Below are 57,150 nucleotides of genomic sequence, written 5' to 3'. Positions count from 1 at the left end.
CTGGAAACCTACGAGGGTGGCGACATCCTGGTCGGCCAGGAACGCGTCGACCGCCACGCCAAGTCCATCCATGAAATCCGCACCCAGGTGGCGATGGTGTTCCAGCGCTTCAACCTGTTCCCCCATCGCACGGCGCTGCAGAACGTCATGGAAGGGCCGATCTACGTGAAGAAGGAACGCCCCGACGAGGCCCGCGAGCACGCCCGTGCGCTGCTGGAGAAAGTCGGCCTCGGCCATCGCATGGACGCCTACCCGGACGAACTCTCCGGCGGCCAGCAGCAGCGTGTGGCCATCGCCCGCGCCCTGGCCATGCGGCCCAAGGCGATCCTGTTCGACGAGCCGACCTCGGCGCTGGACCCGGAGCTGGTCGGCGAAGTGCTGGCGGTGATGCGCAAGCTCGCCGACGAAGGCATGACCATGGTGGTGGTGACCCATGAGATGGGCTTTGCCCGCGAAGTCGCCGACAAGGTGTGCTTCCTCTATGGCGGGCGCATCGTCGAGGAGGGCGCGGCCAAGGATGTGCTCGGCGCGCCGAGCCAGCCGCGCACCCAGGAATTCCTCCGCCGCCTGCTCAACACCGACGGAGGCCAGGCATGAACGCCCAGCCCCTGACACTGCCGCCCTCGCTGTGGGCGGCCACGGCGAACCCGGCGCCGGCGACACCGGCGCTGGCGGACGACAAACAGGTCGACGTCGCCATCGTAGGCGCTGGCTACACCGGGCTGGTTACCGCGCTGCACCTGGCGCGCAGCGGCGTGCGCGTCTGCGTACTGGATGGCGGCGAGCCGGGCTGGGGCGCCTCCGGGCGCAACGGCGGGCAGGTGATTCCGGGCCTCAAGCACGACCCCGACGACCTGCGCCGGATGTTCGGCGGCGACCAGGCCGAGCGCCTGATCGAGGTCGCCGGTGGCGCCGCCGATGAGGTTTTTGAGCTGATCCGCCGCTACGACATCGACTGCGAGGCCACCCGCCAGGGCTGGATTCAGCCGGCTGCCTCGCCGGCTGCCCTGCGCGCCATCGAGAAGCGCGCCGAGCAGTGGCGCCAGTGCGGCGTGCCGGTGGAGATGCTGGACAAGAGCAGCGTCGCCCGGCGCATCGGCAGCAACGACTACCTCGGCGCCTGGGTCGACCCGCGTGCCGGCAGCGTGCAACCGCTGAGCTATGCCCGGGGACTGGCTCGCGCCGCGTTGAGCGAGGGTGTCCAGATACACGGCCACAACCGCGTGACCGGCCTGCGCCGTCATGGCAGCGGCTGGCAGCTGACCACCGATACGCAGCGCACGCTCACCGCCGAGCGGGTGATCCTCGCCACCAACGGCTACAGCGACGACCTCTGGCCGAAACTGCGGCAGACGGTGATCGCCGCCAACAGCTTCATCGTCGCCACCAAGCCCCTGCCGGACAACCTGCGGCGCAGCGTGCTGCCCAATGGCGAAGTCTGCTCGGACGCCCGCCGGCTGTTGCTGTACTTCAAGCAGGATGCCCGTGGCCGGCTACTGCTGGGCGGCCGTGGCCCCTTCGCCGAGCCGCGTTCGCCGGGGGACTGGACGCACCTCAAGCGCTCGCTGCTGGGCCTGTTCCCGCAGTTGGCCGAGGTCGAGTTCGAGTACCAGTGGAGCGGCCGAGTATCGCTGACGCCGGACTTCATGCCGCGCCTGCACGAGCCGGCGCCGAACCTGAGCATCCTGCTGGGCTACAACGGTCGCGGCATCGCCATGGCCTCGACCCTCGGCCGGCACCTGGCGCAGCGTCTGCTGGACCGCGAGCAGGCGTTTCCCTTCCCGGTCACGCCGCTGCGGCCGATTCCCTTCCATGGCCTGCAGCGTCTCTACCTCGGTGTCGGCATCGCCTGGTACCGGCTGCTCGATGCCGTGCTCTGAGGGCGCGCCGCCCATCTCGCCAGGGATGGGCGGCAAGCTTGGGCTCAGTTGCCCGGCACGCTCCCGGCCAGGGTTGGCGCGAGGCGCGCGGGAGTGATGACGATCAGCAGGTTGTTCTCCCGGTAGACTGCCGCGCCCGGCGGAATCCAGCCCGGCACCTGCGCGCCGGTCTTGCCGGAAAGGCTCAGCACCATGCCGACCGGGCCTTGCGTCGCATGCTGTGCCAGCCACCGGCTGACCTCCGCGGAAGCAACCTTGCGCTCGCTGGCGTCGAGGTAGGAGAGGCCGTACTGCAGCTCGCCTTGCACATCCAGCAGGGTCACGTCGCGGCGATCCAGGCGCCAGGCCAGTGCCGAGGCCGCGCCCAGTTCGTTGCTGAGCAGGCTCTTGGCTGCCTGCAGCTCGCCCAGGTGGCGGGCGATGAACTGGTCCGGCATCTTGTTATCCACCACCGACAGCGGCATGGCCGGCGGCAGCAGGGCGATCAGCACCCAGAGCCCGATCGCCGGAGCGAACCAGTAGCGGGTCGGCCGCAGCCACTGCAGGAAGCCGCAGGCGGCCCAGGCCAGGCAGACCAGCAGGGCCAGGCACAGCGGCAGCGGCTGCTGGCTGTAGACCGGGTGCACCACCTGCAGCACCAGTACGCCGAGCAGCGCCGCACCGCCCAGTACGAAGTTGAGCAGGCCGTTGCCGCTGACGGCGAAGACATCGCGCTGACGCAGCTTGTCCACCAGCGTGTGGGCCATCAGCAAGGCCAGCGGCACGAAACACGGCAGGATGTAGGTCGGCAGCTTGCCCTTGCTCAGGCTGAAGAACAGGAAGGGCATGGCGAACCACAGGCCGAGGTAGGCCACGCGCGCATCCCTGCGCTCGCGCCAGGCGCGCCTGAGGCTGGGCACCAGCAGCAGGGCCCAGGGCAGGGCGCCGGCGAACAGCAGCGGGACGAAGAACCAGAATGGCGCGGCATGCTGGGCATTGCTGCCGGCGAAGCGGCGGATGTGTTCGTTCCAGAAGAAGAACTGCCAGAAGTCCGCCTCGCGCCGGTGCACCGCAATGGCCCACGGCAGGCTCGGCAGTACCGCCAGCAGGATCGCCAGCGGCCCGCCGCGCAGCAGTTCACGCCAGCGCTTGTGCAACACCGCATAGGGCGCCACCACGATCACCGGCAGCAGCCAGGCGAGAAAACCCTTGGTCATGAAACCCATGGCGCAGGCCACGCCCAGCAGCGCCCAACCCGCCCAGCGCTCACGCGGCTGCTCGCTCTCCAGGGCGAACCAGCAGGCGAACAGGCCCAGGGTCAGCCACAGCGTCAGTTGCGGATCGATATTGGCGTAACCCGCCTGCCCGGCGCTGAGGCCGAAACTCAGGTAGAGCAGGCTGGCGCTCCAGCTCTTCCAGGCGTCGTTCCACAGCCGGCGCCCCAGCAGCCAGACCAGCCCGGCGGTGGCCGCGGTGCACAGCGCCGAGGCGATGCGCGCGCCGAACAGGTTGTCGCCGAAGATCGCCTGGCCGAGCGCGATCAGCCAGTAGCCGCCAATGGGCTTCTCGAAATAGCGCAGCCCGAGGAAGTGCGGCGCCACCCAGTTGCCGCCGTGCAGCAGTTCCTGGGCCGCCTGGGCATAGCGGGTTTCGTCGGGTATCCATAGCCCGTGCAGGCCCAGCGGCGCCAGGAAGAACAACGCGAAAGCAATCAGCAGCGCCGGGTAGGCCATCGCCGGCAGGGCGCCCTGGACGGATGGATAGAGCGGTTTCGGCAGTCGCTGCGGGATGAGCGTGGCGTCCGTCATCGGGTCGGTTCCTCGAAGGTCTGGCATGCCCTGATAGGCGTGCTGGCCAGACTACGAGGGGAGACTTAGGTGGGGCTGAGGGCTTCGCCTGCCCGAGCGGAATTGCTGCAGGATTCCACTCGGTCGGGGGATGCAAAGAGGCGCCTGGCCCCGGCATCAGGCCGTGGTATTCACGCTGTTGCCACTGGTGCTGCTGCCCGATTCGGTGAGCGCTTCGGAGTAGGCGGCAGTGGCAGTCGCGACGGCGGCGGAAGCGGCCGACACGCGCGCCTGGGCCGCCTGCACGGCGATCATCCGCGCCTGCTGCTGTTCATCGCTCTCGCTGCCGCCGCTCTGGTTGGCCTTGGCCAGGTCCTGTTCGGCTTCCTGCAGTTCCTTCTGCGCCTGTTCTACCGCCTGCTTGAGTTTCTCCAGGGTGCTGTCGGAGCTGCTGCTGGAACTGTCGCTGGTGCCGCCCGCGCCACCGGCACCTGCTGCGCCCTGGGTAGCGGAACTTGCACCGGCCTGGGAGGTGCTGCTGGTGGCAGTGCTGTCCTGGGTGGATGAGGCGCTGCTGGTGGTCGAGCCGGTGGTGGAGGCGTAACGGATGCTGGTGTTGCCGACGGCGCTGATGCTGGTCATGAGAAGTCTCCCGTTGTGTTGGTTAGCCGGCGTTGCGGCCGGCGCGGGAGGAAATTGAGAGTGACTTGTTATCCACTTGGTATCGAACCGGATACCAGCCAGTGGCGCCGCCCGTAGGCGGCGCCTGCGGGTCACTGCCAGCCGTAGCGGCGGGTGAACCAGCCCTTCATGGCCTGCACGACGCCGGCATAGCCGATCAGGATCGCCAGCAGGAACGGGAAGTAGCTCCAGGGCAGCGCCTGCAGCTTGAAGTAGCCAGCCAGGGGCGACATCGGCAGCAGCAGGCCGATGGCGACTATCGCCAGGGTCATCGCCAGCAACGGCCAGGCGGCGCGGCTCTGGACGAAGGGCAGCCTGCGGGTGCGGATCAGGTGCACCACCAGGGTCTGCGAGAGCAGCCCCTCGACGAACCAGCCGGACTGGAACAGCGTCTGCTGGTCGGGCGTGTTGGCGGCGAAGACGTACCACATCAGCACGTAGGTGAGGATGTCGAAGATCGAGCTGAGCGGGCCGAAGAACAGCATGAAGCGCCCGATCTCATCGGCCTTCCAGCGCTGCGGCTTGCGCAGTTGCTCGGGGTCGACGTTGTCGAAGGGAATGGCGGTCTGCGATACGTCGTACAGCAGGTTCTGCACCAGCAGATGCAACGGCAGCATCGGCAGGAAGGGCAGGAAGGCGCTCGCCACCAGCACGCTGAACACGTTGCCGAAGTTGGAGCTGGCGGTCATCTTGATGTACTTGAGCATGTTGGCGAAGGTCTTGCGCCCCTCCAGCACGCCGGCCTCCAGCACCATCAGGCTCTTTTCCAGGAGGATGATGTCGGCCGCTTCCTTGGCGATGTCCACCGCCGAGTCCACCGAGATGCCGACGTCGGCAGCGCGCAGGGCCGGCGCGTCGTTGATGCCGTCGCCCATGAAGCCGACCACGTGGCCGCGCTGGCGCAGCAGACGGACGATGCGCTCCTTGTGCGCCGGGGTGAGGCGGGCGAACAGGTTGCACTGTGCGGCGCGCTCGCCCAGCTGGCGGTCGCCGAGGGCGTCGATGTCGCTGCCCAGCAGCATGCCGTCGATGGACAGGCCGACTTCGCGGCAGACACGCCGGGTGACCCGCTCGTTGTCGCCCGTCAGCACCTTCACCGCCACGCCCTGTGCGGCCAGCGCGCGCAGGGCGGCGGCGGTGGTTTCCTTGGGGGGATCGAGGAAGGCGATGTAGCCGATCAGCAGCAGATCGCTCTCGTCCGCCACCTGGTAGTGCTGCTGCCCGGACGGAAGCTGCTTCACCGCCACCGCGACCACCCGCAGCCCTTCGTCGTTGAGGCTGGCGGTGTGCGCGCGGATGCGCCGCAGCAGGCCGGCGTCCAGCGCCTGCTCCTGATCGCCGAGGCGTACCCGGCTGCATACCGCGAGGATTTCCTCCAGCGCGCCCTTGCAGATCAGCTGGTGCCCGTCACCCCGTTCGCCGACCACCACCGACATGCGCCGGCGCTGGAAGTCGAAGGGGATCTCGTCGACCTTGGCGAAAGCCGCTCCGAGGCGCTGCTCGCGCTCGGGGGCGGCGTGCTCCAGCACGGCGACGTCGAGCAGGTTCTTCAGGCCGGTCTGGTGGTGGCTGTTCAGCCAGGCCGCGTCGAGCACCGCCTCGCAGGGCTGGCCGAGTACGTCGGTGTGGCGCTCCAGCACGATGCGGTCCTGGGTCAGGGTGCCGGTCTTGTCGGTGCACAGGACGTCCATGGCGCCGAAGTTCTGGATCGCATCGAGGCGCTTGACGATCACCTTCTTGCGCGACAGCACCACCGCGCCCTTGGCCAGCGTCGAGGTGACGATCATCGGGAGCATTTCCGGGGTCAGGCCGACGGCGATGGACAGCGCGAACAGCGAGGCTTCCAGCCAGTCGCCCTTGGTGAAGCCGTTGAGCAGCAGCACCAGGGGCGCCATCACCAGCATGAAGCGGATCAGCAGCCAGCTGACCTTGTTCACGCCCTGCTGGAAGGCGGTGGGCTCGCGGTCGGTGCTGATCACGCGTTCGGCGAGGTTGCCGAAGTAGGTGCTCTGGCCGGTGCCCACCACCAGCGCGCGGGCGCTGCCGCTGACCACGCTGGTGCCCATGAAGCACAGGTTCTCGCGCTCCAGCGGGCTGCCGGCGGCGCCGCGATGGGGCTCGGCGTACTTCTCCACCGGCAGCGATTCGCCGGTGATGGCGGCCTGGCTGACGAACAGGTCCTTGGCCGCCAGCACGCGCAGGTCGGCCGGGATCATGTCGCCGGCCGACAGCAGCACCACGTCGCCGGGCACCAGGTCGCGGAACGGCACCTCGACGGCGCCGCGCCGGTCGGCTCCGGGCAGCCCCGGCCGCAGCACGCTGGCGGTGTTGCTCACCAGCGCCTTGAGGCGTTCGGCGGCGCGATTGGAACGCGACTCCTGGAAGAAGCGCAGCAGCGTGGAGATCAGCACCATGCTGCCGATCACCGTGGCCGCGACGGCGTCCTCGGTGAGCCAGGACACCAGTGCCAGCAGGCTGAGCAGCAGGTTGAACGGATTGCGGTAGCACCACCACAGGTGCAGCAGGGGCGAGACGGGTTTCTCCTGGTCCACCAGGTTGGCGCCGAAACGTTCGCGCTGGCGTTCGACGACCTCCGCGTCGAGGCCTTCGGGGTGGCTGTGGAATTGCCGGTAGAGCTGGTCCGCGTCCTGTTCGGCGGCGCTGGCCAGCTGACGGACGAAGTCGGGTGGCAGGCTGCCGCGGGCAGTACCGTTGCGCAGCAGTTCGAGCACCGCCTGGCGGCGGAAATGACGGCTCAGGCCGTGGTCGAACAAGGCCAGCAGGCGCCGGCCGAAGTGTTTGAACAGCATGATGCACTCCTGGGCGGCCGCCGTGCGGCGACCACCATGGGGGTTTGCGGAGCGCACTGCGTGCGCCGCCGCCGGTCAGGCCGGAGGGCGGCGCGAGGGGAGCTCGCTAGCCGCCGTCCGGCCCGGGTCTGGGTGATGCGGGACTGGGGTCGGGGTTCATGGCTGGGCTCCGGGATCTCCTGTTCGGGGTGGATGGGATGAGTCAGTCGGCGGCCAGGTCGAAGACCTGCCAGCGCACCGAGCTGACGCCTTTTTCCAGGCTGATGCGGCTCACCAGGCGCTCCAGCTGGGTGGTGGCGCCGTGGTCGCCGAGCAGCTCGGCGCGCACTTCCAGCTTGGCCGGGTTGGCCTGGTCCTCGCTGTGCAGCGACTGCAGGCGCAGGCTGGCGCCGTCGAGGCTGTGCAGCATCAGGCTGCGTACCTGGATCTCGTCCTCGGCGCGGCAGACGATCTCCACGCCGTAGCGCAGTTCGACTTCAGTGGCCGGCAGCACTTCCTGATGGTTCAGGCGCTGGGCGATATCGCGCAGCAGGATGTTGGCGCAGAGCACCACGAGGCTGCCCAGGGCGGCTTCCAGCAGCAGGCCCATGCTGCACAGCACGCCGATGGCGGCGGTGCACCAGAGGGTGGCGGCGGTGTTCAGGCCGCGCACGTTGAGGCCGTCGCGCATGATCACGCCGCCACCGAGGAAGCCGATGCCGGAAACCACGTAGGCGGCGATACGCGAAGCATCGCTGGCCAGGCCGGGGACGCTCTGGGTCATCAGCACGAACAGGCAGGCGCCGGTGCTGACCAGGGCGTTGGTGCGCAGGCCGGTGAGGCGCTGGCGCAGTTGGCGTTCGGCACCGATCAGGGCGCCGAGAACGAGTGCTGCGGCGGCGCGCAGCAGGAAGATTTTCCAATCCATGATCCACCTCGCTTGCGGGTAGATGCCGGCCGGCAGCCGGCGATCAAAAGCGCACAGGCACGGGCCTGCGCGGCATTGGCGGGTATGGATTGCGCAAGGTCGCAAGGCTTCGCCGGTGGCGCCGAGGGTGGGCGCCGCCCGGTGAGGCGGAAGGGGAGAATGGGGATGCGTCATCCCGGTCGGGATGCGGATCGCCACTGTCCGCTGTGATCAGCGAGACAGTGGCAGGGATGTGCTGCCGGACGTGCTCGCTGTTCAGACCTGTCGCAATCGACTGGGGCAACTGTCCAAGGCAGGACTCCTGTGTGGGGGAACGAAGCGCGGCGCAAGGTACGCTCGCCTGTCTGCCGCGTCAAGCAAGGCGCGGCAGCAGCAAGTATCGCCACACAGCCTTAGCAAAGCCTTAAGGCGCTCACTCGGGCTGCTCGCTTTCCTCGCGGGCGAGGCTCAGCCGACGGGTATGGAAGTCGTACTCGAACAGCTCGGCGTAGCGGCCCCATTCGATGGCGACCTTGAGCACCCGCTCGGCCACCTCGGCGTCCATGGATTCCTCCAGGCGGTCGAGGATCGCCTTCTCGGCGATGCTGCCGGTGGTCTCGGCCTGCAGGCTGTCGAGGATGTAGCCGAGCAGGGCGACGCGACCGCGGCACTGGCGGGCGAACAGGTCCTGGCGCCGGGCCTGGCGGGCGGTGACGTAATGCCGGCCCTGGCGGGTCAGGCGCAGGTCGCCGGCCACCAGCTGGGCCAGGCCGAGCAGGCCGAGGGCCTCGCAGACCGGCAGCAGCACCTCGTCGGGCAGCTCGGTCTCCTCGGCCAGGTGCGGCAGGTCGGCCTGGCCGTTGAAGCGCTCGCCGGCCAGCAGCTCCAGCACCCGCTCCATGCGCACCACGTCGGCATCGGGCAGGCGGTAGCCGGGCTCGACCGTTTGCGGCTGCTCGCCGCTGGCAGCGGCTTCGGGGCGCTGGGTCATCAGCGCGTAGACTTCGTCGACCAGTGCGCGGACTTCCTCGGAGTCGGCGTTGCGCGGGCGCGGCAGGTCGATACGCAGCTCGGTGCGCACGCGGCCGGGGTCGCTGGAGAGGATCAGGATGCGGTCGGCCATCATCACCGTCTCCTCGATGTTGTGCGAGACCACCAGGATGCAGCGGGTGGTGATGCGGTGTTCCTCCCAGAGTTCGAGCATGTCGTCGCGCAGGGTCTCGCCGGTGAGCACGTCGAGGGCCGAGAAGGCTTCGTCCATCAGCAGCACCTCGGGGTTCATCACCAGCGCCCGGGCGATGCCGACGCGCTGGCGCATGCCGCCGGAAAGCTCGCGCGGCAGGGCGCCGCCGAAGCCGGCGAGGCCGATCAGCTCCAGCGCGCCATTGGCCAGCCGCTCGCGTTCGGCGGGTCGCACGCCCTGGGCTTCCAGGCCCAGCTCGACGTTCTGCTGCACGGTCAGCCAGGGGAACAGGGCGAAGGACTGGAAGACCATGGCCACGCCGTCCACCGGCCCGTGGATCGGCTTGCCGCGATAGTTCACCTGGCCGCGGTCGGCGCCCACCAGCCCGGCGATGATCCGCAGCAGGGTCGACTTGCCGGAGCCGGAACGGCCGAGCAGGGCGACGATCTCGCGCTCGTGGAGGTGCAGGTCGACCTCTTCCAGCACGGTGCGCGGGGTGCCGTCGGAGGCCATGAAGGACTTGGCGACGGCCTTGAGTTCGATCAGCGGTGCGGCGTTCATCGCAGGTCCTCAGCGACGGTTTTCGGCGAGCCGGTACAGCCGGCGCCAGAAGAAGCGGTTGAGCAGCATCACGTAGATGCACATCACCCCGATGCCCAGGGCGATGCGGTGGAAGTCGCCGGCATCGGTCATCTGCTTGATGTAGCTGCCAAGGCCGGTGGCTGTCAGCGAGGTGTCGCCCCAGCTGACGTACTCGGCGACGATGCTGGCGTTCCACGAGCCGCCGCTGGCGGTGATGGCGCCGGTGACGAAGCTGGGGAACACCGCCGGCAGGTAGACGCGTTTCCATTTCAGCCAGCCGCGCAGGCCGAGATTGTCCGCCGCCAGGCGCAGTTCATACGGAATGCTGGCGGCGCCGGCGACGACGTTGAAGAGGATGTACCACTGGGTGCCGAAGACCATCAGCGGGCTGAGCCAGATGTTCGGGTTGAGCTGGAAGTGCACCAGCGCCACGACCACCAGCGGGAACAGCAGGTTGACCGGGAAGGCGGCGAGGAACTGCGCCAGCGCCTGGACCTTCTGCGACCAGCGCGGGCGCAGGCCGATCCAGATCGACAGCGGCACCCAGACCAGCGAGGCGAGGGCGATCAGCAGCATCACCCGCAGCAGGGTCAGCAGGCCCAGGCCGAGCACGTGGAAGGTCTCGGCCCAGCCCACATCCTGGTGCACGAACAGCCCGAGGCGGACGAAGGCGAAGGCGCAGGCCAGCATCAGCAGCGCGTCCCAGGCGCGCGGCCACCAGTCAGGCAGGCGCAGCCAGGTGTGGCTTGCAACGCTGCCGTCGTGGCGTTTGGGGAACCAGCCCATGGCGGCCTGGAAGCCATCGCCCATGCGGTTGGAGAGCGCGCTCATCCAGCGGCTGCGGCGCAGCCAGTCGAGCAGCCAGGAACGCTGCGCGGTGTCGCCCTGGGATTCTTCGAAACGGAAGCGGTCGGCCCAGGCCAGCAGCGGGCGGAAGAACAACTGGTCGTAAAGCAGGATGCCGGCGAGCATCGCGCCGATGGCCCAGGCGATGGCGCCAAGGTTGCGCTGGTCGATGGCCACGGCGATGTAGGAGCCGATGCCGGGCAGCTTGATGTCCTGCCCGGCCACCGAGATGGCCTCGGCGGCGACCAGGAAGAACCAGCCGCCGGACATCGACATCATCATGTTCCACAGCAGGCCGGGCATGGCGAAGGGCAGTTCCAGGCGCCAGAAACGCTGCCAGGCGGAGAGACGGAAGATCCGCGCGGCCTCGCTCAGCTCCGCCGGTACGCTGCGGAACGACTGGTACAGGCTCAGCGCCATGTTCCAGGCCTGGGAGGTGAAGATGGCGAAGATCGCCGCGCACTCCACGCCCAGCAGGTTGCCGGGGAACAGCGCGATGAAGGGGGCGATGGCGATCGCCTGGAAGCCCAGGATGGGCACCGACTGCAACACATCCAGCAGCGGGATCATGGCCTTCTCGGCGGCGCGGTACCTGGCGGCGATGGCGGCGAAGAGGAAGGCGAACAGCAGCGAGAAGCCCAGCGCGGTGAACATCCGCAGGATGGTGCGCAGCAGGTAGTAGGGCAGGTACAGCGGGTCGAGGGAGATCGGCAGCGCCTCGCCGACCACGAACGGCCGGTCCATCTGCATGGCGCCATAGGCAGCCAGCACCAGCAGCGCGAGCACCAGTGGCAGCAGGCACCAGTCCCAGCGATTGGGCGCGGCATCCCTGAGCGCGGGCGTGGGGGTGAACAGCAGGGCCATGGTCGGGTCTCGTTTGTCAGCACGCCGCATGCCTGGTTGAAGGCAGGCATCCGGCGGGCGGCTGACAGGCTGATGACGGTGCCGGCGCAGAAGTCCGGGCGCTGTGCATCAATTGCCAGAACAAGGTTAAGACCCGGTTAACCACCGGGCCTGTCGCGCGTTGTTCAGGGCGTGATGAAGCCGCGGATGGTGCGGGTGGTCTTCTCTGGCGCTTCTTCCATCAGCCAGTGTCCGGCACCGGCGACCACCACTTCGGTGACGTTGTCGGCGGCGTTGCGCATGACGATGGCTTCGTTGGCGCCGAAGGATTTTTCCCCGCCGATGGCCATCACCGGCATGCGCAGCCGGGTCTTCACGGCCACCTCGTTGTCCACGGCGTCCTGGCGGATCGCGCGGAACTGCGCGAAGGCGGCGTGCATGGCGCCAGGGCGCGCGTAGAGCTTGGCGTAGTGCTGGCGGGTCGCTTCGTCGACCTTGTGCGGGTCGCCGGCGAATTCGTTCCAGAAGCGGTCCAGGTAGATGCGCTCGCGCCCGGCCACCAGGCGCTCCATGTCCGGGCCGCCGAAGTCGAAGTGCCAGAGCATCGGCGAGCGGACGATCTCGTTCCACGGCGGGATGCCCGGAACCGGCGCGTCCATCACCACCAGGCGCTCGGTCTGCTGGGGGTAACGCGCGGCATAGGCGTAGGCGACCATGGTGCCGATGTCATGGCCGACTACCGCCGAGTGTTCGATGCCCAGCTTGGCCAGCACGGCGCGGATATCGCCGGCCTGGGTGTTCTTCTCGTAGCCCGCCGCGGGGATCGACGACAGGCCCATGCCGCGCAGGTCTGGGACGACCACGGTGTGGTCGCGCGCCAGGTCGTTGGCCAGCGGCGCCCACATGTCGCCGGTGTCGCCGAAGCCATGCAGCAGCACCACGGCCGGCCCCTTGCCGCCGACCCGGACGTGGAGGGTTGCACCATCTACCGCGATGTCCTGGGTGGTGAAAGCCGAAGAGAAGGGTTTGACCTCGGCCTGGGCGGCAAGGCTCAGGGACAGCAGGGAAGCGGTCAGCAGGGCGCGGATCATCGCGGTGACTCCCGTGGGGTGGATGGGAGGAGCGTAGACCGCTTTGCGCCAGGCGAGAGGGGCGCTGGCGGCCCTTGTCGTGGCCGTCAGCACCGTCGCCTTCAGTAGGTGGCGCGAACCGTCAGCATGAAGTTGCGGGGGTCGCCATAGACGTTGCCATAGGTCGAGGTGCCGACCGTCTGGTAGTACTTCCTGTCGAACAGGTTGTTGCCGTTGAGCGCGACGTTCCAGTGCTCGTCCACCTGGTAGTCGACCAGGGCATTCCACACCGCGTAACCGCTTTGCTGGTAGTCGAAGGGAACGTCGGCCTGGGTCACGTTGCCGTTGCTGTCGTAGACGTTGGCGGTGCCGCTGACCTTGGTCGCGCTCTGGATATCGACGCCGCCACCGACGCGGAACTTCGACCAGTCGCCCGGCAGGCGGTAGGTGCTGAACAGCTTGGCCATGTGCTTGGGCGTGATGGTGCTCAGCTCGCCGCCGACGGTGCGATTTTTGTTGAGGTTCAGGGTGTAGCTGGCCATGACCATCCAGTCCGGCAGCAGCTCGCCGGAGATTTCCAGGTCCACGCCCTTGCTGACGACTTCGCCGCCGTTGACGTAGCAGCAGTTGCCGCCGAACAGCACCGAGGTGGCGTCGTACTGCGGGTCGAGCACGGCCTGGTCTTCGCGCTTGGTGTAGTAGAGCGCCACGCTGGTGTTGACCTTGCCGTCGAACAACTCGCCTTTCAGGCCGGTCTCGTAGGTCTTGCCGGTCATCGGGTCGAGGGTGCTGCCGCTGCCCAGCGGGCCGGCCATGTAGTTCTGCTGCGGCTTGAAGATTTCCGCGTAGCTGGCGTAGGCGGCCCACTCATCGGTGAGGTCGTAGACGATGCCGCCGAACGGAGTGGTCCTGGTCGGTTCGCGCATGTCGACGCGCGACTGCACGCCCCACACGCCGTTGGCCAGGGTCTGGTAGGTCTGGTCGAACTTGTAGCGCTGCACCCGCGCACCGAGGATCAGGTGCAGCGGCTCGGCCAGCTGCAGGCGCAGGCTGGAGTAGAGGCCGTACTGGGTCTGGCTGTTGGGGCTGTAGTCGCGGGTGACGTCCGGGCGCGGGCCGGGGTCGGTCCAGGGCGTGGAGTTGGGGTCGAACACGTCCACCGCGCCACCGGCGCTGGCGAAGCGCGGGGTGCCCTGCCAGCGGCTGTCGATGTCCTGGTAGTCGCCGCCGACGGTGAGCTGGTGGTTCAGGCCGAACAGGCTGAAGTTGCCCGAGACGTTGGCGTCCCACAGGTCCTGCTCGCTGCGCTGGGTGATCCAGGTGCCGTAGCGGGTGACGCCGCTGCCGGTCACCGGGTTCACCGAGCCCAGGGTGGTGGCGTTGTTGGTCTCGATGGTGTCGTAGATGTTGGTGTAGCTGAGGTTGAGCTTCCAGTCGTCGTTCAGGCGCTGGTCGAGCTTGGCGAAGTATTCGCGGGAGAAACCATCGGCGTAGGCCCAGGTGGTGGACAGCCCGGTATGCCGCGGCAGGCCGAGGTCGACGCCGTTGCTGTAGCGCGGCACGGCGTTGGCGGTGCCGGTCTCATGGACCTGGTTGAAGCGCATCCCGGCGGTGAGCAGGGTGTTGTCGGTGACATCGGCTTCCAGCACGCCGTAGAAGATCGGCTTGTCGGTGGCGCGGTTGTCGGTGAAGTACTGGCGGTCCTGGTAGGCCACCACCGCGCGCCCGCGCAGCTTGCCGTCGAAGCCCAGCGGGCCGGTCACGTCGAGTTCGCTGCGATAGTTGTCCCAGGTGCCGGCGGAGGCGCTGAACTTCAGCTGGTAGGTATCCAGCGGGCGCTTGCGCACCAGGTTGATGATGCCGCCGGGATCGCCGGTGCCGCCGAACAGCGCCGAGCTGCCGCGCAGCACTTCGACGTGGTCGAACTCGGCCATGTCGTAGACGTTGGAGGAGTAGAACGAGCCGGCGGTGGTGCCCAGGGACATGGGCGCGGCGCCGTCGAGCTGGATGTTCTGGATGGCGAAGCCGCGCGAGTAGTAGTCCTGCAGGCGGAAGGTGCCGCTCTGCACGGTGATCCCCGGCGTGGCGCGCATGGCCTCGTTGATGTCGGTGATCTGGCGGTCGTCCATCAGCTGGCGGGTGATCACCGAGACCGACTGCGGGGTTTCCTTCAGCGAGGTCGGGGTCTTCGAACCGACGCTGGTCAGGCCCGGCGTGTAGCTGCCGCTGTTCTCGGTGGCCTGGCCCATGCCCTGGCCCATGATGGTGGTCTCGCTCATTTCCAGCGCGGCGTCTTCCTGCGGGATCAACACCAGCTGGTAGCGGTTGCCGTTACGCTGGGCTGCCAGGCCGCTGCCCATCAGCATCAGGTCCAGCGCTTCCTCGGCGCTGTAGCTGCCGCGTACGGCCTGGCTCTGGCGGTCGCGGGTCAGCCCGGCGTCGGCGGCCAGCAGCAGGCCGGTCTGCGCGGCCAGTTCGTTGAGCTGGCGGGCGAGGGGGCCGGCGGGGATGTCGAATGTCTGTCGCTGAGCCTGCTCAGCGTTTGCCGCAGGGGATACCGCGAGTGGGGCGACGGTGGCCAGGCTCAGGGCCATGGCGAGGATCAGGGGATGCTTCTTGCTCGGGAAGTGCTGGTCTTGGCGTGACATTCCGGTTCCTTGGCGTCCGGTTATTAGGGGTGTTTCCTAGTAATCCGAAGCAGAACGGAAAATCGGAACCATTCTCGAAAACTTTTTTCAGCGTGCCGCAAGAGCCGGATGGCCGTTGCGCGGTTCACGAGCAGGAACTGGGCATCCCCTTTGCTCCTCGGCGCGCGCTTTCTGTAGGAGCGAGCTTGCTCGCGAACCGACGTAGGGCGCATAACGCGCCAGCGTTATCCGCCGCGAACTTGGCGGCGGATAACCCGTTCCGGGTTATGCGCCCGACGAAAGCGCCTCAGCCGCGCGGAACCACCGTCACCCACCAGTCGAATCGCCGCTGCACCCGCACCGGCAGGGCTTCCTCCAGCTGCGCCAGGGCCTGGTCGGTGTCGCCCAGCGGGAAGCTGCCCATCACGCGCAGCCCGGCCACCGCCGGATCAACGCCCAGGTGCCCGCGGCGGTAGCCGCCCAACTCCTCGATGAACTGCGCCAGGGGCATGTCCTCGGCCAGCAGCAGGCCGCGGCTCCAGGCTTCGCGGCGGGCTTCGGCGCGGGTGATGGCGCCGGCCGCGCGGGCATCGAAGGTGACGCCCTGGCCGGCCTGCAGCGTGAGGCTGGCGCCGCTGTCCTGCAGGACGGTGCGTACCGCGCCCTGGTAGACGTTGAGCTGGGTGCGCGGGCCAAGTTCGCGCACGCTGAAACGGGTGCCCAGCGGTTGCAGCAGGCCGGCGCGGGTGCGCACCTGGAACGGCCGGCTGTCACCGTGGCCGGTCTCGATCAGCACTTCGCCGGCGTACAGCACCAGCTCGCGGCGGCTGTCGTCGAAGCGGATATCCAGCGCGCTGTCGCTGTTGAGCCAGACCTGCGTGCCGTCGCTGAATTGTTCGCGGCGGCGTTCGCCCACCGCCGTGCGGTACTGCGCGCGCCAGGCCTGCAGGCTGTCGATGGGCCTGGCGCGCCAGGCCAGCCAGCCGAACAGCCCGGCGCCGGCCAGCACGCTGAACTGGCTGAGCAGCCGGCGGCGCGTCTGCTTGTTGCCGCGCAGGGTGGCCAGGGTGCGGTGCGCGGCGGGGCCTTGCTGCTGGATGCCGGCAAAGCGCTGGCTGATCCGCTCGATGTAGCTCCAGGCCAGGCGCTGCGCCTCGCCCTGGTCCAGCCAGCGGCGCCACTGCGCGCGCAGTTCGGCGTCGTCGGGGGCTTCCTGCAGGCGCGCGAACCAGTCGGCGGCGCACTCCAGCGTGGCGTGATCGAGGCGGGCGCTCACTGCAGCACTCCGTCCAGTTCCGCTTCGAGCAGGGCGCACTGGAGCATGGCCTGGGCGATGTACTTGGTCACCGTGCGTACTGAAACGCCCAGCTCCTCGGCGATTTCCCGGTAGCCCAGGCCGTGCAGCTGCGACAGGCTGAAGGCCGCGGCGACCTTGGGCGGCAGGCGCTCCAGCAGGTCCTGCAGCTGGCCGAGGGTTTCCAGGATGATCGCCTGGTGCTCCTGGGACGGCCAATGGCTTTCCGGCACCAGCGCCAGCGCCTCCAGCCAGGCTTTCTCCAGCTGCTTGCGGCGCCAGAAGTCGACGCACAGGTGCAGCGAGATACGGCTCAGGTAGGCGCGCGCATGCACGTCGCTCTCGAACTCGCGCGGCTGCACCAGCAGGCGCACGAAGACGTCCTGCGCCAGCTCCGCAGCGTCGCTGGCGTTGCCCAGGCGGCGGGCGATCCACTGCTGGATCCAGCTGTGGTTCTCGACGTAGAGGTTTGCCACTTGGGCGCGGTAGGCGCAGGCGATGGGTCGGGTCATGGGCGGCCAGGGCAGAGAGGGTATTTCGCAAATGCGAATAATTATCAAAGTAACCGATAGCCCGTCGCGAGGGCAACAGGCAAGCGTGGGAGGGCGCCTTTCACGGGGCTTCGATAGCGGTTAAGGTGGCGCGCATTCGAGGGAGATAGCCGGTCGTTCGCCATGAAATTGCACCAACTGCGCGCCCTGCGCACCATCGCCGAGAGCGGCAGCATCCAGGAGGCGTCGCGGCTGCTGGAGATCACCCAGCCGTCGCTGTCCAAGGCGGTGAAGGAGCTCGAGGAAGAACTCGGCGTGCCGCTGCTGGTGCGCTCGAACCGTGGCGTGACGGTCACCGAGTACGGCGAGCGACTGGTCAGCATGGCCTGCATGGTCACCGAGGAAGTGCGCCGTGCGCGCGAGGAGATCGACACGCTCAAGGGCGAGATCGCCGGGCGGGTGGCCATCGGAGTGTCCCCGGTGACGCCCAACCGCGCGTTCTCCGATGGCCTGCGCCGCTATCGTCAGCGGTACCCGAACGTTCAGCTGCAAATCCACGAGTTGCGCTCGGTGCAGCTGTTCGAAGGCCTGCGCGAGGGCCGGCTGGACCTGGTGCTGACCACCCAGCCGCAGCCGGAGAACGCTTCCTGGCAGCTCTGGCGCGAGCTGGCGCCGCAGCCCTCGGTCCTGGCCGTGCGCAAGGGGCACCCGTTGAGCGGGGCGCGCTCGCTGCACGAACTGCTCGACCAGGAATGGCTGCTGTCCGACCCGCTGGAAGTGGCCCTGGCCGGGCACCTGTTCCGCGAGCAGCAGGTGGCGCCGCCGGCGCGCATCACCGAGTGTTCCTCGGCGCTGCTATATCTGGAGCTGGCCACCAGCACCGACGCGGTGAGCTTCTGGTCCGAGCGCATGCTCGCCCAACCCATGGTTGCTCAGGCCCTGGTGCCGGTGCGGATCGTCGAGCCGACACCGATTGCCAGCCTCTCGATGGTGTCGCGGCCGGCCGAGCTGATGACCCGCGAAGCGACATTGCTGGCCGAGGAGCTGCAGCGCGCCTTCAGCGATTAGCGCCGCGCTGCTGGCATAACCAGTCGCCATGCTCATGTGCAGAGAGCATTACTCCGCGTCGCCGTGCTGATGCATCCTGCGCGCCGTCGAACGCCGCTGACTGAACCGCGCCGGCCAGCGTTCGCCCATTCCTGAATTTTCCGTCCCCCGGCTGCCGGCCCAGGCCCGCTGCGTGGAGGCGCGCACCCGGAGTCTGCATGAGCGCATCCCGATACTTCTCCCAGAGCTACTCCCAGGCGCGCGGCAAGTTCCTCGATGCCTGCGCCGCCGCCGGGCTGACCGTGGAAACCCACGCCCATCCCCTGGCTGGCCGCGAAGGCGAGCCACTGGCGCTGGACGTGGCCCTCGACGGTGCCGCGGATGCCAGGCGGCTGCTGATCATCAGCAGCGCCTGCCATGGCGTCGAAGGCTTCTGCGGCTCAGCGGTACAGACTGCGCTGCTGGCGGACCCAGCCTGGCGCGACCACGCGCGCGCCAACCACTGCGCGGTGCTCTACCTGCATGCGGTGAACCCCTACGGCTTCTCCTGGCTGCGGCGCTGGACCGAGGACAACGTCGACCTCAACCGCAACTTCCGCGACTTCTCCGCCGCCGCGCCAGAGAACCCCGGCTACGCGCAGCTGGACGGCGTGCTGGCGCCGCGCCGCTGGCCCGACCTGCTGGGCGGCGCGCGCCTGCGCCTGTATGCGCTGCGCCATGGTCGCTGGGCGTTGCAGCAGGCCATCTCGTCCGGCCAGGCCAGCCATCCCGCCGGGCTGTTCTTCTCCGGCACGCAGCCGACGTGGAGCAACCGCACGGTGCGCGAAATTCTGCGCCGCCATGCCCGGCAATGCCGGGAGATCGCCTGGATCGACGTGCACACCGGCCTGGGGCCGCAGGGCTACGGCGAGTACATCTATTCCGGCGACCCGCGCCCAGAAGCTCTAGCGCGCGCACGCCAATGGTGGGGCGAGGAAGTGCGCTCCACCGAGGAGGGCAACAGCGTCTCGGTAAAGCTCAGCGGCAAGCTGGTCCACGCCGCCTTCGACGAATGCCCGCAGGCCCTGCTGGTTTCCATGAGCCTGGAATTCGGCACGCTGCCAGGGCTGCAGGTGCTCCAGGCGCTGCGCGCCGATCAGTGGCTGCACAACAATCCCGGTGCACCGGCGCAGAAGGCCCGGCGCATCCGCCAGCAATTGCGCGATGCCTTCTATGTCGACACGGACAAATGGAAAGAAGCGGTACTGGCGCGCTCGCGCGATGCGGCGTGGAAGGCGGTCGAGGGGTTGTGCAGCGAGATTCCCGCTGCACTGGCCCAGCCTTAACCTGACGCTCTACAGCCGGCCGAGACGCATGTTGATCGGCCAGCTCACCCGCCGGCGCTGCGTCGGCTCGCCCCAGAGCGCGGCGAAATCGGCGGCGAAGCGGTGCAGCAGGTCTTCGCGGCCGGCTTCGCGGGCCTTGCGCAGTGCCGACCAGGTGGAGACGTAGCCGAGGAATTCGTCGAGGTTCCACTCCAGCTCGATGGCGATGTCTGGGCCTTGCAGTTCGCTGAAGGGGAAGTCGAGGGTGGCGTAGCCGCTGTCCACCAGCTTGCGTTCGGCGGGCCAGTAGGGGCCGATCTCGTTCCAGTAGAACTGCTCGAAGCGCGTGCCGAGTTCACTGTCCAGGCGCAGCACGCCATAGCTGATCAGCGCGAGGATCGCTTGTGGCCGTGCCACCCGCCGCACCTCGGCGTAGAAGCGCGGCAGGTCGAACCAGTGGGCGGCCTGGGCGGCAGTGATCAGGCTGGCGCTGTGGTCGGCCAGCGGCAGCTCCTCCGCCGGTGCGCAGCGGTAGCTGACGTGCTGCTGCGGCACGCTGTGGGCGATCTGCTCGGCGCTGGGGTCCAGGCCCAGCACAGCGTCGAAGTGCTCGCCCAGTTGCCGGGTCAGTTGGCCGTTGCCGCAGCCGACGTCCACCGCCAGCAGCCGCTCGGGTGTCAGCGTGGCGAGAAAGGCGGCGAGTTGCGGCGGGTATTCGGGACGAAAGCGGGCGTAGGCCTGGCCGCCCTGGTCGAACCAGTTGCGCGGCGGTGTGGAGGAGGTGGTCATGCTAGTGATCTCCCGTGGCGAGGCGCTCTACCTTAACGCCAACCCTCTGCGCGGGCCATCGCCAGACGGGCTGGCTTGTCGAAGCAGAGGGGTAGAGCGCGCCTCGCCGGGAAAGGCGGCCCGCGTGGCGGGCCGCCCCGGGTGTCACTCGGTCTGCGGGTCGAACTGCTTGTCGCGGATCAGCAGGGCGGGGATCACGCCGCAGATGAAGTACGCCGCGCCCATCACCAGGAAGCCGACGCCGATGGACATCTGCGTGGCGAGGAAGCCGATCACCGCCGGGGCGATGGCGGCGCCGATGCGGCCGATGTTGTACGCGCCACCGACTGCGGTACCACGGAAGGCGGCGGCGAAGCTCTCGGTCATGTAGGTGGCGTTCACGCCATAGGGAATGCCGTAGAGGAAGCCGAACACCACCAGCATCCAGAGGATGTTCTCCGGGCTGTGGAACAGCACGATCACCGGCAGGAACACCGCGGTGCCCAGGGCGCCGAAGGAGAACACGGTGCGCCGGCCGAACCAGTCGGCGGCAACGCCAGCCAGCACCTTGCCGAGGATCATCGCGGCGTAGGTGCCCACCAGGTAGGCGGTCATGGCCTTGAAGTTCATGCCCATCTCGGTTTCCAGGTAAGACGGCATCCAGTTGTTCACGCCGTAGTAGCCGAACTGCAGGAAGCCGGCAGTCAGCGCCCAGAACAGGAACATGCGGCTGGCCTTCGGGTCGGCGAAGATCTGCTTGAAGGCATTCTGCCGCGGCGCAACCGGCTGGCTCGACGGCCCGGCGGACTTGCGCTGCTGGCGCTCGGCCTGGGCCTGGACCCAGGCGGCGGGCTCGGGGATCAGCTTGCGCATGGCGATGGCCAGCACCACCGGGATGATGGCGATGTAGAACAGGTAGCGCCAGCCGTGGTCCGGCAGGATCCAGCCAGCCAGCAGGGTGGCGACGATGTAGCCCACCGACCAGCCGGCCTGCAGGGTGCCGAGCACCGTGGTGCGGTACTTGGTCGGCACGTATTCGGCCATCAGCGTGTTGCAGGCCACGTACAGTGCGCCCAGGCCCAGCGAGGCAACGAAGCGCGCGGCCGCGAACTGCCAGTAGTTGTGGGTGAGGCCCAGCACCGCAGTGCCGACCGAGAACAGCACGATGGTCCAGACCACGGTCTTGACCCGACCGAAGCGGTCACAGGCCCAGCCGCCGTAGATGCCACCGAAGGCCATGCCGGCCAGGGTGACGCTGCCCAGGCTGCCGGCCTGCAGGTTGCTCAGGCCGAACTCGGCCTTGAGGCTGGTGAGGCTGTAGGAGAGCAGCATCAAATCCGCGCCATCGATCAGCAGGCCGATGAAGCAGAAGGCGAAGACCAGGACCCAGGTCTTGTCCTGGGTGGCGACGGTGGCCGCCGATGCGTTAGCAGTGTTTTCCATGAACGAATTACCTGTTGTAGTTGTTGGCGGATCGGTAGGCCGACCCTCGGTAAGCTCGCGTGCGAATCCTGCTGGCAGGCGCGTGATGCGTGGTCACGCGCCTGCCATACCCCTCGATGGGGATGAGGGTCAGGACTGGGCTTCGCGGATCATGTTGCGGGCGATGATCACCTGCTGGATCTGGGTGGTGCCCTCGTAGAGTCGGAACAGGCGCACGTCGCGGTAGAAGCGCTCGATGGCGTACTCGCTGACGTAGCCGGCGCCGCCGTGGATCTGCACGCAGCGATCGGCGACGCGGCCGCACATCTCGGTGGCGAACATCTTCGCGCAGGACGCTTCGGTGCTGACGTTGCGGCCTTCATCGCGCTTGCGCGCGGCGTCCAGCACCATGCAGCGGGCGGCGTAGATCTCGGCCTTGCTGTCGGCGAGCATCGCCTGGATCAGCTGGAACTCGGCGATCGGCTGGCCGAACTGCTTGCGCTCCAGGGCGTACTGGAGCGCATCGTCGAGCATGCGCTCGGCGGCGCCGACGCTCAGCGCGGCGATGTGCAGGCGGCCCTTGTCGAGCACCTTCATGGCGGTCTTGAAACCCACGCCCTCGACGCCGCCGATCAGCTGGCTGGCGGGGATGCGCACGTTGTCGAAGATCACGTCGCTGGTGTGCGCGCCTTTCTGGCCCATCTTGTGGTCCGGCTTGCCCAGGGAGATGCCCGGGGTGCCGCGCTCGACGATGAAGGCGCTGATGCCGCCGGAACCCTTGATCGTCGGGTTGGTGCGCGCCATCACGGTGTAGATGCCGGCATGCGGGGCGTTGGTGATGAAGCGCTTGGTGCCGTTGAGCACGTAGAAGTCGCCATCGCGCACCGCGGTGGTCTTCAGCGAGGCAGCGTCGGAGCCCGAGTCCGGCTCGGTCAGGCAGAAGGCGCTGAGCAGTTCGCCGCTGGCGAGTTTCGGCAGGTAGTGGGCTTTCTGTTCCGGCGTGCCGTCGATCAGGATGCCGATGGAGCCGATGCCGTTGTTGGTGCCGATGTAGGAGCGGAAGGCAGGGGAGGTGCGGCCGAGTTCGAAGGTGATGTTCACCTCTTCTTCCATGGTCACGCCCAGGCCGCCGAACTCTTCGGGGATGGTCAGGCCGAACAGGCCCATCTCGCGCATCTGCTCGACGATGTCCTGCGGGATCGCATCGGTCTCGGCGACCTCGTTTTCCCGCGGGATCAGCACTTCGCCGACGAACTGGTGGATGGAATCCAGAAGTATCTGCAGCGTTTCTGGGTCTCGGATCATGTGCACTCCTCAAGGGCCCGCGAGCGGGCCGATCTAGCGAGGCACCGGCACCCGAGATTCAGCGAGCGGCGGCACCTATGTTGTTGACCATGTTGATCAGGCGGGGCCCGATGTCGTCCTCGAGCTTCTCGCGGGTCAGCTGGAAGCTCGGGCCGCCGCAGTTGAAGGCCAGCAGGCCGTACTGCGGATGTACCAAGGGCACGGCGACGGAGTTGACGTCGCGGTGCCATTCGCCGATCGACAGGCAGTAGCCGTAATCGGTGAAGTCTCTGAAGGCACGGTCCAGACCCTTGCGGATGGCCGGCCAGTTCTCTGGTTCGCGTTCGCGAATGTGGTCAAGCAGGAATTCCCGCTCGTTCTCCGGCATCGCCGCGAGACACGCGCGGCCCACCGAGCTCGCCGCCAGCGGCAGGTAACTGCCGATCTGCCGGCGCATCGTCATGTTTCCCTGGCCCTGCACGACGTCCACGTAGACCATCTGCAGGCGGTCGCGAGCGGCCATGGCCACCGCCGCCTGGGCGTGGTTGGCCAGCTCCTCCATCAGCGGATGGGCCACTGCGCGGATCGACAGGTTCGACAGCATCGCGTAGCCGAAACCCAGCACACCAACGTCCAGCTGGTACTTGCCCGAGTGCACCTCGCGCTTGAGGCAACCCAGGCGCATCAGGGTGTTGGTCAGGCGTGTCACGGTCGGCTTGGGCAGGTCGGTCTTGCGCGCCAGGTCCTGGTTGCTCAGCACGTTTTCCCGTGGCGTGAAGCAACGCAGGATCTCCAGGCCGCGAGCCAGGGCCGTCACGAACTGGCCGCTGTTTTCCTCTTCGCTCAGCGCCGTGGCGGGGTCATACAGTCCCCGTTCCAGCAGGCCGATCTCACCTTCGTTTTTCGTCGGCGCAGCCGAGTCCATCTCCGTCTTGTTGCGGCGCATGGTAGAACCCCTATTCACGGAAAATCAATAAAATAAAATTCAGTTTCGTCAGACGAAATTGTAGTGAATCTGAACCGGTTAGTACAGGCGTGCCGGTAAAAATACTGGAAGCCGCGATTTCAATGGCTTCTGCAGGGTGAGTTGATCATCACCGTTTACAGGCTGGAGTGGGTGTCACTATGATGAAATCGAAATACGGAATGTAGTTTCGTCAGACGAAACAAGTATGAGGTCAGAAGCTCCCATGAATACCCGCGTGGTACATCTCGATATCCAGGCCGATGGCGTGGCGGTCGTCCGCATCGATCGTCCCGAAGCCAAGAATGCGCTGAACGCTGCCGTGCGCCAGCAACTGGCCGAGCACTTCCGTGCCCTGAGCGACAACCGCGAGGTGCGCGCAGTGGTGCTGACCGGGGGCGAGGAGTGCTTCGTCGCCGGGGCGGACATCCGCGAATTTGCCCAGGCCAGCCCCATCGAGATGTACCGCCGCCACACCGAGCTGCTGTGGGAAGCCATCTCGCGCTGCCCGAAGCCGGTGATCGCCGCCGTGAATGGCTTCGCCCTGGGCGGCGGCTGCGAGCTGGCGATGCACTGCGACATCATCGTCGCCGGCGAGTCGGCGCGCTTCGGCCAGCCGGAAGTGAAGCTCGGCCTGATGCCCGGCGCCGGCGGCACCCAGCGGCTGATCCGCGCCGTGGGCAAGTTCCAGGCGATGCGCATCGCCCTGACCGGCTGCCTGATCAAGGCGCCGGAAGCGCTGGCTATCGGCATGCTCAGTGAAGTGGTGGAAGACGCCCGCACGCTGCCTCGCGCGCTGGAGCTGGCTGCCGAGATCGCCGCGCTGCCGCCGCTGGCCGTGGCGCAGATCAAGGAAGTGATGCTGGCCGGCGCCGACCTGCCGCTGGAAAGCGCCCTGGCCCTGGAGCGCAAGGCCTTCCAGCTGCTGTTCGATTCGCAGGACCAGAAGGAGGGCGCCGCCGCCTTCCTGGAAAAACGCCAAGCCAGTTTCCTGGGGGAATGAATATGACCCTTTCTTTCGGTATCGAGAGCATTGAACGCATGGCCATCGTCGGCACCGGCGTCATGGGCAGCGGCATCGCCCAGATCGCCGCCCAGGCCGGCATCCAGGTGAAACTCTTCGACGCCCGCGATGGCGCCGCGCAAGCTGCCCGCGACAACCTCGGGCGGACCCTCGCCAAACTGGCGGAGAAGGGCAAGATCAGCGCCGCCGACGCGGACGCCACCCTGGCGCGCCTGCTGGTTGCCGGCTCCCTGGGCGAACTGGCGGATTCCGACCTGGTGGTCGAGGCGATCATCGAGCGGCTCGACGCCAAGCAGGCGCTGCTGGCCGAGCTGGAAGCGGTGGTCAGCGCCGAGTGCATCCTCGCCACCAACACCTCGTCGCTGTCGGTCACCAGCATCGCCCGTGGCTGCCAGCATCCCGAGCGGGTGGCGGGCTTCCACTTCTTCAACCCGGTGCCGCTGATGAAGGTGGTCGAAGTGATCGATGGCCTGGCCAGCGACCCGCAGGTCGGCGACCGCCTGGTGGCGCTGGCCGCGCGCATGGGCCATCGCGGCATCCGCGCCAAGGACACCCCCGGCTTCATCATCAACCACGCCGGCCGCGCCTACAGCACCGAAGCCCTGCAGATGCTCAAGGAAGCCATCGCCGAGCCGGCCGACATCGACCGCATCCTGCGCGAAGGCCTGGGTTTCCGCATGGGCCCGCTGGAGCTGTTCGATCTGACCGCGCTGGACGTTTCCCACCCGGTGATCGAGTCCATCTACAACCAGTTCTACCAGGAGCCGCGCTACCGCCCGGCAGCGCTGACCCGGCAGATGCTCGAAGCCGGTTTCGTCGGCCGCAAGGTCGGTCGCGGCTTCTATCGCTACGCCGACGGCAAGATGATCGACCCGCCCGCGCCGCAGCCGGTGCCGAGCGTGGCTGCATTGCCACCGGTGTGGATCGGCGCGGAGAACGAGCAGGACCGCGAATCGCTCGGTGAACTGCTGAAGAAACTGGGCGCAAAGCTGGAGCAGGGCGCCCAACCGAGCAGCGAAGCGCTGTGCCTGCTGGCTCCCTATGGCGTCGACGCCACCACGGCCTGCCAGAACTTCGGCACCGAGCCGGCGCGCACGGTCTGCATCGACCTGTTGCTGGACCTGCAACGCCACCGCTGCCTGATGCAGAACCCAGCGACCGCCCCGGCCATGCGCGATGCCGCCCATGCGCTGCTGGCCGCCGATGGCGTGGGCGTCACCGTCATCAACGACAGCGTCGGCTTCGTCGCCCAGCGCGTGCTGGCGCTGATCGTCAACCTGGCCGGTGACATCGTCCAGCAGCGCATCGCCAGCGTCGATGACCTCGACGAAGGCGTCCGCCGTGGCCTGGGCTACCCGCAAGGCCCGCTGGCCTGGGGCGACAGCGTCGGCCCGGCGCGCCTGCTGAGCATTCTCGAACGCATGACCGACCTGACCGGCGATGCGCGCTACCGCCCCGGCCCCTGGCTGCGCCGCCGCGCTGCGCTGGGTCTGTCGCTGCGCAACGCCGAGCCCGCGCTGGGCTGAAGCCCGGCGTCCAACGATTCACGGAGATTCCCATGCTCAATGCCTATATCTACGCCGGCCTGCGCACCCCCTTCGGTCGCCATGGCGGCGCCCTCGCGCCGGTGCGCCCGGACGACCTGATCGCCCAGGTGATCCGCGAACTGCTGGCGCGCGCCCAGGTGCCGGGCGAAGCCATCGAGGATGTGATCCTCGGCAATACCAACCAGGCCGGTGAAGACAGCCGCAACATCGCCCGCCATGCCGCACTGCTCGCCGGCCTGCCGGTGACGGTACCGGGCCAGACGGTCAATCGCCTGTGCGCCAGCGGCCTGGCTGCCGTCATCGACGCGGCGCGTGCCGTGACCTGCGGCGAAGGCGAACTGTTCGTCGCCGGCGGCGTGGAGAGCATGTCCCGCGCACCCTTCGTCATGGCCAAGGCCGAAGCCGCCTACAGCCGCGACCTGACAGTGTTCGACAGCACCATCGGCGCGCGCTTCCCCAACCCGAAGATCATTGCCGGGTTCGGCAACGACACGATGCCGGAGACCGGTGACAACGTGGCCCGCGAGTTCGGCATCAGCCGCGAACAGGCCGACCGCTTCGCCGCCCGTTCCCAGGCCAACTTTGAAGCCGCCCGCCAGGCCGGTTTCTTCGCCGGGGAAATCCTCCCGGTCAGCGTGCCCACCGGGCGCAAGACGCCGCCGAACGTGGTGGAGCAGGACGAACATCCGCGCCCGTCTTCCGATGAAGCCGCGCTGGCCCGCCTGAAGCCGCTGTCCGAAGGTGGCGTGGTCACCGCCGGCAACGCTTCCGGCGTCAATGACGGCGCAGCGGCGCTGCTGATCGGCTCTGCAGCAGCGGGCGAGCGCCATGGCCTCCAGCCGCTGGCACGGATTCTCTCGGCGGCGGCGGTCGGCGTGGAGCCGCGAATCATGGGCGTCGGCCCGGTGGAGGCGATCAACAAGGCGCTCCAGCGCGCCGAACTGACCCTCGCCGACATGGACATCATCGAGATCAACGAGGCCTTCGCCTCCCAGGTGCTCGGCTGCCTGCACGGCCTGGGCGTGGACTTCGACGATGCGCGGGTCAACCCCAATGGCGGCGCCATCGCCGTCGGCCACCCGCTGGGCGCTTCCGGCGCGCGGCTGGCGCTGAGCGTGGCGCGACAACTGCAGCGCACGGGTCAACGCTATGCGGTGATCAGCCTGTGCATCGGCGTGGGCCAAGGGCTCGCCATGGTTATCGAGCGCGCCTGAGCGCGCCAGTGAGGAGTTGCAGATGGGTGCTTTGAGCGGATACCGCGTACTCGACCTCAGCCGCGTGCTGGCCGGCCCCTGGTGCGGCCAGGTGCTGGCCGACCTGGGCGCGGAAGTGATCAAGATCGAACGACCCGGCGTGGGTGACGACACCCGTGGCTGGGGCCCGCCCTACATGAAGGCAGCCGATGGCACGGACAGTTCCGAGGCGGCCTACTACCAGTCCACCAACCGCAACAAGCTGTCGGTGGCGCTGAACCTGGCGACGCCCGAAGGCCAGGCGCTGGTGCGTGCGCTGGCCGGCGAGTGCGACGTGCTGATCGAGAACTACAAGGCCGGCTCGCTGGCCAAGTACGGGCTGGATTACGACAGCCTGTCGAAGGTCAATCCGCGCCTGGTCTACTGCTCCATCACCGGCTTCGGCCAGACCGGCCCGCGCGCCGAGGAGCCCGGCTACGACTTCATCATCCAGGGCATGGGCGGGCTGATGAGCATCACCGGTGAGAAGGACGGCGTGCCCGGCGCCGGCCCGCAGAAGGTAGGTGTCGCGGTGTCCGACGTGATGACCGGCCTGTACTCGGTGGTCGCCATCCAGGCCGCGCTGCTGGCGCGGGAGAAGACCGGCCGCGGCCAGCACTGCGACATGGCGCTGCTGGACGTGCAGGTCGCCATGCTCGGCAACCAGAGCCAGAACTACCTCGCCACCGGCCGTTCGCCGGGGCGCCAGGGCAATGCCCACGTCAACATCGTGCCGTATCAGGTGTTCAGCGCAAAGGACATGGACTTCATCATCGCCTGCGGCAACGACAGCCAGTTCGTCTCGCTGTGCGATGCCATCGGCCTGCCGGAGTTGCCCAAGGATCCGCGCTTCACCCGCAACGCCGACCGTGTACGCAACCGCGAGATCATCGTCGGCAAGCTGGCCGAGCACTTCCAGGGCGACACCGCCGACAACTGGGTGAAGCGCATCCACGCGATGAAGGTGCCGGTGGGCGTGATCAACGACATCGGCCGCGCACTGGACGAGCCGCAGGTGGTTGCCCGCGACATGCTGGTGGACATTCCCCACGCGCAGAACCCGGCGTTCCGCATGGTCGGCAGCCCGCTGAAGCTGTCCGAGACGCCTATCGAATACCAGCGCCCGGCGCCGATGCTCGGCGAGCACACCGACGAGGTGCTCAAGCGCCGCCTGGGGCTGGACGACGCGCGCCTGACGCAGCTCAAGGCCGACGGCGTGATCGAGCAGAAGGCCTGAGTATCTCAATGATCGCCAAAGCGTAGGGCGCATAACGCGCCAGCGTTATCCGCCGTTGCCCCGAATGACGGCGGATAACCGCAAGCGGTTATGCGCCCTATGGACTGGCATGAGTCCGTTCGCGAGCAAGGACTAGGCGTCCCCCTCGCTCCTACAGGCAGCCGGCCCGCTTGGGCGTGCTCTTCGTAGGAGCGAGCTTGCTCGCGAACCCAGACTCAACCGCAGCGCCATTGCATGACGTTGCCACGAACGTAGGGCGCATAACGCGCCAGCGTTATCCGCCGCCGCAGCCAATGACGGCGGATAACCGCAAACGGTTATGCGCCCTGCGGCCAAGTCCGTAACGAGTTCCCCTTGCCCGGGCCGCAAGGCCCGGATTTTTTCAGGAGTCACCCATGAAAGTCCTCGTAGCCGTCAAGCGCGTGGTCGATTACAACGTCAAGGTCCGCGTCAAGGCGGACCACTCCGGCGTCGATCTGGCCAACGTCAAGATGTCCATGAACCCCTTCTGCGAAATCGCCGTGGAAGAGGCCGTACGCCTGAAAGAGAAGGGCGTCGCCAGCGAGATCGTGGTGGTCTCGGTCGGCCCCAGCGGTGCGCAGGAACAACTGCGTACCGCCCTGGCCCTCGGCGCCGACCGCGCGGTGCTGGTCGAGAGCAATGACGAGCTGAACTCGCTCGCCGTGGCCAAGGCGCTGAAAGCCATTGTCGACAAAGAGCAGCCGCAGCTGGTCATCCTCGGCAAGCAGGCCATCGACAGCGACAACAACCAGACCGGCCAGATGCTGGCGGCGCTGACCGGCTACGCCCAGGGCACCTTCGCCTCCAAGGTGGAAGTGGCTGGCGACAAGGTCAAGGTCACCCGTGAAATCGACGGCGGCCTGCAGACCGTTGCCCTGAACCTGCCGGCGATCGTCACCACCGACCTGCGCCTGAACGAGCCGCGCTACGCCTCGCTGCCCAACATCATGAAGGCGAAGAAGAAGCCGCTGGAATTCCTCCCACCCGATGTACTGGGCGTCTCCACCGCTTCCACGCTGAAGACCCTTAAGGTGGAAGCACCCGCCGCGCGCAGCGCCGGCATCAAGGTGAAATCGGTAGGCGAACTGGTCGAGAAACTGAAGAACGAAGCGAAGGTGATCTGATGACTGTGCTGGTTGTTGCAGAACATTCCAATGGCGCCCTGGGTGCCGCGACGCTGAACACGGTCGCTGCCGCGCAGAAGATCGGCGGTGAAATCAGCGTGCTGGTCGCTGGCCAGAACGTTGCTGGCGTGGCTGAAGCCGCTGCGAGGATCGCCGGTGTCTCCAAGGTGCTGGTCGCCGACAACGCCGCCTACGCTCACCAACTGCCGGAAAACGTGGCTCCGCTGATCGCCGCTGTCGTGAAAGACAGTGGGTCCAGCCACGTATTGGCCGCCGCCACCACCAACGGCAAGAACTTCCTGCCGCGCGTTGCCGCCCTGCTGGACGTCGACCAGATTTCCGAGATCACCGAAGTCGTCAGCGCCGACACCTTCAAGCGCCCGATCTATGCCGGTAACGCCATCGCTACCGTGCAGTCCTCGGCTGCCATCAAGGTCATCACCGTGCGTGGCACCGGCTTCGACGCCGTGGCTGCCGAAGGTGGTTCGGCTGCTGTTGAAGCCGTTTCCGGCCCGGCCGATGCCGGCAAGTCCGCCTTCGTTGGCGAAGAACTGGCCAAGTCCGATCGTCCGGAACTGACCGCTGCCAGGATCGTCGTTTCCGGCGGCCGTGGCATGGGCAATGGCGACAACTTCAGCATCCTTTACTCCCTGGCCGACAAGCTGGGCGCTGCCGTCGGCGCTTCCCGCGCAGCGGTGGATGCCGGCTTCGTGCCGAACGACATGCAGGTCGGCCAGACCGGCAAGATCGTTGCTCCGCAGCTGTACGTGGCCGTCGGTATCTCCGGCGCCATCCAGCACCTGGCGGGCATGAAGGACTCGAAAGTGATCGTTGCGATCAACAAGGACGAAGAGGCGCCGATCTTCCAGGTTGCCGACTACGGCCTGGTCGCCGACCTGTTCGAAGCCGTACCGGAGCTGGAAAAGACCCTCTGATCCCGCTCAATCCCCTGGCCGGGCCAGCCGTAATCGGCCCGGCGTTCTGCCAACACCTCAAGTAGAAAGAAACAACAACAATGAATACTCGTCGACTCCCTGTGCTGGTCTCCGGACTGGCGCTGCTGCCCCCGTTCGCCCAGGCCGATTTCCTCGCCGACAGCAAGGCCAGCATCGAAACGCGCAACTTCTACTTCAACCGCGACTACCGCCAGAGCGGCGCCGCCCAGTCGAAATCCGAAGAGTGGGCGCAGGGCTTCCTGCTGCGCTACGAGTCGGGCTACACCGAGGGCACGATCGGCGTGGGCGTGGATGCCCTCGGTCTGCTGGGCCTGAAGCTCGATTCCAGCCCGGACCGCTCCGGTTCCGGCCTGCTGCCGTACTCGGCCAGCGACAAGCGCGCCGCCGACGACTACAGCGAACTCGGCCTGACCGCCAAGCTGCGCGCGTCGAAAAGCACGCTGAAAGTCGGCACCCTGCTGCCCAAGCTGCCGGTGGTGCAGTACAACGACACCCGCCTGCTGCCGCAGACCTTCCAAGGCGCGCTGGTGGAATCCAAGGAGCTCGATGACCTCGACCTGCAGCTCGGCCAGTTGCGCGAGGTGAAGCAGCGCGACTCGTCGAACAACGAAGACCTGTCGATGACCCGTGGCAACAAGCGCAACATCGTTGCCGGCAGCCACCTCACCAGCGACCGCTTCAACATCGCCGGCGGCACCTACCGCTGGAACAGCCAGCTGAGCACCAGCTACCACTACGCCAACCTCGAAGACCTCTACCGCCAGCACTATGTGAGCCTGGTGCACACGCTGCCGATCGCCGAGGGCCAGTCGCTGAAGTCCGACATCCGCTGGGCGCGCTCCACCGACGACGGCGGCAGCAACGTCGACAACCGCGCGCTCAATGCCATGTTCACCTACAAGCTGGGCAACCAGGCGTTCGGCCTCGGCCTGCAGCGCATGTCCGGCGATACCGGCTTCGCCTACCTGTCCGGTACTGACCCGTACCTGGTCAACTACGTGCAGATCGGCGACTTCGCCAACAAGGACGAACGCTCCTGGCAACTGCGCTACGACTTCAACTTCGCCTCCTACGGGCTGCCCGGCCTGAGCCTGATGACCCGCTACCTGCGCGGCGACAACATCGACCTGCTGAACGGCCAGGGCAACGGCAAGGAATGGGAGCGCGACACCGACGTCGGCTACCTGGTGCAGAGCGGCCCGCTGAAGAACGTCGGCTTCAAGCTGCGCAACAGCACCTTCCGCAGCAGCTTCGGCAACGACATGGACGAAACCCGCTTCATCGTCAGCTACACCTTGCCGATCTGGTAAGGGCTACAGAAACCTCCCCGGCCTGCCGGGGAGGTGCTGGGTATCAGACGCCAGCCTCATGGCTCGGCGCACTGCCCTTGAGCCGCCCCAGCCAGCTGCGACGCCCCTTGAACGGGCTGAAGGTCGGTATCTGCTGGAAGGGCACCCAGAGCTCCCCCTGCCAGTCCAGCACTGCTACCCGCTGCGACTCCCAGCTCATCAGTAGCCGTCGCGGCTGTTCCGATCCTTCCTTGCCCATGTCGCGCAGCAGGGGAATGACCTGCTCCGACAGCCAGCGCCCGAGCGTGCGGCTCTCCGGATGACCGAAGCGGATCAGCGCCTTGTACAGCGCGGCTTCGTTGATGACCTCCGTGCAGAGCTCAGCGCCGCTGGTGGTCAGCAGTCGAACTTCCTGTGCTTCATAAGGCTCCATCCGCCGCGCGAGCGTCTGCGGATAATCCATGGCCAGCAGCCGCGCCAGATCACTGGCGACGAACCACGGCTGGTCGTCGATCAGGATGCCGCGCAGATAGTGGTTATGGCGCTGGAATGTCGTGGGGGCGTAGAGATGGTCATGCATGGGCAAAGCTCCTGATTACTCCATAAAGAGAGATGCCACTCGCCGCTGTCATCGAAGGGTGGCAGGCCGCGCGGGGTTGACAGACCGGAATCAGGAAACCGGCAGACCTTGTGGGTCTCCCCGCGCGGTCCGCCATTGTAGCGTTGCAGGCTTTTGCTGCAGTCGCACGGGGGCTTGCGAAAGCGATCACGCCACTTTCACATGCACCGGTTTTGGCGCATCGCGCCTGATTTACGGGCTGTCAAACCCGGCCACGGTATTTACCTGGCCGGGCGAGGATAGGAGGACGCTGCGTAGGCCGGCTGCGCAGAGTGAAGTGGGAAGCTTCGTTTGTTCCGCTCGCCCTAGCTTCTCGCCATGCGATCAGAGGGCGCCTTGCAGATGCTCGCGGGTTTCTTCGGCGCTGGGCGTGGGAGGCTTTTCCGGTTTCGTCGCCTCCAGGTCCATTTCCCTGGCAGCGGCCGCCAGCCAGGCGTAATAGGCGGAATGGATGGCCTCGGTATTGTCGGCCGTGCCATCGTCCATTGGTGCGAACATCCGCTCCTTGCCCTTGCCCTTGTCCAGTTCGCGGATGGGCGGCGAGCGCAACTTGGCGTCCTCGCCCCAGCCGTTGCCGGTCTTGAAGGCCGCGCCCATGAACTGGTGGTAGCGGTCGAGGAAATCCTGGGAGAAGAACGGGCTGTTGGAGTAGATCAGCTTGTCCAGCTGGCGTTTGGTTAAGAGGACCTGTTCCGGGCTGATTTCCTTCCAGTGGCCGACGTACAGGAAGTAGCAATAGAGGTCGTTCATCGGCGGGGAAATCTGTGTCCAGAGCACCACCCGCTGCCGGGTCACCTGGGCCACCCGTTCACGCTCCTGGGTCTCCCTGCGCACCTGATCTGCATTGGCCTTTTCAAGCGCGGCTTGCCCTTGATGGGTGATCAAGGTGAAGACGAAGATGGCCAGGGGCGTGAGTGCCCCGACCACGATCTTGGTGATCTCCAGCGAGTTCCACAGGGGTTTCTGTGTTGCGTCTTCTTCGCTCATGGCGCCTCCGGCCGTCAGGCTGCTCTTCTGCCTGATCACTCAGGGTAGCGCAGGGTTGCAAACGCGCTTCAGCCCGGTGAGCAATAGGCCGCCAGACCCGATCAGCTCGCTGCCTGTGCGGCGGCCACGCTGTCCCGCCAAGCCCCCTTGTTGTCCGCCAATGCCCTGGGGCGCGGCCGCCGCACGGCTTAGCCTTTCCCTCTACCCAGACAACAAGAATCCGCGCCGCCCGCCCGGCGCGGTAGAAGAGGGGAGCTCCATGCGCAAACCTGCGACAACCATCCTGCCGGCCGTCCTGCTGGCGCTGGCCGCGCTGCTCGGCGGCTGTGATGAGAAGCCCGCGCCAGCCGCCAGCGCCGCCGCGCTGGCGCCTGCCGATCCGGCCCTGGCCAAGGTCTACGACAGCAGTTGCAAGCTCTGCCACGCCAACCCGGCTTCCGGCGCGCCGCAGACCGGCGATGCCAAGGCCTGGCAGCCGCGCGTGGCCCAGGGCGCCGACAGCCTGCTGGACCACAGCATCAATGGCTTCAAGGGCATGCCGCCGATGGGCATGTGCATGCAGTGCTCGGAGGAGCAGTTCCTCGCGCTGATTTCCTTCATGTCCGGCCAGTCGGTCCAATAAGCAGGGGCATCTCGATGGCTATACATCTCACGCGCCGCCAACTGCTGCAGCACGCCGCTGTCGTCGGCGCACTCGCCACGCTGGGCAGCAGCCCTCTGGCGGCGGAACTGGCGCGCCCAAAACGCCTGATCCCCTGGCGCAACTGGTCCGGCGGGCAGAGTTGCCTGCCCGAGGCGCGCCTGGCGCCGCAGAGCCTCGACGAACTGGTGCAGGTGATCCGCCAGGCCCAGGGCAAGGTGCGCCCGGTGGGTTCGGCGCACTCCTTCAGCGCCCTGGTGCCCACCGACGGCACGCTGGTGTCGCTGGCCTATTTCAGCGGGCTGCTCGGCCATGATGCGGCGACCCTGCAGGCGGAGTTCGCCGCCGGCACGCCGATGTCGCTGATGGGCGCGGCGCTGAAGGAGGTCGGCCAGGCGCTGCCGAACATGGCCGACATCGATTACCAGACCCTGGCCGGGGCGATCTCCACCTCGACCCATGGCACCGGCGTCGGCTTCGGTTCGTATTCTTCCCGCGTCACCGGCCTGCAACTGGTGACCGCCAGCGGCGAGGTGCTGGACTGCGACGCTCAGCGCCATCCCGAAGTCTTCAATGCCGCGCGGGTGTCCCTCGGTGCCTTCGGCGTCGCTACCCGCGTGCGCCTGCAGAACCGCGAGGCCTACCGCCTGCGCGAACGGCAGTGGGTGGCCAGCACCGAAGAACTGCTGGAGGACGTGGAGAAGAACACCCGCGAGAACCAGCACTGGGAAATGCAGGTCATGACCCATTCCGACTACGCGCTGTCCATCGCCCTCAACGAAACCACCGACCCGGCCACGCCGCCGCTGGACCCGGCTGAGGAGGGCGGCAACCAGTTCGTCAGCATCATCGAGGGCCTGGACAAGTACGGCAGCGATTTCCCCGCTGCGCGGCGCTTCCTGCTCAACAGCCTGCGCCACGTTGCCAGCTTCGACGACCGGGTCGGCGACTCCTATGACATCTACGCCAACGTGCGCAACGTGCGCTTCAACGAGATGGAATATTCGGTCCCGGCCGAGCATGGCCCGGCCTGCTTGCGCGAGATCCTCAAGCTGATCAACGACAAGGACCTGCGCACCTGGTTCCCCATCGAATACCGCTACGTGAAGGCCGACGACATCCCGCTGAGCATGTTCGAGGGCCGCGACAGCTGTTCCATCTCCGTGCACCAGCACTACAGCATGGACCACCACAACTTCTTCGCCGCCGTCGAGCCGATCTTCTGGAAGTACGCCGGCCGGCCGCACTGGGGCAAGCTGCACACGCTCAACGCGCGCACGCTGCAACCGCTGTATCCGCGCTGGAAGGAGTTCACCGAGGTGCGCCGCGAGCTGGACCCGCAGGGCAAGTTCATCAACGCCCACCTGTCATCGATTCTCGGCGTGGCCTGACCAGGAAGGACAATCCATGAAACGACGCAATTTCATCGTTGGTGCAGCCGGGGCAGGGGTGCTGCTCGCCGGTGCTGGCGCCTGGCTGCGCCCCACCGACCATGGCGCTCCCTACGACGACTACTTCGCCCGGCTCAACCGCGAGCTGCGCGAGCACGGGCCGATGCGCCCGGTGATGCTGATCGACCTCGACCGCCTGGACCACAACGTCGACGTGGTGATGCAGTCGGTGGCCCGCACCGGCAAGCACCTGCGGGTGGTGGAGAAGTCCCTGCCATCGCCGCAACTGCTCGACTACATCGCCAAACGCGCCGGCACCCGGCGGATGATGTCGTTCCACCAGCCGTTCCTCAACCACGACGCCGAGCGCTTCCCCGATGCCGACCTGCTGCTGGGCAAGCCGCTGCCGGTGGGCTCGGCCCAGCAGTTCTACGAGAACCTGCGCGGGCCGTTCGACCCCACCGCCCAGCTGCAATGGCTGCTCGATACTCCCGAGCGGCTGCAGCAGTACCTGGCGCTGGCGCAGGCGCGCAACACGCGGATGCGCATCAACATCGAGCTCGACGTCGGCCTGCACCGCGGCGGCGTGGCCGACCACGAGACCCTGGGCAAAATGCTCACGATCATCGGCGCCAACCCGCAGCACCTGGAGTTCGCCGGCTTCATGGGTTACGACCCCTTCGTCGGCATGGGCGTGCCGGAGGTGCTCGCCTCTTCGGAGGAGCTGTTTGCCAAGGTGATGAAGCTCTACGACGGCTTCGTCGACTACGCCCGCACCCAGCACGCAACGCTGTGGAAGCCGAGCCTGACGCTCAATACCGCCGGCAGCCCGAGCTACCGCATGCACGAGCACGAACGCACCAGCACCGAGGTGTCGGTGGGTTCGGCGCTGGTCAAGCCGACCCACTATGACCTGCCATCCCTGGTGGACCACCAGCCAGCCGCCTTCATCGCCACGCCGGTGATCAAGAGCACCGGTGCGGTACGGATTCCGGCGCTGGACGACAAGTCCGCGCTGTTCTCCTGGTGGGACCCGAACCAGCGCGAGACCTTCTTCGTCTACGGCGGCAACTGGCTGGCCGAACCCGAATCGCCCAGGGGCCTGCAGTTCAACGACCTGTATGGCCGCAGCTCCAACCAGGAAATGGTCAATGGCTCCAGCGCCGTGGGCCTGAAGGTTGACGACCAGATGTTCCTGCGCCCGACCCAGTCCGAATCGATCCTGCTGCAGTTCGGCGACCTGTTGGCGGTGCGGGGAGGGCGCATCGTCGATCAGTGGCCGGTGTACAGCTGAGCGGCGAATTGAATCAAGCCCAGGCCAGAGGCCTGGGCTTTTTTCTGTGCGCCTTCCGCTGACCAGGCGGGCACTCGGCTTCCCCTCTGCCCTGGGGCCCGGCAGCCAGGCATCGCCAGGGATGACTGTAATATTCTGTTACTCCTGCTCTTGGCGCGCCTGCGAACGCGTTATGATGCGGCCATCGCGCGCCGCCCCCCATAACAAGAATCGCGGCGCCCTCGCTCGAGAGCAGTCCCTATGCCCAGCCCCAGTATCGATGCGCAATTGGACCTGGCCCTGGTTTCGCCCTTCATGCTGCAGACGCTCGCCGAAGTCGTCAGCGATCAGGGCGTGAGTGGCGAACGCCTGTGCCGTGGGCTCGGCTTTACCGCCGAGGAGCTGCAGGACCCGGCGCAGCGCATCAGTTACCGGCAGACGGTGGCGATGATCCAGCGCGCCCTCGCGATGCTGCCCGAATGTGGCCTGGGCCTCTGGGTCGGGCATCGCAACGTGCTCGGCACCCTCGGTCTGCTCGGTCATGTGCTGTCGCTGTGCAAGACCCTGCGCGATGCCTTCGAAGTCGGCCGGCGCTTCCAGCACACCACCGGTGGCATCGCGCTGTGCAACCTGGTGGAGGGGCCGGAGGAGAGTTTCATCGAGGTCGAATGCCGGCTGCCCTATGTCGACATCCAGGTGTTCGCCGTGGAGGAGTTCTTCGCCAGCCTGCTGGTCTACAACCGCGCCCTGATCGGTGAGCAGTTCCAGCCCCTGCGCTTCGAGTTCACCCATGCCGCGCCCGCCTACGAGGCGGAGTACCGTCGCCTGCTCGGGCCGCACCTGCGCTTTGGCTGCCTGCACAACCGCATGGCCATCGCCAGCCATTGGCTCGACGTGCAGTTGCCCAGCCACCATCCCGTCGCGCTGCGCCAGGCTCTCAACCTGCTGGAAAGCGAATCCGCCCAGGGGCCGCAGAAGAACGACCTGCTGGAAACGGTGGAGCGCGCCATTGCCCGCGACCTGGCCCAGGGCAGCCCGATCGACAAGGTCGCCAGTGACCTCAACATGAGCAGCCGCACTCTGCGCCGCCGCCTGGGCGAGCACGGCATCACCTTCGACGCGCTGCACGAGCAGGTGCGCCGCGCCCGTGCCATGAGCCTGCTGGGCAACCCGGAAATGCCCATCGAGCGCATCGCCGAAGCCCTCGGCTACAGTGATGTGCGCGGCTTCCGCCGGGCCTTCAAGCGCTGGACCGGGCAGAGCCCGTCGGCCTGCCGCGAAGAAGCTGCATCGGCGCATTGAGCCAGGCTCCTGCGGGCTTTCATTGACACGGCACAAGGGTGTTGCGCATCCCGGCGGTTAAGGTCAAGGCCAGACCCACCATCGAGGAACATCGTATGTACGAGCATGTCCTGGCCGCCGTGGACGGCAGCCCCGTTTCCTTCCGCGCCCTGGCCGAAGGCGCCCGGCTGGTCCGTATGAGCGGCGGCGAGTTGCACGTCATCACTATTGTCGACCGTCCCCTGGGCCACCTGCCTTACTACGCCAAGTACTACGATGCCGAGGCGCTGCACGCCGCGGCGTTGAAGGCTGCCGACGACATCCTCGGCAAGGCGCGGGAAGTCATCGCTGAATACGCCGTGCCGGCCACTTACCAGCGAATCAGCCTGGAAACCACCGGCGAGGAAGTCGCCGATCGCATCGAACGCGAAGCCGACGCCGTCAAGGCTGACGCCATCGTCATGGGCACCCACAGCCGTCGTGGTGTGCACCGCCTGATGCTGGGCAGCGTGGCCGAGGGCGTGCTGCAGTCGAGCCGGCGGCCGGTGCTGCTGGTCCGCGACCAGTAGCGCAGGCGTTCTTCGACGATTTCAACGGCGCGCTCTGGCGGGCCTTGAGATAGGGCGCCCGGAAAAAGTAGAATGCGAGTCATTCTCAAACATGGATGTTCCAGCCCCATGCCGCCGCCCGCCAACGCCCAAGCCAACCTGCAGCTCAGCCAGCTGTACCACCAACACCACGGCTGGCTGCGTGGTTGGCTGCAGCGGCGCCTGGGCAACCGCTGCGATGCCGCCGACCTGGCCCAGGACACCTTCGTCCGCCTGCTGGTTTCGCCCGCCGCGTTGCAGCAGCCCATTGCCACGCCGCGCGCCTACCTGGCGACCATCGCCCGGCGCCTGGTGATCAACCTCTACCGCCGCCGCTCGCTGGAGCAGGCGTACCTGGAAGTCCTCGCCAGCCTGCCCGAGGAGTCCACGCCCTCGCTTGAGCACCAGGCGCTGGTGCTCGAAGCCCTGCACGAAGTCGACGCGGTACTCGCGCGGCTGCCGGACAAGGCGCGCCAGGCCTTCCTGATGTACCAGCTCGAAGGCTGCACCCAGGAAGCCATCGCCCGGCACCTGGGCACCAGCGTGCGCAGTGTGCAGCGCTACCTGGCGCTGGCTTTCGAGGAGTGCATCGTGCTGGCGGCCGAAGCACTGTGAGCGCGCAACCCATCGACCGCGAGATCGCGCGCCAGGCTGCCCGCTGGTATGTACGTCTGCTGGGGCCGCGGGTCAGCGAGGCGCAGCGGCGCGACTGCGAACTGTGGCGCGCGGCCGATCCCGAACACGAACGCGCCTGGCAACTGGCCGAAGGCTTCAACCAGCGCCTGGGCCTGATTCCCCCGCAGCTGGGCGCCCAGACGCTGGAGCGCTCCCAGGCGGCGAGCCGGCGCCAGGCCATGAAGCTGCTGGCGTTGCTCCTGGCGGCTGCGCCGGCGGCCTTGCTGGTGCGGCGTTCGCAACCCTGGCAGCAGTTGAGCGCGGATGTCCGCAGCGGCGTCGGCGAGCAGCGCGAGCTGACCCTGGCAGACGGCACCCAGCTCTGGCTCAACACCGACAGCGCCATCGATATCGCCTATGACAGCACGGCCCGGCGGGTGCGCCTGGTGGCTGGCGAACTGCAGATCGCCACCGCCAGGGACGACGCCGGCCGGCCGTTCATCCTGGAGACCGCCGAGGGCGAAGTACGGCCCATCGGCACGCGCTTCCTGGTGCGCCAGGGCGCGGTCGACAGCCAGGTCGGCGTGGTCGAAGGCGCAGTGCGGCTCCAGCCCCGTGGCGGCGACGCCGTGCTGATCCGCGCTGGCGAGCAGGCGCGTTTCGATACCCGGCGGGTTGGCGAACCGCGCACGCTGGACGCACACCTCGCCGACTGGACGCGTGGCGTGCTCAAGGCCGAGCGCATGAGCCTGGCGCGCTTCGCCGCCGAGCTCGGCCGCTACCGGCCCGGCCTGCTGCGCTGCGACCCCGCGGTGGCCGGGCTGGAAGTCTCCGGCGCGTTCCAGCTGCGCGACACCGATCAGGCCCTGCAGGCACTGACCCAGGTGCTGCCGGTGAGCATCCGCTACCGCACCCGCTACTGGGTGACCATCGCGCCGCTGTCCAGCTGAAGTTCATCCCCTCATCAGCCTTGTCGTGTTTTCCAGCTCTCGCGTGTCTTCACGAGCACACCCCACAAAACAACGCTCGACACAGGGAGTTCTCCATGCCGTTTCCCCCCTTCGCCCGCGCCTTCCAGCCCAGCGAACTGGCGCGAGCGCTGCGCGCCGCCGCCCTTGGCCTGAGCCTGGGCTCGCTGGGCTACATTGCGCCGGCGCTGGCCGACGCCACCCAGGCCGAGCGCCCGTTGCGCCACTTCGATATCGCCCCCGGTCCGCTGGGCGCGGCGCTGGCGGAGTTTGCCAGCCAGGCGGGCATCACCCTGCCGCTGGAGCCGGATCGTGTGCAGGGGCTGCACAGCCGTGGCCTGCGCGGCGAGGCGGACGTCGACAGCGGCCTGCGCCAGCTGCTCGAAGGCACCGGTCTGCGTGCCAGCCACCAGGGCAACGGCCTCTACGTGCTGCGCCCGCTGTCTGACGGCAATCAGCCGCTGGAACTGGACAGCAGCGAGATCACCGGGGTGATTCCCGACGGCACCACCGAAGGCACCGGTTCCTACACCACCGGGTCGACCAGCACGGCGACCAAGATGAACCTGTCGATCCGCGAGACGCCGCAGACCATCAGCGTGGTCACCCGCCAGCGCATGGACGACCAGCAGCTGCGCAGCATCTCCGAGGTGCTCAACCAGACCCCCGGCGTGACCATGTCCCAGGACGGCGGCGAGCGCTTCAACATCTACTCCCGCGGCAGCGCCATCAACACCTACCAGTACGATGGCGTCACCACCTACCAGGAGAACCAGACCCGCACCATGCCCAGCACGCTGATGGACATGGCGATCTACGACCGCGTCGAAGTGGTGCGCGGCGCCACCGGCCTGATGACCGGCGCCGGCGACCCCAGCGGCGTGGTCAACGTGATCCGCAAGCGCCCGACCCGCGACTTCCAGGCCTACGTGCAGGGCGGCGTCGGCTCCTGGGACTTCAAGCGGCTGGAGACCGACGTCTCCGGCCCGCTGACCGACAGCGGCAACCTGCGCGGGCGCATGGTGGCGGCCAAACAGGTCAACGACACCTTCATGGACTGGTACCGGCAGGACCGCGACATCGCCTACGGCGTGCTCGAAGCCGACCTCACCGAGACCACCGTGGCGCGCCTGAGCATCGACCACCAGCGCTACCGCCCGACCGGCGCGCAGGGTGTGCCGATGCTCTACACCAACGGCGAGCAGACCGATTTCTCGCGCTCCATCAGCTCCGGTGCGCGCTGGAACTCGGACCGCTTCGACACCAACAACTACACCCTGGGCATCGAGCAGCAGCTGGCCCACGACTGGCAGCTGAAGGTCGCCGCCACCTACATGGAAGTCGATCGCGATACCCGCACCGGCTCCTACCAGAGCTCCACCGGCATGGCCTACATCACCCCCGAGGGCATCGCCAACATCAGCCAGGCGTACTCCGAGGCCAACCAGCGGCAGAAGGCGGTGGACGCCACGCTGCAGGGGCCGTTCCAGCTGTTCGGGCAGACCCACGAGCTGATCTTCGGCGCCAACTACCTCGACTACGTGAATCACCACTACGCCTGGACCGGGCCGACGGCGAAGGTGGATTTCAACCACTGGAACAACCAACTGCCCAAGCCGGACCGCGACACCTTCACGCCGTCACTGGATTACGACGTCGACACCCGGCAGAGCGGCTACTTCGCCGCCACGCGCCTGAACCTGAGCGACGACCTGCACCTGATCCTCGGCGCCCGCGGCAGCAACTACCGCTACCACTACTACTCGCAGAGCATCGCCTCGGGCTACGTGCTGGACTACGGCATGACCGAGCGCGGCGTGGTCACGCCCTATGCCGGGGTGGTCTACGACCTGACGCCGGACCAGTCGGTCTACGTCAGCTACACCGACATCTTCAAGCCGCAGTCCAGCCAGGACCGCAGCGGCAAGGTGCTCGACCCGGTGGTGGGGAAGAACTACGAAGTGGGCTGGAAGGCGGCGTTCTTCGATGGCCAGCTCAACACCAACGTCGCCGCCTACCTGATCAAGCGTGACAACGTCGCCGAACTGGACGCCGGCTACACCGTGCCGGGCACCGACGAGGACGCCTACAAGGCGGTGAGTGGCGCGAAGACCAAGGGCATCGACCTGGAGCTGGCCGGCGAACTGGCGCCGGGCTGGCAACTGCAGACCAGCTTCAGCCACTCGCGCACCGAGGACGCCGACGGCGAGCGCCTGACCACCCAGCTGCCGCTGGATACCTTCCGCCTGTGGACCACCTATGACCTGCCAGGCGAGTGGAATCGACTGACTGTTGGCGGCGGCGCCAGCTGGAATTCCAGCAACTCGTTGTACTTCAGCCGCTACAACAGCCGCGTCGGCCAGGACGACTACAGCGTGGTCGACCTGATGGCGCGCTATCGCCTGACCGACCACCTCTCCACCACCCTGAACCTCAACAACCTGCTCGACGAGAAGTACTACGCCGGCTTCTCCGGCAGCTACGGCCACTACGGGCCGCCACGCAACCTGATGGTCAACGTGCGCTACGACTTCTGAGCCGACCTCAGGCCTGTAGCGTCGACAGAGCCACCAGCCACAGGCCGAGGGTGGCGAGGAAGTTGAGGGTGAACACCAGCCCGCGCAGGCGCACGTTGCTGGTGCAGACCTGCACGGCGCTGTGGGCCAGACGCCCGGCCACGAACAGCCAGGCCAGCCAGGTGGCGATGGCGGGCGCCGCGTGCTGCTGGATCAGCAGCAGGCAGGCGACGTGGAAGAACAGCGGCCACTCGAACTGGTTGGACAGGTTGGCGCTGATGCGCGGTTCCACGGCGGCCCAGGGATTGCTGCCGTCCGCGCGCTGGCCGATACCCCAGACCTTGGGTGCGCGGGCGACGGTCAGCAGAACGTAGAGGAAGGCGGCCAGCGCGACATGCGCGGCCATGGGCAACAGCAGTGGGTGCATGGCGGGTGATCCTTCACGGGCGAGGGTGGGCGCAGCGCAGTATGGCCCATGAGCTGAGTGCGTCGCAGCAGGATTCGCGACGACTTCAGCCGGCGGCGCTCGTGCAGTCCTGCAGGCACTCGCGGGCCTTGCGCAGGTCGGGGGAGGCGTGGCCCTCGGCGAAGCGCTGGCAGACCGCCGCCAACTGCCGGCCGGCCTCGGCCGCCCGGCCCTGTGACAGCAGCAGTCGCGCCAGGCTGGTGGCGGCGCGCAGCTCCCAGGCCAGTGCGCCCTGTTCCCGGGCCAGGGCCAGGGCGCGGTTCAGCAGGGTTTGCGCACCGAGCAGGGACTCGCCATCGCCGCGGGCGAGCAGGGCCTCGGCTTCGTTGCGCAGGATTTCCGCCGCGCACCAGCCGGCGGCGCCGGTGCTGGCGCGCATCAGCTGCGCCTGGTCGGCGGGCAGCGGACGCCCGCCCAGGGTCTGGACGATGTCGCGGACCAGGCCCACCGCCGGCGCGGCGCCCGCGCTCGACGGGGCGAACCCCATGGCCCAGGCATAGTGCCGCGCCCAATCGGCGAACAGCGGCACGCGGTGCTGCTCGGCCACCTCGATCATCAGCCGCACGCGGCTGCGGGCCTTGTCCGTTTCGCCGTTATAGAAGGCGATCACGCAGCCGGCGACGGCCAGGCTGTAGGCGATCGAAGCGCTGTGCTGCATCTGGCAGGCCAGTTCGATGGCCTGGGCCGCCAGGCTTTCGGCCTGGTCCGGCAGGCCGCGCAGCCAGAGGATGCGCGCCTGGGTGGCGAGGGAGGCGACGTGCTGGTCGTACTGCACGCCCAGGCAGGGGGCGAAGCGGTTGGCGCGGCGCTCGCGCTCCAGCCGCTGCAACACCTGCGCGCCCACGGCCTGGGCCTGCAGCTGATCCCCGGAATAATGCAACGCCAGCACCTTCAGGCGCAGGGCACTGGTGGCGAGCATCTCGCCACGGCCTGCGCTCAGGCGCTGGAAGTCCTGGCTGCGCGCGACGGCCTGCGGGTACTGGCCGGCCCACAGCGTCACCGCCAGGCTGCCGGAGAGGGCGGTCAGTTCGCCGTCGGCATCGCCGATGCGCTGGGCGAGCAGGCGCGCGTTCTGGAAGGCCTCGTCGGCCTGGCGGTTGCGCACATCGTGGTAGGTGGTGTTGCCCAGGGCCAGCTCCAGGCGCATCGCCAGTTGCAGCGAGGCGGCGGAATCGGCGCTGAGCAGGCCGAGGGCGGCACTGACGAAGGCACCGTACTCGTGCAGCAGCGACAGCTCCTGCCAGAGTGGCGCCGAGCAGGCCGTCAGGCTGATCGCCAGGCGCTGCCGGACCTCGCCGCCCAGGCCCCAGTCGAGGGCGGCGCGCACGTCGGCGAGCCAGGGCGAATAGCGCTTGAGCCAGCCCTGCGCGGTGGTTTTTTCCCAATCGCCCTGGGCGGCCTGCATGACGTTCTCGCACAGCGCCAGGTGGCGTTCGCGCGCCAGCGTGCCCTCGCCGGCGGCGGCGAGTTTCTCCAGGGCATAGAGGCGGGTGGGCTCCAGCAGGCGATAGCGGGCTTCGTCGTGGCGGATCTCGGTGGTCAGCAGCGAGGCGGCGCTCAGGTGGTTCACCAGCAGGAAGGCCGCGCCGGGGTCAGCCGGCTGGCTGATGACGGCGGCGATGGACTCCAGCGAGAAGCTGCCACGGAACACGCTCAGACGTCGCAGGCAGGCCTGCTCGGCGGCTGGCAGCAAGGCGTAGCTCCAGTCGAGCATGGCGCGCAGGTGGGCGTGGCGGTTCGGCGAGCCGTCCGCCTGCAGCGGCAGGTCGAGGTAGCCGCCCTCCAGCAGCGCCTGGATGCCGCCATCGCCCAGGTGCCCGGCGGCCAGTTCAAGGGCCAGGGGAATGCCGTCCAGGCGTCGGCAGATGTCGCCGATCCGCGCCAGGTCGCGGGGCTGCAGCTCGAAGTCCTCGCGGGCCTCGCGGGCTCGCTCGATGAGCAGCGCGGCGGCCGGGTAGCTCAGGGCCTCGGCGAGGCTGCCGACCTGCACGGGCGGGCAGGCCAGGGGACGCAGCGGGTGGACGTGCTCGCCGGTGGCGCGCAGGCTCTCGCGGCTGGTGGTCAGCAGGTGGATGCTCGGTGCCTGGCGCAGCAGGCACTCCACCAGGCGCGCGCTGGCCTCGATGAGGTGCTCGCAGTTGTCGATCAGCAGCAGCATCCGCCGATCGGCCGCCTGGGCGCAGATGCGCTCCAGCGACTCGCCGGCCAGCCCGGGCAGGTCGAGGGCGAAGGCCAGGGTGCTGTTCAGCGGGCGGGCGTCCTGCAGCTGGGTCAGGTCGAGCAGGCGGATGCCATCCGGATACTGGCCGAGCAACTGCTCGGCGGCCTGCAGCGCCAGGCTGGTCTTGCCGATGCCGCCGCTGCCCACCAGGCTGATGCAGCGTCGTTGCGGCAACTCCTCGAGCAGCCTCTGCAGTTCCGCTTCGCGGCCCAGCAGGCGGTTGCGCCGCGGCGGCAGGTTGTGGTCCGCCGCGGCGCCCTGGCTGGGGGGCGGTGCCGATTGCGCCGAGGCGCTGACCGGCTCGACGAAGCTGTAGCCGCGCAGGGCCACGGTGAGGATGAAGCGGCGGCCGTTCTGGCCATCGCCCAGGGCCTTGCGCAGGGCCGCCATGTGCACCCGCAGGTTGCCTTCGTCGACTTCCTGCTCCGGCCACACGCGGGCCAGCAGCTCGCGCTTGCTGACCACGCGGCCCGCCTGCTCCAGCAGCGCCAGGAGAATCTCCACGGCGCGCTGGCCCAGGCGCAGCGGGCGGCCGGCTTCGAGGATCAGGCGGGAGTCGGGGTAGAACTGGTAGGGACCGAAATGCAGCACGGTTTCGACCGTCGCCACGGGCTGGAGGATCATCGTCTGTGTCTGTCTTCGCACGCTGGGGGCAGGTTCCGGGCCGGCCCAGGCGTCAGCCTTGGTGGCACTCGTCTATCGACTCTCCGGTCGAGTAGCGCTTTACGGGGCAACGGCGCATCGCCGCCCGGCCATCCTGCCCTGGCTGGGCTTTTTTCGCAGCCCATTTAATAACGATTAACGCCGTGCGCCTCCCATCATCGCCCGCGGAGCCACCGCCGGGGCGGTGCAGCCGGTGCGCCGTGGGTGGCATGCTCGTGTGGGCATCCGCTGGCGAAGTACCCACCGGTAGTCGAATGCTGCGCAGCGTCCGCGCCGGCGGTTAATGCGGTTTAACCAGCTTTAACTCGCCGCTCCTGCAGCCGCCGCCAAGAATGGCGGCATACCGCAGGGGAGGGACCAGCATGCTTCACAGACTCATCGGCCAGCTGCCGGCGGGCGGCGCCCAGCGCGACCTGGCGCCCTGGCAGCAGGAACGTGCCCAGGCGCTGCTGCTCAAGCACCTGGACAGCGGCATCACGGTCAGCGAACTGGCCGCCGCCTGCGCCCTGTCGCGCAGCGATTTCACCCGCAAGTTCAAGGTCACCACCGGCCATTCGCCCCAGGCCTGGATGCGCCTGCTGCGGGTGGAGAAGGCCAAGCAGCTGATGCGCGAATCGACCTTCCCCCTGGCGCAGATCGGCCTGCAGTGCGGCTTCTGCGACCAGGCGCATTTCTGCCGGATCTTCTGCCGCCTGGAAGGCATCACGCCACTGGGCTGGCAGCGGCGGTTCTTCGAACAACAACGCGAGTCGCAATGGCGACACGCCGGCTAGGCTCTCTGCCGGGCGGCACCTGGTTGTCAGTCGTTCCGAAAATGGAACGCTGGAGGTGAATTTTGCCGTCTGGTGGATCAAGGGTCTCGAATTTAATCTTTGCTCCATGCAGTGAAGCACTGCAGACGAGTCCAAACCTTCCGGCCGATGCCGGACCCACTGAAAGCAAACCGAGGATTTCACCATGGCCAACCCCACCTACAACCGCCTGGACAAGGACAACGCCGCCGTACTGCTGGTCGACCACCAGGCCGGTCTGCTCTCGCTGGTGCGTGACATCGACCCGGACAAGTTCAAGAACAACGTGCTGGCGCTGGGCGACCTGGCCAAGTTCTTCAACCTGCCGACCATCCTCACCACCAGCTTCGAAACCGGTCCCAACGGCCCGCTGGTACCCGAGCTGAAAGAGCAGTTCCCGGACGCGCCGTACATCGCCCGCCCTGGCCAGATCAACGCCTGGGACAACGAAGACTTCGTGAAAGCGGTGAAGGCCACCGGCAAGAAGCAACTGATCATCGCCGGCGTGGTGACCGAGGTGTGCGTGGCGTTCCCGGCGCTGGCGGCCCTGGCGGAAGGCTTCGATGTGTTCGTGGTGGCGGATGCCTCCGGCACCTTCAACGAGATGACCCGCGACGCGGCCTGGCGCCGGATGGAAGCGGCCGGTGCACAGCTGATGACCTGGTTCGGCGTGGCCTGTGAGCTGCACCGTGACTGGCGCAACGATATCGAAGGGCTGGCGGCGCTGTGCTCCAATCACATTCCGGACTATCGCAATCTGATGACCAGCTACAACGCGCTCACCGCTGGTAAGTAAGCGTTCGCTGAAATGAAAACCGGAGCCTCCCGCGAGGCTCCGGTTTTTTGCTTTTCGTAGGACCGAGGGGGACGCCCAGTCCTTGCTCGCGAACCACTGCGCGGCGGGATTCGCTGTCACCGGTAAATGCCTTTTCCCCATGCCTGCGTAGGAGCGGACCTTGTCCGCGAAATCCTGCGCGGAGGGATTCGCTGTCATCGATAAATGCCTTTGCCCCATGCCTGCGTAGGAGCGGACCTTGTCCGCGATGTGTCTGCCTCGCGCTGGGTTTCCTGTGGGGTTTCGGCGGGTGCGCTGAGCGGGCTTTTGTAGGAGCGGGGCTTCTCCGCGAATGTTTTTGCTTGGGTGTTTCTGCGCCGCTTCGGTGTGCGCGCGGACTCTCTGTTTCGCCCCCTCGGGCGACCCACTTTGGCAAACGACGGATGGCCGCCCCACCCAAAGTAGGCAAAGGTCTTGCCCCAATCATCCGGTTTTTCGCTTAGGCGAAAAATTCCCTCGTTGAATTGAAGTTTCAGGGGCACGCGCTGACGGGCCATCCCTGGCCCGACAGCGCTCTCGCGACATCCATGTCGCTCAACCCCTGAAACTCCAATCCAACGAGGCCTCCTGAACGGGGCGTTCGGAGTGCGCGGGCGTTTCTCTGGAAGACTTTAAGGGCAACTGCAACTGCAAGCACAACGGCCAAAGCTCGATCGACGCAGCAGGTTCTTCGTAGGAGCGGACTCCGTCCGCGATCAGAATCCCACCCCGCCCCGATATCTCGCCGGAGCACGATACCCATGCTGTCCTCGCACGGGAATCGATGGGTATCGCTGCGCTCCACGCCATCCTACGAATGCGCACGCCGGCAAGCGCAGCGGGACATGCTGCTACAGGGCTAGCGCATCACTGCTTGAAATCGTCCGCACTGTGCCGCTCCGGCAGGGCGTCGTCGCCCCAGGTGCGGTTGACCCGGCGGCCACGCTGCACGGCCGGGCGCGAGCCGATTTCGTCGGTCCAGCGGCGCACGTGGCTGTAGCTTTCCACATCGAGGAACTCGGCCGTCTCGTACACCTGGTTGTTCAGCAAAGCGCCGTACCAGGGCCAGATGGCCATGTCGGCGATGCTGTACTCGTCACCGGCGATGTAGCGGTTGCCGGCCAGCTGGCGGTCAAGCACGTCGAGCTGGCGCTTGACCTCCATGGCGTAGCGGTTGATCGGGTATTCGTACTTCTCCGGCGCGTAGGCGTAGAAGTGGCCGAAGCCGCCGCCGAGGAAGGGCGCGCTGCCCATCTGCCAGAACAGCCAGTTCAGCGTCTCGGTGCGCTTGGCCAGGTCCTTGGAAAGGAAGTGGCCGAATTTCTCCGCGAGGTACACCAGGATCGAGCCGGATTCGAAGACGCGCAGTTCCGGCGTGACGCTGGTGTCCAGCAGGGCGGGGATCTTCGAGTTCGGGTTGATGCCGACGAAGCCGCTGCCGAACTGGTCGCCGTCGCCGATCCTGATCAGCCAGGCGTCGTACTCGGCGTCGGTGACGCCCAGCTCCAGCAGTTCTTCGAGCAGGATGGTGACCTTCACGCCATTGGGCGTGGCCAGCGAATACAGCTGAAGCGGGTGCTTGCCGCGCGGCAGCTCCTTGTCGTGGGTCGGGCCGGCGATGGGCCGGTTGATGCTGGCGAAGGCGCCGCCGTTGCCCTTGTCCCAGGTCCAGACGCGGGGTGGAGTGTAGGTATCGTTCGCCATCGTGAGTGCTCACCTTGTGGGTTGAATGCGGTCGATGCTACCTGCCCGATCCGTTGGCCGTCAGTGGTTTTTCCTGCCCGCTGTTGCTGGGCGAACAGTGCACGGCGCGGTGCTCGGGTGGTTGTTAGCATATGCATAAACGATATTAAAAATAAGTTGATGCATGGTTTGAGATTATAAAAGAATCGCCGCTCAGTCCAACGGCGAAGCTCTGACACGGCGCTTTCGTCCTGCCGCGTCGTATCGAGAGCCAGATGTCTGTCCAGCCTGCTTCCGTCCCGTTCCTCCGCCTCGAAGGTATCGGCAAGTCCTTTGCCGAAAACCGCGTGCTGGTCGACCTGGACCTGGATATCCGCCCCGGCGAAGTCCTCGCCCTGCTCGGTGCCAATGGCGCGGGCAAGTCGACACTGGTGAAGATCATCGCCGGCTCCCACGAGCACGATGCCGGGCAGTTGCTGATCGATGGCCAGGCGGTCCGTTTCGCCTCGCCCCACGAAGCCCGCCGCCACGGCATAGTCGCGGTGCACCAGCAAGTGGAGCAGGGCGTGGTGCCTGGCCTGAGCGTCGCGGAAAACCTGCTGCTGGATGAACTCTGCAGTGCTTCCAGCCCGCTGTTGTTCCGTCCGCGCCAGGCCCGCCAGCGCGCCGCTGCTATCGCGGCCGGGCTGGAGCTGGACCTGCCGCTGCAGGCGCCCATCGAATCCCTGGGTACCGCTGAACGGCAACTGGTGATCCTGTCCCGCGCCCTGGCATTGAAGCCGCGCCTGCTGATCCTCGACGAACCCACTGCCTCGCTGTCGACCGTCGAAGCCGAGCGTCTGTTCCAACTCATCGACCACCTGCGTGAACGCGGCGTGGCGATCCTCTACATCTCCCATCGGCTGTCCGACCTGCAGCGGGTGGCGGACCGCGCCCTGGTGCTGCGCGACGGCCGCCTGGTGGGCGAATTTCCCGCGCCGCTGGACCTCGGCGCCGCCGTGGAGTCCATGCTCGGCGCCGCGCTGGGTGACGTGCAGTTGCAGCCGCTGGAGCGCGGCGAAACCGTGCTGTCCCTGCGCGACTGGCAGCTCGAAGCCCACAGCGCGCCGTTCGACCTCGACCTGCACGAAGGCGACGTGGTTGCCCTGACCGGCCTGCTCGGCGCCGGCAAGAGCGAGATTGCCGAAGTTCTGTTCGGCCTGCGCCAGCATCACAGCGGATCGATCCGCCTCGATGGCCGCGAGTGGCTGCCGCGCACGCCGCGCGAAGCGATTTCCGCCGGCGTGTTCTTCGCCGCCGAGGACCGCGCGCGCAATTCGCGGGTGCCGGGCTTTTCGGTGCGCGCGAGCATGACCCTGCCGTTTCTGCGCAGCTTCTCGCGCCTGGGCTTCATTGACCGCAGCGCCGAGCGCGCACGTGTCGCCGAGCAGATCGAAGCGCTTGGCATCAAAGGGCCGGCTGTCGAGGGAGACGGCATTGAATCCCCGTTGGAACTGCTCTCCGGCGGCAACCAGCAGAAGGTCATCCTCGCCCGCTGGTTGCTGGGGCAGGGCCGCGTGCTGATCCTCGACGAACCCTTCCAGGGCGTCGACGTCCGCGCCCGCCGCGACATCGGCCAGCGCATCCGCGCCAGCGCCGCCGGCCGCGCCACGCTGGTGATCTGCAGCGACCCGGACGAAGCCCTGGAAATCGCCGACCGCATCCTCGTCGTGCGCGACGGCGCGGTGGTCGCCGAGCTGCCCCGGCACGACCTGCAGCGCAGCGAGATCGTCGCCCATCTCACTCCGATTCACTCGTCGCCCCAGGAAACTTCGCATGTCTGAAAAAGGAGCCGTGCGTGTCTAGAACTGCCGTGGGCAGCCCGGCGACCTCACCCGTCGCACGCCTGCTCGACTTCCTCATCCATTACGCGCTGCTCCTGCTGCTGGCCTTGCTGGTGCTGGTGTTCGCCCTGCTGGAACCGGCCTTCCTGCGGGTCGGCAACCTGTTCCTGGTGCTGCAGTCGGTGTCCATCGTCGCGCTGCTGGCCCTGGGCGTGACCCTGAGCATGGCCGTGGGCGGGCTCGACCTGTCCATCGGCGCAGTCGCCGCGCTGAGCCTGATGAGCGCCAGCTACGTGATGGTGGTGCTGGACTGGGGGCCGCTGGCGGCGATCCTCATCAGCCTCGGCCTGGGCACCCTGGTCGGGCTGCTCAATGGCTGGCTGATCGTGCGCATGGGCGTGCCGGACATCCTCGCCACCCTGGGCAGCATGTTCCTGGTGGTCGGCGTGCAGCTGATTCCCACCGGCGGCCGCTCCATTGCCGTCGGCATGACCCTGGCCAATGGCGATGAAGCGCCGGGCGCCTTCGCCACCGGGTTCCTCGCCCTGGGCCGCGCGCAGCTGTGGGACCGCGTGCCGGTGCCGGTGGTGATCATGCTCGGCTGCGCGCTGCTGGTCTGGCTGTTCCTCGAACGCACGCGGCCGGGCCGATTGTTCTACGCCATCGGCGGCAACGAGCAGGCCGCGCGCCTGGCCGGGGCGGCGGTGGAGCGCTACAAGCTGCTCGCCTACGTGCTCTCGGCGTTGCTGGCCTCGCTGGGTGGCTTGCTGTTGGCAGCGCGCCTGGGGCGCGGTGACGTCAGTTCCGGCAACGGGCTGGTGCTCGATGCCCTGGGCGCCGCGCTGATCGGCTTCGCCGTGCTCGGTGCGCAGAAGCCCAATGCCTTCGGCACCCTGGTCGGCGCGGTGCTGGTCGCCACCTTGCTCAACGGCCTGACCATGCTCAACGCGCCTTACTACGCCCAGGATTTCGTCAAGGGCGCGGTGCTGGTCTCGGCCCTGATGTTCACTTTCGGTCTGGCCCGCCGTGGGCGCTGATCGCACTTTTTCGGAGATTCAACGGATGAAATTCACCCCCGCCAAATCCTTGCGCGCGCTGTTCGCCGCCGGCCTGTTGTTATCCGCCGCAGCCACCGCCGTCGCTGCCGGGCTGCCCGGTGCACCGGCGCCCTTCGACAAGGGCGGCGTGCAGATCGCCCTGGTCGGCTACCTGTTCTCCGGCGACTTCCCCGAGGCCTACCTGCGCGGCGTGGAGAAGCAGGCCAACGCGCTGGACGTGAAGCTGCGCGTGTTCGACGCCCGCCAGCAGGCGGCCACCCAGCGCGAGATGCTGGAGCAGGCCATCGACCTGGGCGTGGACGGCATCATCGTGCAGCTGGGGCTGGCCGAAACCCTCAAGGACTCCATCGACAAGGCCCTGGCCAAGGGCATCCAGGTGGTGACCTTCGACGTCGACGTGAACGACCCGCGCATCACCCGCGTCGAGCAGGACCATCGTGAACTGGCGCGCCTGGCGCTCAAGCAGGTGCTGCAGGACAACGGCAACGCCTTCGAGGCCGGCTATGTGTACATCGACGGCTTTACCCCCATGGAGCGCCGCGACGAAATCTGGCGCCAGGTGAAGGCCGAGAACCCTGGCATCGTCGAGAAGGCGCGCTTCGGCACGCTGAATGCGCCCATCGCCAACTCGGTGGCCGACCAGGCCAGCGCCGTGCTGCGCGCCAACCCCGGCATCAGCGTGTTCTTCGCGCCGTTCGACGAGTTCGCCAAGGGCGTGAAGATCGCCGTGGACGAAGCCGGGCTGGGCAAGCAGGTGAAGATCTACAGCGCCGATATCTCCACCGCCGACATCCAGATCATGAAGGAGCAGGGCAGCGCCTGGAGCGCCACCGCCGCGGTCAACCCGGAAGTCGCCGGGGCCATCAGCGTGCGCAGCCTGGCGCTGCGCATCGCCGGGGAGAATCCCGGTGAGCAGGTGCTGGTGCCGCCGACCCTGATTACCCGCCAGCAGCTGCTCGACCTGGACGTGAAGAACGTCCGCGACCTGGCGCGCAAGGTGCCGGCGTTCGGCGAGGCGCAGAAGGTCGCACAGGCCCCCTGGATTCCGCTGGCGAACTGAGGATTCTGAGGATTGGACGATGCATGACAAGGCCGGGCGCCTGAAGAAGGCGCGCTCGCCCAAGGGCGACCCGCGTTACGGCGCGCGCCTGCCGCCGGGGCAGGTGCTGACCGAGCGCTTCCCGATCCTGCATGAAGGCGAGGTGCCCAGCTATGACCGCGCGACCTGGCGCCTGCGCCTGTCCGGTGCGTTGCCAGGGCCACTGGAACTGAGCCTGGACGACCTGCTGGCGCTGCCGCAGCGCGAGCTGGTCTGCGACATTCACTGCGTCACGCGCTGGTCGAAGTTCGATACCGCCTGGCGCGGCGTGCACCTTGGCGATTTGCTCGAACACTATGGCGTTCAGCCGACCGGGCGCTTCGTCATGGCCTACGCCGACCACGACTACGAGTCCAACCTGCCGCTGCAGGACCTGCTGCGCGAAGACAGCCTGCTCGCCACGCACTACGCCGGCGAACCGCTCACCCCGGTGCATGGCTGGCCGCTGCGGCTGGTGATCGCCGGGCGCTATTTCTGGAAGAGCGCGAAGTGGCTGCGCGAGCTGCACTTCAGCGACACGGATCGTCCCGGATTCTGGGAGCGCAACGGCTTCCACAACGAGGCTGACCCGCATCGCGAGGAGCGTTTTTCCGGCGTGGCGCTGGATATTCCCGAGGACGAATGGGAGCGCAAGGCCTTCGATTGAGCACAACGGCTGTTGCTGGGAAAACACTTGGCGCTGTTGCTCGACGAACACTGCAAGTGGTTATAAACAAAGCATTTTTTATTCGTTTAAAAGCATTCTGCCACTAGCTAGGATGAGGCCTTCCCCATCGGGTCAGGGACGACCCGCGATACCGAGAGCCGCGCCTTTTCGCTCATCACGAAGAGTGACCGGCCGTGACACCTGGAGCGCTTTCCCGAGCACTGTCTTCTCCACCCTGAGGGGGAACAGTGGCTCGCGGTTTCCGGACTTCCGACACCAACCGCTCAAGTCAAAAGAACCCAAAAAGCGGAGTTCCGGACTCGCCGCCAACGGCGAGTGGCGCTCTTTAAGCGAGACAGGAGTATTTCGCGTGTTATCCCGTTCCCTTATTGCCGTTGCGGTGGCCTCGGTCATCGCCCAGGCCTCCGCGCACGCCGACGACAGCTCGTCGACCCCCGAGGCCACCACCAAGTTGGAAACCGTGCTGGTCACCGGCACCCGTGGCAACCACCGCACCCTGCTGGACTCCCCCGTGCCGGTGGATGTGCTCACCGCCGATGACCTGAAGTCCACCGGCGCCGTCGGCGGCGAGCTGGGCCAGGCGCTGGCGACGCTGCTGCCGTCCTTCAACTTCCCGCGTCAGTCCAACTCCGGTGGCGCCGACCATGTGCGTGCCGCCCAGCTACGCGGCATGAGCCCGGACCAGGTGCTGGTGCTGATCAATGGCAAGCGCCAGCACACCTCGGCGCTGGTCAACGACTCGTCGAAGATCGGCCGCGGCACTGCGCCGGTGGACTTCAACTCGATCCCCATCAGCGCCATCAAGCGCATCGAAGTGCTGCGTGACGGCGCCGGTGCGCAGTACGGCTCCGACGCCATCGCCGGGGTGATCAACATCATCCTCGACGACGCCCCCGAAGGCGGCGAGGTGACCACCAGCTACGGCGCCTACCACACCCACCAGGACGCCATCGGCAAGACCACCACCGACGGGCAGAACTCCTACACCGCGGCCAAGGCCGGCACCCGCCTGGGCGAGGACGGCTTCATCCGCGGCGGCGCCGAGTTCATCAACCGCGAGCCGACCAACCGCGCCGGCTACGACGGCTTCGCCGACACGCCCGGGCAGCGCAACTACGTGATGGGCGACGGCCTGGCGCGCGACGTCAACGCCTGGTTCAACGGTGACCTCGCGCTGGGCAGCGGCAAGCTGTATTCCTTCGGCCTGTACAACGAGCGCCACACCACCGGCGCGGAGTTCTACCGCTACCCGGACGAGCATCCGGAGATCTACCCCAACGGCTACCTGCCGCAGTCCCTGGGTGACAACACCGACCTCTCCGCGACGCTCGGCTACAAGGGCCTGCTGGCCGACACCTGGGACTACGACGCCAGCGTCACCCACGGCCGCAACCGCTTCGAATCCTCGACCCGGCGCACCCTCAACGCCTCGCTGGGCGATGACACGCCAACGAAGTTCGATACTGGCGACTACGAACTGCGCCAGAGCGTCGCCAACCTCGACCTCAGCCGCGAGCTGAGCCTGGCAGGGCGGCCCTTCGTGCTGGCAGTCGGCGGCGAGTACCGCTACGAAAACTACATCACCACTGCCGGCGACGAAGCCTCGTACTTCGGGGTCGGCGCGGACGGCGCCAACGGCCTGCGGCCCAGCGAAGAAGTGGACATCGACCGCAACGTCTTCGGCACCTATGTGGACCTGTCGGGCGATCTCACCGACGACTTCTTCGTCGATGCCGCCGCCCGCTGGGAACGCTACGACGATGCTGGCAGCAAGCTCACCGGCAAGCTCAGCGGGCGCTACCAGCTGACCCCGGTACTGGCCCTGCGCGGCGCGGCGTCCACCAACTTCCGTGCGCCCTCGCTGGCGCAGGTGGGCTTCCAGAACACCACCAGCAACTTCGGCGACGGCGGCACGCTCACGGATATCCGCGTGCTTTCGGTGAACGACCCCATCGCCCGTGCGCTGGGTGCGGAGAAGCTCGACCCGGAGACTTCGAAGAACTTCAGCCTGGGCCTGACCGCCCAGCTCAACGAGCGCTTCGACCTGTCCTTCGACGTGTTCCGCATCGACGTCGATGACCGCATCACCCTGTCCCAGCGCATCGGCAGCGATGCCATGGAGCAGTTCATCCAGGACAACTTCGGCGTGGCCGGCGTGCACGACGTGAACTTCTTCACCAACGCCGCCGACACTCGCACCGATGGCGCCGAGCTGGTGCTCAACTACCACCAGCCCTTGGTTGGCGGCCAACTGGGCGTGACCACCGCGTACACCTACAACCACACCAAGGTGCGCAGCACCAAGGCCACGCCGCAACAGCTCAGCAACCTGGGCATCGGCGAGGACGCGCTGGTGGGCGTGGAGGAGCGCAACACCCTCACCGACGCCGCGCCGAAGGACCGCTTCGTCCTCACCACCACCTGGAGCGACGCGCAGTGGAACCTGCTCGGTCGCCTGACCCGGCAGGGCGAAACCACCCGCGTGTTCGACTTCGGCGACGGCTACCACCCGGAGCAGACCTACGGCGCGGTATGGCAGCTGGATGCCGAGGTGGCCTACAAGTTCACCCCGCAGTTCAGCCTGGCGGTGGGTGGCAACAACCTCACCGACAACTACCCGGAACGCTCCAGCTCGGAGATCAACTACGGCGGCAACCTGCCGTACGACGTGCTCTCGCCGATCGGCTCCAACGGTGCGTACTACTACGCCCGCGCGAGCTATTCGTTCTAACCAGAGGGGGGCCGCAACGCGGCCCCGCTGTCTTTGCGGAGCCGACTCATGGCTGACAACTTCGCCGCCGGCAAACCGG

General features: G+C 67.4%; 46 protein-coding genes (2 of these 46 only partly in view). 27 read left to right on the top strand and 19 right to left on the bottom strand.

Annotation, left to right across the window (positions count from 1 at the left end):
- Nucleotides 1-597, top strand: the 3' portion of a protein-coding gene (locus tag HNP46_RS14955) for an amino acid ABC transporter ATP-binding protein (RefSeq protein WP_184590216.1). The gene continues 147 nt to the left of window position 1, outside the view; 597 of the gene's 744 nt are visible here — the last part of the coding sequence; the start codon falls outside the window, past its left edge; it ends in the stop codon at nt 595-597.
- Complete coding sequence (locus HNP46_RS14950; RefSeq protein ID WP_184590214.1) at nt 594-1,880, top strand: NAD(P)/FAD-dependent oxidoreductase; 1,287 nt, start codon at nt 594-596, stop codon at nt 1,878-1,880. The genes HNP46_RS14955 and HNP46_RS14950 overlap by 4 nt, the downstream gene beginning before the upstream one ends.
- A gap of 44 nt (nt 1,881-1,924) precedes the next feature.
- Here the strand turns inward: HNP46_RS14950 and arnT are convergent, their stop codons facing one another.
- The 10 genes from arnT to HNP46_RS14900 form a co-directional block, all read right to left on the bottom strand.
- Nucleotides 1,925-3,592: a lipid IV(A) 4-amino-4-deoxy-L-arabinosyltransferase gene (gene arnT / locus HNP46_RS14945; protein WP_184590296.1), complete on the bottom strand. Its 1,668-nt coding sequence runs from the start codon at nt 3,590-3,592 to the stop codon at nt 1,925-1,927.
- Between the two features lie 231 nt (nt 3,593-3,823).
- The gene (locus tag HNP46_RS14940) at nt 3,824-4,288 is read right to left on the bottom strand and encodes a hypothetical protein (RefSeq protein WP_184590212.1); all 465 of its coding nucleotides are present in this window, start codon (nt 4,286-4,288) and stop codon (nt 3,824-3,826) included.
- Nucleotides 4,289-4,419: 131 nt separating this feature from the next.
- The gene (gene mgtA / locus HNP46_RS14935) at nt 4,420-7,137 is read right to left on the bottom strand and encodes a magnesium-translocating P-type ATPase (protein WP_184590210.1); all 2,718 of its coding nucleotides are present in this window, start codon (nt 7,135-7,137) and stop codon (nt 4,420-4,422) included.
- A 202-nt stretch (nt 7,138-7,339) separates the two neighbouring features.
- Nucleotides 7,340-8,044, bottom strand: coding sequence for an MgtC/SapB family protein (locus tag HNP46_RS14930; protein WP_184590208.1), 705 nt, complete (start codon nt 8,042-8,044; stop codon nt 7,340-7,342).
- Nucleotides 8,045-8,456: 412 nt separating this feature from the next.
- Nucleotides 8,457-9,767: a nitrate/sulfonate/bicarbonate ABC transporter ATP-binding protein gene (locus HNP46_RS14925; RefSeq protein WP_184590206.1), complete on the bottom strand. Its 1,311-nt coding sequence runs from the start codon at nt 9,765-9,767 to the stop codon at nt 8,457-8,459.
- 9 nt (nt 9,768-9,776) lie between these two features.
- Nucleotides 9,777-11,498 (bottom strand): ABC transporter permease, encoded by a 1,722-nt coding sequence (locus tag HNP46_RS14920; RefSeq protein ID WP_184590204.1) that lies wholly within the window; start codon nt 11,496-11,498, stop codon nt 9,777-9,779.
- A gap of 164 nt (nt 11,499-11,662) precedes the next feature.
- Nucleotides 11,663-12,568 carry an alpha/beta fold hydrolase gene (locus HNP46_RS14915; RefSeq protein ID WP_184590202.1) on the bottom strand — a complete coding sequence of 302 codons (906 nt, stop codon included), beginning with the start codon at nt 12,566-12,568 and terminating at the stop codon, nt 11,663-11,665.
- Between the two features lie 101 nt (nt 12,569-12,669).
- The gene (locus tag HNP46_RS14910; protein ID WP_184590200.1) at nt 12,670-15,195 is read right to left on the bottom strand and encodes a TonB-dependent siderophore receptor; all 2,526 of its coding nucleotides are present in this window, start codon (nt 15,193-15,195) and stop codon (nt 12,670-12,672) included.
- 286 nt (nt 15,196-15,481) lie between these two features.
- Nucleotides 15,482-16,450, bottom strand: a complete 969-nt coding sequence (locus HNP46_RS14905; protein WP_311771812.1) for a FecR domain-containing protein — start codon at nt 16,448-16,450, stop codon at nt 15,482-15,484.
- On the bottom strand, nt 16,447-16,980 hold the full coding sequence (locus HNP46_RS14900) for a sigma-70 family RNA polymerase sigma factor (protein ID WP_184590198.1): 534 nt from the start codon (nt 16,978-16,980) through the stop codon (nt 16,447-16,449). The genes HNP46_RS14905 and HNP46_RS14900 overlap by 4 nt, the downstream gene beginning before the upstream one ends.
- A gap of 162 nt (nt 16,981-17,142) precedes the next feature.
- Between HNP46_RS14900 and HNP46_RS14895 the strand changes: the two genes are divergently transcribed.
- Together HNP46_RS14895 and HNP46_RS14890 are read left to right on the top strand one after the other, a co-directional pair.
- Nucleotides 17,143-18,027 (top strand): LysR substrate-binding domain-containing protein, encoded by an 885-nt coding sequence (locus tag HNP46_RS14895; RefSeq protein ID WP_184590196.1) that lies wholly within the window; start codon nt 17,143-17,145, stop codon nt 18,025-18,027.
- Nucleotides 18,028-18,224: 197 nt separating this feature from the next.
- Nucleotides 18,225-19,331, top strand: a complete 1,107-nt coding sequence (locus HNP46_RS14890) for a M14 family metallopeptidase (RefSeq protein WP_184590194.1) — start codon at nt 18,225-18,227, stop codon at nt 19,329-19,331.
- Between the two features lie 9 nt (nt 19,332-19,340).
- Here the strand turns inward: HNP46_RS14890 and HNP46_RS14885 are convergent, their stop codons facing one another.
- The 4 genes from HNP46_RS14885 to HNP46_RS14870 form a co-directional block, all read right to left on the bottom strand.
- The gene (locus HNP46_RS14885; RefSeq protein WP_184590192.1) at nt 19,341-20,099 is read right to left on the bottom strand and encodes a class I SAM-dependent methyltransferase; all 759 of its coding nucleotides are present in this window, start codon (nt 20,097-20,099) and stop codon (nt 19,341-19,343) included.
- A gap of 144 nt (nt 20,100-20,243) precedes the next feature.
- Complete coding sequence (locus tag HNP46_RS14880) at nt 20,244-21,521, bottom strand: MFS transporter (protein ID WP_184590190.1); 1,278 nt, start codon at nt 21,519-21,521, stop codon at nt 20,244-20,246.
- A gap of 129 nt (nt 21,522-21,650) precedes the next feature.
- Complete coding sequence (locus HNP46_RS14875; protein WP_184590187.1) at nt 21,651-22,805, bottom strand: acyl-CoA dehydrogenase family protein; 1,155 nt, start codon at nt 22,803-22,805, stop codon at nt 21,651-21,653.
- Nucleotides 22,806-22,863: 58 nt separating this feature from the next.
- A complete protein-coding gene (locus HNP46_RS14870) occupies nt 22,864-23,730 on the bottom strand; it encodes an IclR family transcriptional regulator (RefSeq protein ID WP_184590185.1) in 867 nt (288 codons plus the stop codon).
- A gap of 244 nt (nt 23,731-23,974) precedes the next feature.
- Between HNP46_RS14870 and HNP46_RS14865 the strand changes: the two genes are divergently transcribed.
- From HNP46_RS14865 to HNP46_RS14835, 7 genes are all read left to right on the top strand, one after another.
- On the top strand, nt 23,975-24,751 hold the full coding sequence (locus tag HNP46_RS14865; RefSeq protein ID WP_184590183.1) for an enoyl-CoA hydratase: 777 nt from the start codon (nt 23,975-23,977) through the stop codon (nt 24,749-24,751).
- Nucleotides 24,748-26,298 carry a 3-hydroxyacyl-CoA dehydrogenase gene (locus tag HNP46_RS14860; RefSeq protein WP_184590181.1) on the top strand — a complete coding sequence of 517 codons (1,551 nt, stop codon included), beginning with the start codon at nt 24,748-24,750 and terminating at the stop codon, nt 26,296-26,298. Before HNP46_RS14865 ends, HNP46_RS14860 begins: the two co-directional genes overlap by 4 nt.
- A 32-nt stretch (nt 26,299-26,330) precedes the next feature.
- Complete coding sequence (locus HNP46_RS14855; protein WP_184590179.1) at nt 26,331-27,533, top strand: 3-oxoadipyl-CoA thiolase; 1,203 nt, start codon at nt 26,331-26,333, stop codon at nt 27,531-27,533.
- A 22-nt stretch (nt 27,534-27,555) separates the two neighbouring features.
- A complete protein-coding gene (locus HNP46_RS14850) occupies nt 27,556-28,788 on the top strand; it encodes a CaiB/BaiF CoA transferase family protein (RefSeq protein WP_184590177.1) in 1,233 nt (410 codons plus the stop codon).
- A 395-nt stretch (nt 28,789-29,183) separates the two neighbouring features.
- A complete protein-coding gene (locus tag HNP46_RS14845) occupies nt 29,184-29,933 on the top strand; it encodes an electron transfer flavoprotein subunit beta/FixA family protein (protein ID WP_184590175.1) in 750 nt (249 codons plus the stop codon).
- Nucleotides 29,933-30,868 carry an electron transfer flavoprotein subunit alpha/FixB family protein gene (locus HNP46_RS14840; RefSeq protein WP_184590173.1) on the top strand — a complete coding sequence of 312 codons (936 nt, stop codon included), beginning with the start codon at nt 29,933-29,935 and terminating at the stop codon, nt 30,866-30,868. Before HNP46_RS14845 ends, HNP46_RS14840 begins: the two co-directional genes overlap by 1 nt.
- Before the next feature lie 80 nt (nt 30,869-30,948).
- A complete protein-coding gene (locus HNP46_RS14835; protein WP_184590171.1) occupies nt 30,949-32,199 on the top strand; it encodes an OprD family porin in 1,251 nt (416 codons plus the stop codon).
- Between the two features lie 43 nt (nt 32,200-32,242).
- On the opposite strand, the gene HNP46_RS14830 is transcribed toward HNP46_RS14835, so the two are convergent.
- Nucleotides 32,243-32,758: a BRO-N domain-containing protein gene (locus HNP46_RS14830; protein WP_184590169.1), complete on the bottom strand. Its 516-nt coding sequence runs from the start codon at nt 32,756-32,758 to the stop codon at nt 32,243-32,245.
- A 363-nt stretch (nt 32,759-33,121) separates the two neighbouring features.
- Entirely contained in the window at nt 33,122-33,784 is a 663-nt protein-coding gene (locus HNP46_RS14825; RefSeq protein ID WP_184590167.1) for a hypothetical protein, read from the bottom strand.
- Nucleotides 33,785-34,043: 259 nt separating this feature from the next.
- Here HNP46_RS14825 and HNP46_RS14820 point away from each other — a divergent pair, with 259 nt between their 5' ends.
- The 8 genes from HNP46_RS14820 (at nt 34,044) to HNP46_RS14785 (ending at nt 43,076) form a co-directional block, all read left to right on the top strand.
- Nucleotides 34,044-34,406, top strand: a complete 363-nt coding sequence (locus tag HNP46_RS14820) for a c-type cytochrome (RefSeq protein WP_184590165.1) — start codon at nt 34,044-34,046, stop codon at nt 34,404-34,406.
- 14 nt (nt 34,407-34,420) lie between these two features.
- Nucleotides 34,421-35,815, top strand: coding sequence for a D-arabinono-1,4-lactone oxidase (locus tag HNP46_RS14815; protein ID WP_260403176.1), 1,395 nt, complete (start codon nt 34,421-34,423; stop codon nt 35,813-35,815).
- A gap of 16 nt (nt 35,816-35,831) precedes the next feature.
- A complete protein-coding gene (locus HNP46_RS14810) occupies nt 35,832-37,109 on the top strand; it encodes a DSD1 family PLP-dependent enzyme (protein WP_184590163.1) in 1,278 nt (425 codons plus the stop codon).
- 240 nt (nt 37,110-37,349) lie between these two features.
- Complete coding sequence (locus HNP46_RS14805) at nt 37,350-38,390, top strand: AraC family transcriptional regulator (protein ID WP_184590161.1); 1,041 nt, start codon at nt 37,350-37,352, stop codon at nt 38,388-38,390.
- Nucleotides 38,391-38,485: 95 nt separating this feature from the next.
- Nucleotides 38,486-38,938 carry a universal stress protein gene (locus tag HNP46_RS14800; protein WP_184590159.1) on the top strand — a complete coding sequence of 151 codons (453 nt, stop codon included), beginning with the start codon at nt 38,486-38,488 and terminating at the stop codon, nt 38,936-38,938.
- Nucleotides 38,939-39,046: 108 nt separating this feature from the next.
- The gene (locus HNP46_RS14795; protein WP_184590157.1) at nt 39,047-39,571 is read left to right on the top strand and encodes a sigma-70 family RNA polymerase sigma factor; all 525 of its coding nucleotides are present in this window, start codon (nt 39,047-39,049) and stop codon (nt 39,569-39,571) included.
- Nucleotides 39,568-40,521, top strand: coding sequence for a FecR domain-containing protein (locus HNP46_RS14790; protein WP_184590155.1), 954 nt, complete (start codon nt 39,568-39,570; stop codon nt 40,519-40,521). The genes HNP46_RS14795 and HNP46_RS14790 overlap by 4 nt, the downstream gene beginning before the upstream one ends.
- A gap of 95 nt (nt 40,522-40,616) precedes the next feature.
- Nucleotides 40,617-43,076 (top strand): TonB-dependent siderophore receptor, encoded by a 2,460-nt coding sequence (locus HNP46_RS14785; RefSeq protein ID WP_184590153.1) that lies wholly within the window; start codon nt 40,617-40,619, stop codon nt 43,074-43,076.
- A gap of 7 nt (nt 43,077-43,083) precedes the next feature.
- Here the strand turns inward: HNP46_RS14785 and HNP46_RS14780 are convergent, their stop codons facing one another.
- Entirely contained in the window at nt 43,084-43,482 is a 399-nt protein-coding gene (locus HNP46_RS14780) for an MAPEG family protein (protein ID WP_184590151.1), read from the bottom strand.
- Between the two features lie 85 nt (nt 43,483-43,567).
- Nucleotides 43,568-46,366: an ATP-binding protein gene (locus HNP46_RS14775; protein ID WP_184590149.1), complete on the bottom strand. Its 2,799-nt coding sequence runs from the start codon at nt 46,364-46,366 to the stop codon at nt 43,568-43,570.
- Nucleotides 46,367-46,767: 401 nt separating this feature from the next.
- On the opposite strand from HNP46_RS14775, the gene HNP46_RS14770 reads away from it, so the two are divergent.
- A complete protein-coding gene (locus HNP46_RS14770) occupies nt 46,768-47,178 on the top strand; it encodes a helix-turn-helix domain-containing protein (protein WP_184590147.1) in 411 nt (136 codons plus the stop codon).
- Between the two features lie 184 nt (nt 47,179-47,362).
- On the top strand, nt 47,363-47,992 hold the full coding sequence (gene ycaC / locus HNP46_RS14765) for an isochorismate family cysteine hydrolase YcaC (RefSeq protein WP_184590145.1): 630 nt from the start codon (nt 47,363-47,365) through the stop codon (nt 47,990-47,992).
- An 885-nt stretch (nt 47,993-48,877) separates the two neighbouring features.
- On the opposite strand, the gene yghU is transcribed toward ycaC, so the two are convergent.
- A complete protein-coding gene (gene yghU / locus HNP46_RS14760; protein ID WP_184590143.1) occupies nt 48,878-49,714 on the bottom strand; it encodes a glutathione-dependent disulfide-bond oxidoreductase in 837 nt (278 codons plus the stop codon).
- Nucleotides 49,715-49,968: 254 nt separating this feature from the next.
- Between yghU and HNP46_RS14755 the strand changes: the two genes are divergently transcribed.
- From HNP46_RS14755 to HNP46_RS14730, 6 genes are all read left to right on the top strand, one after another.
- Nucleotides 49,969-51,516: a sugar ABC transporter ATP-binding protein gene (locus HNP46_RS14755; protein WP_184590141.1), complete on the top strand. Its 1,548-nt coding sequence runs from the start codon at nt 49,969-49,971 to the stop codon at nt 51,514-51,516.
- Nucleotides 51,517-51,530: 14 nt separating this feature from the next.
- Nucleotides 51,531-52,553: an ABC transporter permease gene (locus tag HNP46_RS14750; protein WP_184590139.1), complete on the top strand. Its 1,023-nt coding sequence runs from the start codon at nt 51,531-51,533 to the stop codon at nt 52,551-52,553.
- Between the two features lie 25 nt (nt 52,554-52,578).
- The gene (locus HNP46_RS14745; RefSeq protein WP_184590137.1) at nt 52,579-53,634 is read left to right on the top strand and encodes a substrate-binding domain-containing protein; all 1,056 of its coding nucleotides are present in this window, start codon (nt 52,579-52,581) and stop codon (nt 53,632-53,634) included.
- A gap of 19 nt (nt 53,635-53,653) precedes the next feature.
- Nucleotides 53,654-54,319 (top strand): sulfite oxidase-like oxidoreductase, encoded by a 666-nt coding sequence (locus tag HNP46_RS14740; RefSeq protein WP_184590136.1) that lies wholly within the window; start codon nt 53,654-53,656, stop codon nt 54,317-54,319.
- Nucleotides 54,320-54,689: 370 nt separating this feature from the next.
- The gene (locus HNP46_RS14735; protein WP_184590134.1) at nt 54,690-57,071 is read left to right on the top strand and encodes a TonB-dependent receptor plug domain-containing protein; all 2,382 of its coding nucleotides are present in this window, start codon (nt 54,690-54,692) and stop codon (nt 57,069-57,071) included.
- A 48-nt stretch (nt 57,072-57,119) separates the two neighbouring features.
- A protein-coding gene (locus HNP46_RS14730) for an APC family permease (RefSeq protein WP_184590132.1) crosses the window boundary here: on the top strand, nt 57,120-57,150 show its 5' portion. The gene runs 1,346 nt beyond the window's last position; 31 of the gene's 1,377 nt are visible here — the first part of the coding sequence; it begins with the start codon at nt 57,120-57,122; its stop codon lies off the right edge, out of view.

Origin of the sequence: Pseudomonas nitroreducens (assembly GCF_014204515.1) — a bacterium.
GTDB lineage: Bacteria > Pseudomonadota > Gammaproteobacteria > Pseudomonadales > Pseudomonadaceae > Pseudomonas > Pseudomonas nitritireducens_A.
Note: the sequence above shows the minus strand (reverse complement) of the source record. Positions and strands in the feature narration are given on the sequence as shown.

Excerpts from the sequence above, each read along its gene's own strand:
- HNP46_RS14865 (WP_184590183.1), top strand. The coding sequence starts at position 23,975 with ATGAATACCCGCGTGGTACATCTCGATATCCAGGCCGATGGCGTGGCG.
- HNP46_RS14925 (WP_184590206.1), bottom strand. The coding sequence starts at position 9,767 with ATGAACGCCGCACCGCTGATCGAACTCAAGGCCGTCGCCAAGTCCTTC.
- HNP46_RS14835 (WP_184590171.1), top strand. The coding sequence starts at position 30,949 with ATGAATACTCGTCGACTCCCTGTGCTGGTCTCCGGACTGGCGCTGCTG.
- HNP46_RS14950 (WP_184590214.1), top strand. The coding sequence starts at position 594 with ATGAACGCCCAGCCCCTGACACTGCCGCCCTCGCTGTGGGCGGCCACG.
- HNP46_RS14800 (WP_184590159.1), top strand. The coding sequence starts at position 38,486 with ATGTACGAGCATGTCCTGGCCGCCGTGGACGGCAGCCCCGTTTCCTTC.
- HNP46_RS14775 (WP_184590149.1), bottom strand. The coding sequence starts at position 46,366 with ATGATCCTCCAGCCCGTGGCGACGGTCGAAACCGTGCTGCATTTCGGT.
- HNP46_RS14885 (WP_184590192.1), bottom strand. The coding sequence starts at position 20,099 with ATGACCACCTCCTCCACACCGCCGCGCAACTGGTTCGACCAGGGCGGC.
- ycaC (WP_184590145.1), top strand. The coding sequence starts at position 47,363 with ATGGCCAACCCCACCTACAACCGCCTGGACAAGGACAACGCCGCCGTA.
- HNP46_RS14860 (WP_184590181.1), top strand. The coding sequence starts at position 24,748 with ATGAATATGACCCTTTCTTTCGGTATCGAGAGCATTGAACGCATGGCC.
- HNP46_RS14895 (WP_184590196.1), top strand. The coding sequence starts at position 17,143 with ATGAAATTGCACCAACTGCGCGCCCTGCGCACCATCGCCGAGAGCGGC.
- HNP46_RS14785 (WP_184590153.1), top strand. The coding sequence starts at position 40,617 with ATGCCGTTTCCCCCCTTCGCCCGCGCCTTCCAGCCCAGCGAACTGGCG.
- HNP46_RS14875 (WP_184590187.1), bottom strand. The coding sequence starts at position 22,805 with ATGATCCGAGACCCAGAAACGCTGCAGATACTTCTGGATTCCATCCAC.
- HNP46_RS14910 (WP_184590200.1), bottom strand. The coding sequence starts at position 15,195 with ATGTCACGCCAAGACCAGCACTTCCCGAGCAAGAAGCATCCCCTGATC.
- HNP46_RS14920 (WP_184590204.1), bottom strand. The coding sequence starts at position 11,498 with ATGGCCCTGCTGTTCACCCCCACGCCCGCGCTCAGGGATGCCGCGCCC.
- HNP46_RS14740 (WP_184590136.1), top strand. The coding sequence starts at position 53,654 with ATGCATGACAAGGCCGGGCGCCTGAAGAAGGCGCGCTCGCCCAAGGGC.
- arnT (WP_184590296.1), bottom strand. The coding sequence starts at position 3,592 with ATGGCCTACCCGGCGCTGCTGATTGCTTTCGCGTTGTTCTTCCTGGCG.
- HNP46_RS14745 (WP_184590137.1), top strand. The coding sequence starts at position 52,579 with ATGAAATTCACCCCCGCCAAATCCTTGCGCGCGCTGTTCGCCGCCGGC.
- HNP46_RS14845 (WP_184590175.1), top strand. The coding sequence starts at position 29,184 with ATGAAAGTCCTCGTAGCCGTCAAGCGCGTGGTCGATTACAACGTCAAG.
- HNP46_RS14795 (WP_184590157.1), top strand. The coding sequence starts at position 39,047 with ATGCCGCCGCCCGCCAACGCCCAAGCCAACCTGCAGCTCAGCCAGCTG.
- HNP46_RS14780 (WP_184590151.1), bottom strand. The coding sequence starts at position 43,482 with ATGCACCCACTGCTGTTGCCCATGGCCGCGCATGTCGCGCTGGCCGCC.
- HNP46_RS14900 (WP_184590198.1), bottom strand. The coding sequence starts at position 16,980 with ATGACCCGACCCATCGCCTGCGCCTACCGCGCCCAAGTGGCAAACCTC.
- HNP46_RS14815 (WP_260403176.1), top strand. The coding sequence starts at position 34,421 with ATGGCTATACATCTCACGCGCCGCCAACTGCTGCAGCACGCCGCTGTC.
- HNP46_RS14770 (WP_184590147.1), top strand. The coding sequence starts at position 46,768 with ATGCTTCACAGACTCATCGGCCAGCTGCCGGCGGGCGGCGCCCAGCGC.
- HNP46_RS14915 (WP_184590202.1), bottom strand. The coding sequence starts at position 12,568 with ATGATCCGCGCCCTGCTGACCGCTTCCCTGCTGTCCCTGAGCCTTGCC.
- mgtA (WP_184590210.1), bottom strand. The coding sequence starts at position 7,137 with ATGCTGTTCAAACACTTCGGCCGGCGCCTGCTGGCCTTGTTCGACCAC.
- HNP46_RS14805 (WP_184590161.1), top strand. The coding sequence starts at position 37,350 with ATGCCCAGCCCCAGTATCGATGCGCAATTGGACCTGGCCCTGGTTTCG.
- HNP46_RS14830 (WP_184590169.1), bottom strand. The coding sequence starts at position 32,758 with ATGCATGACCATCTCTACGCCCCCACGACATTCCAGCGCCATAACCAC.
- HNP46_RS14755 (WP_184590141.1), top strand. The coding sequence starts at position 49,969 with ATGTCTGTCCAGCCTGCTTCCGTCCCGTTCCTCCGCCTCGAAGGTATC.
- HNP46_RS14930 (WP_184590208.1), bottom strand. The coding sequence starts at position 8,044 with ATGGATTGGAAAATCTTCCTGCTGCGCGCCGCCGCAGCACTCGTTCTC.
- HNP46_RS14840 (WP_184590173.1), top strand. The coding sequence starts at position 29,933 with ATGACTGTGCTGGTTGTTGCAGAACATTCCAATGGCGCCCTGGGTGCC.
- HNP46_RS14820 (WP_184590165.1), top strand. The coding sequence starts at position 34,044 with ATGCGCAAACCTGCGACAACCATCCTGCCGGCCGTCCTGCTGGCGCTG.
- HNP46_RS14855 (WP_184590179.1), top strand. The coding sequence starts at position 26,331 with ATGCTCAATGCCTATATCTACGCCGGCCTGCGCACCCCCTTCGGTCGC.
- yghU (WP_184590143.1), bottom strand. The coding sequence starts at position 49,714 with ATGGCGAACGATACCTACACTCCACCCCGCGTCTGGACCTGGGACAAG.
- HNP46_RS14850 (WP_184590177.1), top strand. The coding sequence starts at position 27,556 with ATGGGTGCTTTGAGCGGATACCGCGTACTCGACCTCAGCCGCGTGCTG.
- HNP46_RS14825 (WP_184590167.1), bottom strand. The coding sequence starts at position 33,784 with ATGAGCGAAGAAGACGCAACACAGAAACCCCTGTGGAACTCGCTGGAG.
- HNP46_RS14810 (WP_184590163.1), top strand. The coding sequence starts at position 35,832 with ATGAAACGACGCAATTTCATCGTTGGTGCAGCCGGGGCAGGGGTGCTG.
- HNP46_RS14940 (WP_184590212.1), bottom strand. The coding sequence starts at position 4,288 with ATGACCAGCATCAGCGCCGTCGGCAACACCAGCATCCGTTACGCCTCC.
- HNP46_RS14870 (WP_184590185.1), bottom strand. The coding sequence starts at position 23,730 with ATGCGCCGCAACAAGACGGAGATGGACTCGGCTGCGCCGACGAAAAAC.
- HNP46_RS14890 (WP_184590194.1), top strand. The coding sequence starts at position 18,225 with ATGAGCGCATCCCGATACTTCTCCCAGAGCTACTCCCAGGCGCGCGGC.
- HNP46_RS14880 (WP_184590190.1), bottom strand. The coding sequence starts at position 21,521 with ATGGAAAACACTGCTAACGCATCGGCGGCCACCGTCGCCACCCAGGAC.